The organism is Massilia pinisoli (assembly GCF_024753285.1).
In the GTDB taxonomy this organism is placed as follows: domain Bacteria; phylum Pseudomonadota; class Gammaproteobacteria; order Burkholderiales; family Burkholderiaceae_D; genus Telluria; species Telluria pinisoli.
In genome coordinates, this window is the sequence record NZ_JANUGW010000002.1 from 113931 (window position 1) to 171213 (window position 57283).

At 68.9% G+C, this 57283-nt stretch carries 51 protein-coding genes (2 of these 51 only partly in view); 34 read left to right on the forward strand and 17 right to left on the reverse strand.

Annotated features, from left to right (window positions below; all coding sequences use genetic code 11):
* Window positions 1–1305 carry the 3' portion of an efflux RND transporter permease subunit gene (locus NX784_RS02760; protein WP_258815170.1) on the forward strand. The gene continues 1812 nt to the left of window position 1, outside the view, so 1305 of the gene's 3117 nt are visible here — the last part of the coding sequence; its start codon lies off the left edge, out of view; it ends in the stop codon at window positions 1303–1305.
* On the opposite strand, the gene NX784_RS02765 is transcribed toward NX784_RS02760, so the two are convergent.
* Together NX784_RS02765 and NX784_RS02770 are read right to left on the reverse strand one after the other, a co-directional pair.
* Window positions 1271–2227 carry a family 43 glycosylhydrolase gene (locus tag NX784_RS02765; protein WP_258815171.1) on the reverse strand — a complete coding sequence of 319 codons (957 nt, stop codon included), beginning with the start codon at window positions 2225–2227 and terminating at the stop codon, window positions 1271–1273. The genes NX784_RS02760 and NX784_RS02765 overlap by 35 nt on opposite strands.
* Window positions 2228–2418: 191 nt before the next feature.
* Window positions 2419–3999, reverse strand: a complete 1581-nt coding sequence (locus NX784_RS02770; protein ID WP_258815172.1) for an isocitrate lyase — start codon at window positions 3997–3999, stop codon at window positions 2419–2421.
* Window positions 4000–4594: 595 nt separating this feature from the next.
* On the opposite strand from NX784_RS02770, the gene NX784_RS02775 reads away from it, so the two are divergent.
* Window positions 4595–5035: a DoxX family protein gene (locus tag NX784_RS02775; RefSeq protein WP_258815173.1), complete on the forward strand. Its 441-nt coding sequence runs from the start codon at window positions 4595–4597 to the stop codon at window positions 5033–5035.
* On the opposite strand, the gene NX784_RS02780 is transcribed toward NX784_RS02775, so the two are convergent.
* The 8 genes from NX784_RS02780 to NX784_RS02815 all read right to left on the reverse strand — a co-directional run bounded on the left by NX784_RS02780 (window position 5036) and on the right by NX784_RS02815 (window position 20140).
* On the reverse strand, window positions 5036–5953 hold the full coding sequence (locus tag NX784_RS02780) for a diguanylate cyclase (protein WP_258815174.1): 918 nt from the start codon (window positions 5951–5953) through the stop codon (window positions 5036–5038). It abuts the gene before it with no gap.
* Window positions 5950–9435 (reverse strand): hybrid sensor histidine kinase/response regulator, encoded by a 3486-nt coding sequence (locus tag NX784_RS02785; RefSeq protein WP_258815175.1) that lies wholly within the window; start codon window positions 9433–9435, stop codon window positions 5950–5952. The genes NX784_RS02780 and NX784_RS02785 overlap by 4 nt, the downstream gene beginning before the upstream one ends.
* 3 nt (window positions 9436–9438) lie before the next feature.
* Complete coding sequence (locus tag NX784_RS02790) at window positions 9439–10809, reverse strand: oxygenase MpaB family protein (protein WP_258815176.1); 1371 nt, start codon at window positions 10807–10809, stop codon at window positions 9439–9441.
* On the reverse strand, window positions 10806–11675 hold the full coding sequence (locus NX784_RS02795; RefSeq protein ID WP_258815177.1) for a carotenoid biosynthesis protein: 870 nt from the start codon (window positions 11673–11675) through the stop codon (window positions 10806–10808). Before NX784_RS02795 ends, NX784_RS02790 begins: the two co-directional genes overlap by 4 nt.
* Before the next feature lie 64 nt (window positions 11676–11739).
* Window positions 11740–13986, reverse strand: coding sequence for a TonB-dependent receptor (locus NX784_RS02800; protein ID WP_258815178.1), 2247 nt, complete (start codon window positions 13984–13986; stop codon window positions 11740–11742).
* Between the two features lie 196 nt (window positions 13987–14182).
* Window positions 14183–15499, reverse strand: coding sequence for a metal-dependent hydrolase (locus tag NX784_RS02805; RefSeq protein WP_258815179.1), 1317 nt, complete (start codon window positions 15497–15499; stop codon window positions 14183–14185).
* Between the two features lie 37 nt (window positions 15500–15536).
* Window positions 15537–16151 (reverse strand): 4'-phosphopantetheinyl transferase superfamily protein, encoded by a 615-nt coding sequence (locus tag NX784_RS02810; protein WP_258815180.1) that lies wholly within the window; start codon window positions 16149–16151, stop codon window positions 15537–15539.
* The gene (locus NX784_RS02815; protein WP_258815181.1) at window positions 16115–20140 is read right to left on the reverse strand and encodes a Pls/PosA family non-ribosomal peptide synthetase; all 4026 of its coding nucleotides are present in this window, start codon (window positions 20138–20140) and stop codon (window positions 16115–16117) included. The genes NX784_RS02810 and NX784_RS02815 overlap by 37 nt, the downstream gene beginning before the upstream one ends.
* 371 nt (window positions 20141–20511) lie before the next feature.
* Between NX784_RS02815 and NX784_RS02820 the strand changes: the two genes are divergently transcribed.
* From NX784_RS02820 to ccoS, 6 genes are all read left to right on the forward strand, one after another.
* Window positions 20512–20856, forward strand: a complete 345-nt coding sequence (locus NX784_RS02820; protein ID WP_258815182.1) for an energy transducer TonB — start codon at window positions 20512–20514, stop codon at window positions 20854–20856.
* Window positions 20857–20995: 139 nt separating this feature from the next.
* The gene (locus tag NX784_RS02825; RefSeq protein WP_258815183.1) at window positions 20996–22543 is read left to right on the forward strand and encodes a methyl-accepting chemotaxis protein; all 1548 of its coding nucleotides are present in this window, start codon (window positions 20996–20998) and stop codon (window positions 22541–22543) included.
* A gap of 131 nt (window positions 22544–22674) precedes the next feature.
* On the forward strand, window positions 22675–24099 hold the full coding sequence (hemN, locus tag NX784_RS02830) for an oxygen-independent coproporphyrinogen III oxidase (RefSeq protein ID WP_258815184.1): 1425 nt from the start codon (window positions 22675–22677) through the stop codon (window positions 24097–24099).
* A 4-nt stretch (window positions 24100–24103) separates the two neighbouring features.
* Entirely contained in the window at window positions 24104–24853 is a 750-nt protein-coding gene (locus tag NX784_RS02835) for a sulfite exporter TauE/SafE family protein (RefSeq protein WP_258815185.1), read from the forward strand.
* On the forward strand, window positions 24850–27246 hold the full coding sequence (locus tag NX784_RS02840) for a heavy metal translocating P-type ATPase (RefSeq protein WP_258815186.1): 2397 nt from the start codon (window positions 24850–24852) through the stop codon (window positions 27244–27246). The genes NX784_RS02835 and NX784_RS02840 overlap by 4 nt, the downstream gene beginning before the upstream one ends.
* Before the next feature lie 18 nt (window positions 27247–27264).
* Complete coding sequence (ccoS, locus tag NX784_RS02845; RefSeq protein ID WP_166860239.1) at window positions 27265–27402, forward strand: cbb3-type cytochrome oxidase assembly protein CcoS; 138 nt, start codon at window positions 27265–27267, stop codon at window positions 27400–27402.
* A 104-nt stretch (window positions 27403–27506) separates the two neighbouring features.
* Here ccoS and NX784_RS02850 read toward each other — a convergent pair whose 3' ends face one another.
* The gene (locus NX784_RS02850) at window positions 27507–27905 is read right to left on the reverse strand and encodes a TraR/DksA family transcriptional regulator (RefSeq protein WP_258815187.1); all 399 of its coding nucleotides are present in this window, start codon (window positions 27903–27905) and stop codon (window positions 27507–27509) included.
* Between the two features lie 236 nt (window positions 27906–28141).
* Between NX784_RS02850 and ccoN the strand changes: the two genes are divergently transcribed.
* From ccoN to NX784_RS02880, 6 genes are read left to right on the forward strand one after another with little or no spacing between them, the layout of a single operon-like run.
* Window positions 28142–29590, forward strand: a complete 1449-nt coding sequence (gene ccoN, locus NX784_RS02855) for a cytochrome-c oxidase, cbb3-type subunit I (protein WP_258815188.1) — start codon at window positions 28142–28144, stop codon at window positions 29588–29590.
* A 21-nt stretch (window positions 29591–29611) separates the two neighbouring features.
* On the forward strand, window positions 29612–30226 hold the full coding sequence (gene ccoO / locus NX784_RS02860) for a cytochrome-c oxidase, cbb3-type subunit II (protein ID WP_258815189.1): 615 nt from the start codon (window positions 29612–29614) through the stop codon (window positions 30224–30226).
* An 8-nt stretch (window positions 30227–30234) separates the two neighbouring features.
* The gene (locus tag NX784_RS02865; RefSeq protein ID WP_258815190.1) at window positions 30235–30405 is read left to right on the forward strand and encodes a CcoQ/FixQ family Cbb3-type cytochrome c oxidase assembly chaperone; all 171 of its coding nucleotides are present in this window, start codon (window positions 30235–30237) and stop codon (window positions 30403–30405) included.
* Window positions 30398–31351 carry a cytochrome-c oxidase, cbb3-type subunit III gene (gene ccoP / locus NX784_RS02870; RefSeq protein ID WP_258815191.1) on the forward strand — a complete coding sequence of 318 codons (954 nt, stop codon included), beginning with the start codon at window positions 30398–30400 and terminating at the stop codon, window positions 31349–31351. The genes NX784_RS02865 and ccoP overlap by 8 nt, the downstream gene beginning before the upstream one ends.
* The gene (ccoG, locus tag NX784_RS02875; protein WP_258815192.1) at window positions 31348–32730 is read left to right on the forward strand and encodes a cytochrome c oxidase accessory protein CcoG; all 1383 of its coding nucleotides are present in this window, start codon (window positions 31348–31350) and stop codon (window positions 32728–32730) included. Before ccoP ends, ccoG begins: the two co-directional genes overlap by 4 nt.
* Window positions 32731–32749: 19 nt before the next feature.
* Complete coding sequence (locus tag NX784_RS02880; RefSeq protein WP_258815193.1) at window positions 32750–33262, forward strand: FixH family protein; 513 nt, start codon at window positions 32750–32752, stop codon at window positions 33260–33262.
* Window positions 33263–33283: 21 nt separating this feature from the next.
* Here NX784_RS02880 and fnr read toward each other — a convergent pair whose 3' ends face one another.
* Entirely contained in the window at window positions 33284–34051 is a 768-nt protein-coding gene (gene fnr / locus NX784_RS02885) for a fumarate/nitrate reduction transcriptional regulator Fnr (protein ID WP_258815194.1), read from the reverse strand.
* A gap of 251 nt (window positions 34052–34302) precedes the next feature.
* Between fnr and NX784_RS02890 the strand changes: the two genes are divergently transcribed.
* The 15 genes from NX784_RS02890 to NX784_RS02960 all read left to right on the forward strand — a co-directional run bounded on the left by NX784_RS02890 (window position 34303) and on the right by NX784_RS02960 (window position 47705).
* Window positions 34303–34965, forward strand: a complete 663-nt coding sequence (locus NX784_RS02890) for a TorD/DmsD family molecular chaperone (protein ID WP_258815195.1) — start codon at window positions 34303–34305, stop codon at window positions 34963–34965.
* An 8-nt stretch (window positions 34966–34973) separates the two neighbouring features.
* Window positions 34974–35180: a formate dehydrogenase gene (locus NX784_RS02895; protein WP_258815196.1), complete on the forward strand. Its 207-nt coding sequence runs from the start codon at window positions 34974–34976 to the stop codon at window positions 35178–35180.
* 9 nt (window positions 35181–35189) lie between these two features.
* A complete protein-coding gene (locus tag NX784_RS02900) occupies window positions 35190–38009 on the forward strand; it encodes a formate dehydrogenase subunit alpha (RefSeq protein ID WP_258815197.1) in 2820 nt (939 codons plus the stop codon).
* A gap of 10 nt (window positions 38010–38019) precedes the next feature.
* Entirely contained in the window at window positions 38020–38700 is a 681-nt protein-coding gene (fdh3B, locus tag NX784_RS02905; protein ID WP_258815198.1) for a formate dehydrogenase FDH3 subunit beta, read from the forward strand.
* Window positions 38697–38909, forward strand: a complete 213-nt coding sequence (locus NX784_RS02910; RefSeq protein WP_258815199.1) for a hypothetical protein — start codon at window positions 38697–38699, stop codon at window positions 38907–38909. The genes fdh3B and NX784_RS02910 overlap by 4 nt, the downstream gene beginning before the upstream one ends.
* A 12-nt stretch (window positions 38910–38921) precedes the next feature.
* Window positions 38922–40028 carry a formate dehydrogenase subunit gamma gene (locus NX784_RS02915; RefSeq protein WP_258815200.1) on the forward strand — a complete coding sequence of 369 codons (1107 nt, stop codon included), beginning with the start codon at window positions 38922–38924 and terminating at the stop codon, window positions 40026–40028.
* Window positions 40029–40038: 10 nt separating this feature from the next.
* On the forward strand, window positions 40039–40473 hold the full coding sequence (locus tag NX784_RS02920; RefSeq protein WP_258815201.1) for a hypothetical protein: 435 nt from the start codon (window positions 40039–40041) through the stop codon (window positions 40471–40473).
* A 20-nt stretch (window positions 40474–40493) separates the two neighbouring features.
* Window positions 40494–40970, forward strand: a complete 477-nt coding sequence (locus tag NX784_RS02925) for a hypothetical protein (RefSeq protein ID WP_258815202.1) — start codon at window positions 40494–40496, stop codon at window positions 40968–40970.
* Window positions 40971–40972: 2 nt separating this feature from the next.
* A complete protein-coding gene (locus NX784_RS02930) occupies window positions 40973–41407 on the forward strand; it encodes a DUF3305 domain-containing protein (protein WP_258815203.1) in 435 nt (144 codons plus the stop codon).
* A gap of 11 nt (window positions 41408–41418) precedes the next feature.
* Window positions 41419–41865: a DUF3306 domain-containing protein gene (locus NX784_RS02935; RefSeq protein ID WP_258815204.1), complete on the forward strand. Its 447-nt coding sequence runs from the start codon at window positions 41419–41421 to the stop codon at window positions 41863–41865.
* Window positions 41866–41903: 38 nt separating this feature from the next.
* Window positions 41904–43592 (forward strand): 4Fe-4S binding protein, encoded by a 1689-nt coding sequence (locus NX784_RS02940; RefSeq protein ID WP_258815205.1) that lies wholly within the window; start codon window positions 41904–41906, stop codon window positions 43590–43592.
* Between the two features lie 83 nt (window positions 43593–43675).
* On the forward strand, window positions 43676–45349 hold the full coding sequence (locus tag NX784_RS02945) for an AMP-binding protein (protein ID WP_258815206.1): 1674 nt from the start codon (window positions 43676–43678) through the stop codon (window positions 45347–45349).
* A 257-nt stretch (window positions 45350–45606) separates the two neighbouring features.
* A complete protein-coding gene (locus tag NX784_RS02950) occupies window positions 45607–46065 on the forward strand; it encodes an SET domain-containing protein (RefSeq protein ID WP_258815207.1) in 459 nt (152 codons plus the stop codon).
* Between the two features lie 73 nt (window positions 46066–46138).
* On the forward strand, window positions 46139–47326 hold the full coding sequence (gene pncB / locus NX784_RS02955; protein ID WP_258815208.1) for a nicotinate phosphoribosyltransferase: 1188 nt from the start codon (window positions 46139–46141) through the stop codon (window positions 47324–47326).
* Window positions 47327–47342: 16 nt separating this feature from the next.
* Window positions 47343–47705, forward strand: coding sequence for a hypothetical protein (locus NX784_RS02960; RefSeq protein ID WP_258815209.1), 363 nt, complete (start codon window positions 47343–47345; stop codon window positions 47703–47705).
* Window positions 47706–47778: 73 nt separating this feature from the next.
* Here the strand turns inward: NX784_RS02960 and NX784_RS02965 are convergent, their stop codons facing one another.
* Entirely contained in the window at window positions 47779–49926 is a 2148-nt protein-coding gene (locus tag NX784_RS02965) for a hybrid sensor histidine kinase/response regulator (RefSeq protein ID WP_258815210.1), read from the reverse strand.
* Window positions 49927–50090: 164 nt separating this feature from the next.
* Between NX784_RS02965 and NX784_RS02970 the strand changes: the two genes are divergently transcribed.
* Window positions 50091–51479, forward strand: coding sequence for an FAD-binding oxidoreductase (locus NX784_RS02970; protein WP_258815211.1), 1389 nt, complete (start codon window positions 50091–50093; stop codon window positions 51477–51479).
* A 3-nt stretch (window positions 51480–51482) separates the two neighbouring features.
* Here NX784_RS02970 and NX784_RS02975 read toward each other — a convergent pair whose 3' ends face one another.
* Entirely contained in the window at window positions 51483–52181 is a 699-nt protein-coding gene (locus NX784_RS02975; RefSeq protein ID WP_258815212.1) for an aspartate/glutamate racemase family protein, read from the reverse strand.
* A 139-nt stretch (window positions 52182–52320) separates the two neighbouring features.
* Here NX784_RS02975 and NX784_RS02980 point away from each other — a divergent pair, with 139 nt between their 5' ends.
* Window positions 52321–52857: a pyridoxamine 5'-phosphate oxidase family protein gene (locus tag NX784_RS02980; RefSeq protein ID WP_258815213.1), complete on the forward strand. Its 537-nt coding sequence runs from the start codon at window positions 52321–52323 to the stop codon at window positions 52855–52857.
* A gap of 3 nt (window positions 52858–52860) precedes the next feature.
* On the opposite strand, the gene NX784_RS02985 is transcribed toward NX784_RS02980, so the two are convergent.
* The gene (locus tag NX784_RS02985) at window positions 52861–53754 is read right to left on the reverse strand and encodes a LysR family transcriptional regulator (RefSeq protein WP_258815214.1); all 894 of its coding nucleotides are present in this window, start codon (window positions 53752–53754) and stop codon (window positions 52861–52863) included.
* Window positions 53755–53853: 99 nt separating this feature from the next.
* Between NX784_RS02985 and NX784_RS02990 the strand changes: the two genes are divergently transcribed.
* Both NX784_RS02990 and NX784_RS02995 read left to right on the forward strand, forming a co-directional pair.
* Complete coding sequence (locus tag NX784_RS02990) at window positions 53854–54453, forward strand: glutathione S-transferase family protein (RefSeq protein WP_258815215.1); 600 nt, start codon at window positions 53854–53856, stop codon at window positions 54451–54453.
* 6 nt (window positions 54454–54459) lie between these two features.
* Entirely contained in the window at window positions 54460–55365 is a 906-nt protein-coding gene (locus tag NX784_RS02995) for a pyridoxamine 5'-phosphate oxidase family protein (protein ID WP_258815216.1), read from the forward strand.
* Here NX784_RS02995 and NX784_RS03000 read toward each other — a convergent pair whose 3' ends face one another.
* Entirely contained in the window at window positions 55366–56493 is a 1128-nt protein-coding gene (locus tag NX784_RS03000) for a DNA topoisomerase IB (protein WP_258815217.1), read from the reverse strand.
* Between the two features lie 98 nt (window positions 56494–56591).
* Between NX784_RS03000 and NX784_RS03005 the strand changes: the two genes are divergently transcribed.
* Window positions 56592–56906 (forward strand): hypothetical protein, encoded by a 315-nt coding sequence (locus NX784_RS03005; RefSeq protein ID WP_258815218.1) that lies wholly within the window; start codon window positions 56592–56594, stop codon window positions 56904–56906.
* Window positions 56907–56913: 7 nt separating this feature from the next.
* Here NX784_RS03005 and NX784_RS03010 read toward each other — a convergent pair whose 3' ends face one another.
* On the reverse strand, window positions 56914–57283 hold the 3' portion of the coding sequence (locus tag NX784_RS03010; RefSeq protein WP_258815219.1) for a Na+/H+ antiporter. It continues 1256 nt past the right edge of the window; the window shows 370 of its 1626 coding nt (coding positions 1257–1626); its start codon lies off the right edge, out of view; the stop codon is at window positions 56914–56916.

Here is a 57283-nt window from a genome sequence, read left to right on the forward strand (position 1 = left end):
TTCTACCTCGCGATGGCCCCCGAGCTGCCCGACCCATCGTTCGCGAAGATCGTGATCCGCACGGGGGACGAGCATGAACGTGAAGCGCTCAAGCAGCGCCTGCGCGCGGCCATCGCCGACGGGCTGGCGCCGCAAGCGCGCGTGCGCGTCACGCAGCTCGTGTTCGGTCCGTACTCGCCGTATCCGGTGGCGTTCCGCCTGTCCGGGCCAGACGCGGACACGTTGCGCACCATCGCCGCCAAGGTCGAAGCCGTGCTGCGCGCGAGTCCGCAGATGCGCACCGTGAACATGGACTGGGGCAACCGCGTGCCGACCCTGCGCCTGACGCTGGACCAGGACCGCCTGCAAGCCGTCGGCCTGACGTCGGCCGCCGTGGCGCAGCAGCTGCAATTCCTGCTGAGCGGCGTGCCCGTCACGGCCGTGCGCGAGGACATCCGTTCCGTGCAGGTCGTTGCGCGCGCGGCCGGCGACGTGCGGCTCGATCCGGCGCGCATCAATGCGTTCACGCTAGTCGGCGCGGCCGGCCAGCGCGTCCCGCTGGCGCAGGTGGGCACCGTCGACGTCCGGCCGGAGGAACCCGTGCTGCGCCGGCGCGACCGCATGCCGACGATCACGATCCGCGGCGACATCGCCGACGGCCTGCAGCCGCCGGACGTCTCCGTGGCCATGGAGCACACGCTGCAGCCCGTAGTTGCCGCGCTGCCGGCCGGCTACAAGCTGGAGACGGCCGGATCGATCGAGGAGGCCGGCAAGGCGAACCGCGCGTTGCTGCCGCTGTTCCCCATCATGCTCGCGTTCACGCTGCTGGTCATCATCTTCCAGGTGCGCTCGATCGCGTCGATGGTGATGGTGTTCGCGACCAGTCCGCTGGGCCTGATCGGCGTGGTGCCGACGCTGCTGCTGTTCCGCCAGCCGTTCGGCATCAATGCACTCGTGGGTCTCGTGGCGTTGTCCGGCATCCTGATGCGCAATACCTTGATCCTGATCGGGCAGATCGATCACAACCGGGCGGATGGACTGGCGCCGTTCGACGCCGTCGTCGAGGCGACCGTGCAGCGCGCGCGCCCCGTGATCCTGACAGCGCTGGCTGCGATGCTGGCCTTCATCCCGCTGACGCATTCCGTGTTCTGGGGCACGCTCGCCTACACGTTGATCGGCGGGACGTTCGCCGGCACGATCATGACGCTCGTGTTCCTGCCGGCGATGTACGCCATCTGGTTCAAGATCGCGCCGGCGCCGGCGCGCACGCCGGCGCCCGTCGTGGCGGAGATTACGGCTGCGCCGCCTGCGCCGGCACCACGTTGACCTGACGGATCGCGCCATCCGCGCCGTACTCGAGCGGCGCGATGGCGATCGCGCGGCGCCAGCCGCTGCCGCCGGGCAGCAGGTTGTCGTGGTAGAACAGCCAGCTCTTGCCGTCGTGCTCGACGATGGCCTGGTGGTTCGTCGAGATGTTCAGGTAGTCGAGCACGACGCCGCGGTAAGTAAAGGGGCCCATCGGCGACTTGCCCGTCGCATACAGGATCTGGCCCGGCCAGCCCGACGAGAACGTGTAGTAGTAGATGCCGTTGTGCTCATGCATGAACGGCGCCTCGCCGTATTTCTTCTTCGGGTCCGATGCCGGCATGCCTTCGATGTCGACGATGCGGATCGGGCCGTCGAGCGAGATCATGTCGGGCTTGAGCTTGACGACCTTGGGCACGCGCGTGCCGAAATACATGTACGCCTGGCCATCCTTGTCGATGAACACGGCCGGGTCGATTGGCTCGTCGCCCGCGTTGACGTCGCGCGCGCGATCGACCAGCGCGTCCTTGCGCGCGTCGACGAAGCCGCCGTCCGGGCGGTCCGACACGGCCACGCCGATGCGGTCGCCGCCGACGGGCGCGTAGAAATAATACTTGCCGTTGCGGTAGGCCGCTTCCGGTGCCCATGCCTTCGCGTCCGGGCGCGCCCACTTGAACACGGTGACCGCGAGCGGCACGCCGGCGTCGTGCCACGTCTTCATGTCGCGCGACGTGTACAGGCGCCACGTGGTCGAGTCCCAATACTTGCCGGAATTCGACGCGTCGTCCGTCGCGTACAGGTAGAACATGCCGCCGTCCTTGGTCTTGAAATAGTGCGGCGACGGATCGGCGGCGAAGCGCTGCGAGATCGGATGTGCGGCCTGCGGAGATTGCGCGAAGGCGGGCAGAGAGAGTGCGAACAGTACGGCGGCGAGTCGGGTCATGATTGGTTCCGGTAACGATGTCCAGCGATGCTAAACCCGCACGTGCCACCGTAGCAGCGCGTATCCGAATATTTCATAGCTGAATACGAATTTGATATCGATAACGCGCGCCGGCAACGAAAAGCCCGAACGGGCCATGTGGCGCGTTCGGGCTCCGGGCATCGGCCGGCGCGAGGCCGGCCTGGCACCGATCAGAACTGGTTCATCGTGTTGTGCTTGCCGCCGGCCTTCAGCGCCGCTTCACCGCTGAAGTATTCCTTGTGGTCGTCGCCCAGGTCCGAACCGGACATGTTCTGGTGCTTGACGCAGGCGATGCCCTGGCGGATTTCCTTGCGCTGCACGCCGGCCACGTAGCCCAGCATGCCCTGGCTGCCGAAGTATTCCTTCGCCAGGTTGTCCGTCGACAGGGCGGCCGTGTGGTACGTCGGCAGCGTGATCAGGTGGTGGAAGATGCCCGCTTCGCGTGCCGCATCGGCCTGGAACGTGCGGATGCGCTCGTCGGCGACCTTGGCCAGGATCGAGTCGTCGTACTCGGCGCTCATCAGGTGGGCGCGGTCGTAGGCCGACACGTCTTCGCCGCGGTCCTTCATGCCGTCGTACACCTGCTGGCGGAAGTTCAGGGTCCAGTTGAACGACGGGCTGTTGTTGTACACGAGCTTCGCGTTCGGGACGACCTTGCGGATTTCCTTGACCATGCCGCCGATCTGGCCGATGTGCGGTTTCTCGGTCTCGATCCACAGCAGGTCGGCGCCGTTCTGCAGCGACGTGATGCAGTCCAGGACGCAACGGGCTTCGCCGGTGCCTTCGCGGAACTGGAACAGGTTGCTCGGCAGACGCTTCGGCCGCAGCAGCTTGCCGCCGCGCTGGATGACGACGTCACCGTTCTTCAGTTCGGCCGCACCGATTTCTTCCACGTCGAGGAAGCTGTTGTACTGGTCGCCCAGGTCGCCCGGTTCCTGGGTGACGGCGATCTGCTTGGTGAGGCCCGCGCCCAGCGAGTCGGTACGCGCGACGATCACGCCGTCGTCGACGCCCAGTTCCAGGAATGCGTAGCGCACGGCGCGGATCTTCGCGAGGAAGTCCTCGTGCGGCACGGTGACCTTGCCGTCCTGGTGGCCGCACTGTTTCTCGTCGGACACCTGGTTCTCGAGCTGGATGCAGCAGGCGCCCGCTTCGATCATCTGCTTGGCCAGCAGGTAGGTCGCTTCCGCGTTGCCGAAGCCTGCGTCGATGTCGGCGATGATGGGCACGACGTGGGTGACGAAGTTGTCGATCTTGTCCTGGATCGCGGCCTTCGCGGCGCCTTCGGCGGCGTCCAGCTGGCGGAACAGGCCGCCCAGTTCACGGGCGTCGGCCTGGCGCAGGAACGTGTACAGCTCCTTGATCAGCGCGGGGACGGCGGTCTTTTCGTGCATCGACTGGTCCGGCAGCGGGCCGAATTCCGAGCGCAGCGCGGCGATCATCCAGCCCGACAGGTACAGGTAGCGGCGGTCGGTGTTATTGAAATGCTTCTTGATCGAGATCAGCTTCTGCTGACCGATGAAGCCGTGCCAGCAGCCCAGCGACTGGGTGTACTTGGAGGAGTCGGCGTCGTAGTTCGCCATGTCGCGGCGCATGATGGCGGCCGTGTAGCGGGCGATGTCGAGGCCGGTCTTGAAGCGGTTCTGGGCGCGCATGCGGGCCGCGGATTCAGGATTGATGGCATCCCAGCCGCTGCCGTAGCGCTGCTTGAGGGAAGCGATGGCCTGGATATCGTTTTGGTAATCGGACATGTCGAACTCCATGAAAAGTGAATCGAAAGTGGTGAAGCGCATGGGTTCATCATAAGAGATCCGGGCTGGTTAAATCTTCTGTCTTATATAAGAGTTGAGAATAAAATTAATCGAACATTTTCAATGAGTTAGCTATTGCATTCCGCAATGTGGCAAATAATTTTGCGGAATGGAATATTTGTCCCGTCTGCTGAAAGAACAAAATTCCACATCGTGGAACGCTATTCAGCCGAGTGAAAAATGCAGCGCGGAGGCGGGCGGGCAGGCGCGGAAAAGGGCGGGGAAGACGGGGTGCGAAGCGGCGGGATAAAAAAAAGCCCGCTGTTCGCGGGCTTGAATCTATTTTCTTGGAGGAAGATAGAGGAGACAGGAACCATGATGCTGCATCGCACCACAATCGTCCAATGATTGTTCGTGATAGCGGTTATCTACCGGACGCATGACTGCCGGGTTGCGCCAGCGGGACGGTGCGGGGCGCGTCCATGCGGCGCGGCTAGCACCGCCGGCGCGGCGGCGCATCCATCCAAAGACGGAGCCGGCATTGCGGCGGCCGGTGTAGATTCGGGCGATCCGAACTCGCCCCAAAGGCAATCCCATGACGACTTCCGATATCGACCTCGCCGACGCCCGCGCCGCAGCGGCGTCCGCGCAAGCAGACGGCCGCGACGACACCGTGCGCATGGCGGGCCGCGTGCTCGTCGGCGTGCTGTTCCTGTGGGCCGGCATCGACAAGGTGCAGGGTTGGCCGGGGGCGCTGCAGGAAGTGGTGGCCGGCGGGCTGCCGGCGCCCGTGCCGACGCTGGCGCTGACGATCCTGCTGCAGGTTGCGGGTGGCGCCGCGATCGTCGCGGGCCGGCTGTTGAAACCTGCGTGCTGGGCGCTGGCCGCGTTCACGGCGCTCGCGACCGTGCTGTATCACGGCTTCTGGCACGCGACCGGCGCGGCGCGCCACGCGGCACTGATTCCGTTCATGGAGCACGTGTGCATCGTCGGGGGCCTGCTGGTCGTGTCGACCTTGGCGCCGCGACGCCGCTGATCAGCCTTCGATCAGGCCGCGCCACACGACGCGGTTGCGCCCGTCCTGCTTGGCGCGGTACAGGTGCTCGTCGGCCGCCTCGAACAATTCGGCCGCGCTTTCCGGCCCGTAGCCGCCCAGCGTCGCACCGCCCACGCTGACCGTGAGCACGGACGCCACCTGCGACGCCGCGTGCGGCATTTCCAGCGCGGCGATGGCCGCGCACACGTCGTCGACCAGGTGGCGCGCCTGGACGCTGTCCGTATCCGGCATCAGCAGGACGAGTTCCTCGCCGCCGTAGCGCGCCGCCAGGTCGGCCGGGCGGCGCAGGCCTGCTGCCGCCGCGCGAGAGACAGCGCGCAGCGCGCGGTCGCCGGCCGGGTGGCCGTAGAAGTCGTTGTATTGCTTGAACGCGTCGATGTCGAGGAGGGCCAGCGACAGCGGCCAGCCGTTGCGCTGGGCGCGCTGCCATTCCTGCGCGTACATCTCGTCGAAGCGGCGCCGGTTCGCCAGTTCCGTCAGGCCGTCCACGTGCGCCAGCCGCTCCAGCATGCGGCGCTGGCGAACCAGCTGCAAATGCAGCGCCACGCGCGCCATCACGACGGTGGCGTTGAACGGCTTGGTGATGTAGTCCGACGCGCCCAGCTTGAGGCCGATCGCCTCGTCCTCCGGCCGGTCCAGGCCCGAAATGAAGATCACGGCGATCTGTTCCAGCTGCGGGTCGGCGCGCAGGCGGCGCAGGACTTCGTAGCCGTCCAGGTCGGGCATCATCACGTCGAGCAGGATCAGGTCGGGCGCGTGGCGCGCGGCCCGTTCCAGCGCCTGCTCGCCGTTTTTCGCGAGCAGCACCGTGTATTCCGGCTTGAGCAGCTCGGCCAATACCTGGCGGTTGATCGGATCGTCGTCGGCGATCAGGACTTTTTGCGGTTCCACGTTCATGATGCAGTCTCCGCCTGGGTGTCGACGGCCCGTTCGAGGACGTCGAGGTGGACCAGCGCGCGTTCGTACTCGATCTCGTCGACGGCGGTTCGGATGGCCGCCAGCGGCGCCGCGTGGCGCGCATCCGGCAGTGCCGCCTGCAGCTCGGCCAGCGCGTCCTCGGCGCGCGCGTCGTCCGTTTCCAGGAAGCCCCGCAGGCGCGCCAGCAGGGCGCCCGCATCGAGGCCGCTCACCGGCGGCGCCTGGGCGGCGTCGATGCGCGCGAGGCCGGACAGCACGCTGTCCAGCGCGACGATCAGGTCCGGCGCCAGCACCGACACGCGCTCCGCGCGGCCGCTGCGCAGGTCGTGCTCGAGCGTGTCCGCCAGCGCGGCCAGTTGGACGGCGCCGATGTAGGCGGCGCCCGATTTCAGGTTGTGCGCCAGCGACTGCAGCGGCGCATAGTCGCCGTGCGCGAGCGCGTCGCGCATCAGCTGCGGTGCCGTCACGTATTCCTGCAGGAAGCCGGCGATGCGGCGGCGCAGGCGCTGTTGCTGGCCGCCGGCGTTGGCCAGCGCGCGGTGCCAGTCCACGCCGCGTACGACGGGCAGCGCCGGCGCGGCGGTCACGGGCGCGGGTGCGGACGCCGGCATCGGCGCGGGCGCGGGCACGGCGCGGCCTTCGAGACGGCGTGGATCGATCCACTTGACGAGGGTGCGCAGCAGCACGTCGGGGTCGATCGGCTTGACGACGTGGTCGTTCATGCCGGCCGCGAGACTCCGTTCGCGGTCGCCGGCCATCGCGTGCGCCGTCATGGCGACGACGGGCAACGTGGCGCAGCCGGGCAGGGCGCGGATGGCGCGCGTGGCCGTGAAGCCGTCCATCCCGTGCATCTGGATGTCCATCAGCACGAGGTCGTAGTCGCCGCTCTGCGCCATGCGCACGGCTTCCTGGCCGCTGGCGGCGGCGTCCACGTGCATGCGCGCCAGCGCGAGGAAGTCCAGCGCCACTTCGCGGTTGTTGGCGTTGTCGTCGACGAGCAGGATGCGTGCGCCGGCCAGGCGATCGGCGTCGGACTGGCGGCCGGCCGGCGCCTGGCTGCCGGCGTCGGTGGCGGGCGCCGCCAGGTCGGGGCGGAGCACCTGCAGCAGGCTGTCGTACAGCAGCGCCGGGCCGACGGGCTTCGTGAGGAAGCCGGACAGCGGCAGGTCGCCTTCCTGTTGCAGCACGCCTTCGCGGGTGCACGCGCTGACCATCAGGATCGCGGGCGGCGCCGTGAAGCGCGCATCGGCGCGGATGCGGCGGATCGTTTCGACACCGTCCCAGCCCGGCATCATGTAGTCCATCAGCACGACCTGGTACGGCGCGTCGTCCGAGACGGCCTGCGCCAGCCGGGCCAGCGATTCCTCGCCCGACGCGACGGCATCGGCCTGGATGCCGAAGCCGTCCAGCATCTCGACGAGGGCGTCGCGCGCGCCGGGACTGTCGTCCACGACCATCACGCGCATGCGCTGCAGCTGGCTGCCCGGCGCCGGCGCGGCGGAGGCGGAAGCATCGGCGATGCCCAGCGGGACGGTGAAGCTGAAGCGGCTGCCCACGCCCGGCGTGCTCGTGACGGTGATCGTGCCGCCCATCAGCTCGACGAGCTGCTTCGAGATCGACAGGCCCAGGCCCGTGCCGCCGTATTTGCGGGTGATCGAGTTGTCGGCCTGGGTGAACGACTGGAACAGGCGCGCCAGCTGGTCGGCGTCCATGCCGATGCCCGTGTCGCTGACGGAGAAGCGCAGCACGACGCGGCCCGCCGCGCGCTCGACGACGTCGACGGCGACGACGATCTCGCCGTCCTCCGTGAACTTGACGGCGTTGTTGGTCAGGTTGATCAGGACCTGCCCCAGGCGCAGCGGATCGCCCACGAGGCGGCCGGGCACGCCGCGCGGCACGCAGAACACGAGTTCGACGCGGCGCGCATCGGTCTTGATGGCGGCGAGGCTGGACAGGTGCTCGAGCATGTCGTCGAGGTCGAACGGCACGACTTCGAGCGTCATGCGGCCGGCCTCGATCTTGGAGAAGTCGAGGATGTCGTTGATGATGCCCAGCAGGTGCTCGCCCGCGCCGAGGATCTTGCCGAGGTAGTTGCGCTGCTTCGGATTCGGGTCGGCCATGAGCGCGAGGCGGCTCATGCCGATGATGGCGTTCATCGGCGTGCGGATCTCGTGGCTCATATTGGCCAGGAATTCCGATTTCATGCGGGTCGCGGCCTCGGCGCGCAGCATCGCGTCCTGGATGCTCTTCGTGCGCAGGCCCAGGATGCGCATGAACACGAGCATGTCGAACGTGCCGCCGAACTGCGTGGAATTCAGGGTCCAGTAGGTGGCGTCCAGGCCGCCCTTGATGACCTGCGCCTGGATCGCCGAGCTGACGAAGCTCGCGGCCCAGCCGATGAGGAAGTAGATGCCGACCGTGTCGCCGCGGCGCGCGCGGTTGAAGGCGCCGGGAAGGCCCAGCAGCATCGGCATGATGCCCAGCGAGCCGATGATGGCGACGAGGGCGGCGTCGTGGATCAGGTCGAAGCCGAACGCGGTGGCGGCCAGCACGCACAGCACGGCGCCCGTGCGCATCAGGCGCGGGAAAACGCGGTCGACGCCGGGCCGCGTCAGCGCTTCGCCGACGAACAGGTAGCCGCCGCACGCGGTCATCAGCGAGATGATGCCGGTGGCGTGCACGGTGGCCCAGCCGCTCGCGCCCCACAGGTATTCGGCGCCCAGGCCCCACCACGCGACGTTGTACATGGCCAGCCCGCCGATCAGCAGCGCGTACTTGGCGAACAGGATTTCGCGCAGGTTGACCCATTGCGCGAGGCTGTACAGCAGGAGGCACAGGAACAGGCCAGTGAGGATGCCTTGCACGAGGCGGTCGTGCAGCGCGGCCTGGTAGAACGCGCCCGGCTTCTCGAAGCTGATCGGCAGGATCTTCGGCCCGTTCGTTTCCACCCGCAGCAGCACGTCGTAGGCCGCGTCCGGCGCCAGGAGCAGCGCGAACGACGGCACCGGTCCGCCGAGGGCGTCGGGGGCACGCGCGAGCGTCCGTTCCGATCCGGCCAGCGCGTGGCGCTCGATGCGGCCGTCACGCACGAGGTACAGGTCGACGCGGTTCAGCAGGCCGAAATCGACCTTGAGCGCCCACGCGCCGTTCGCGCCCGGCGTCGTGCGCACGGGGATGCGCACCCAGACGACGCCTTTTTCCATGCCCAGCGTGGCATAGGCCCCGTGCGGTGCGGCGAAGCGGCCGGGCGCGGCGGCGAGGGCGGCGGCGTCGAGGCGGCCGTCCGGGTCGCGCAGCAGGCTCGCGGCCGGCCAGGCTTCGATGTGCGCCGTGGCGTCGTCCAGCATCAGGGGGCCAGGCGCGGCATGCGCCATGCCGGCCAGCGACGACACCGCCAGCAGCAGCGCCAGCGCGAGCAGGCGCAGGCTGCGCGGGAACAGGGAAAAAGGTAGTGCAACCATCGTTTATCCTTGACGGGCGGCGCGCTGGGCGCGTCCGGTGAAGCGGCGCTCGAGGGCATTCGCCCAGCGCGGCGCGTTGGCGTCGTTCTGCCAGCCGTGCACGGCGACGCTGACCTGGTTCAAGAGGCTATCCGGCAGTTTCAGCGGGCGGGTTTCGTCCATCAGCAACTTGGCGGTGAGGTTGTAGCCGACGATGCGCGCGACGAGGCGCGAGATCGAGAAGCCGCGGAACACGAGGCGCCCGATCGCATCGATCGCGCGCACGAGACCGAAGCCCAGCGCGAACAGGATACGCGCCGGCAGCGACACGTGGCCATCGAGGCCCAGGTCGCGCGACGCGTCCTTGCCGATCAGGTGGCGCGTCAGCAGCACGGGGAACGATTTCAACGGGCGCAGCGGCATGTAGCGCTGCATCGTCGCGACGAGCGCGGCGGCCAGCGGCGGGCGCGGGTCCGGGTTGCGCGCCTGGCCGCGCGCGCGCGCCTGGATGTCGATGAACATGCGTTCGGCGTCGTCCATCGTGTCCGTCATTTGGGCGCGCTCGATGCCGAGCACGTAGCCAAGCACGTTCCAGGTGTGCAGGTACGCGCCTTCGTCGTCCTTCTCCAGGCCGAGCCCAAGGCGGCGCAGCCCTTGCAGGAACACGTAGTTGAAGGTCAGCAGCGTATAGCCCAGTTCTTCCTGGTTGCACGGCAGGCCGACGCGGTCGACATCCCAGCCGTGCGCGTACAGCACTTGCGGCATCGTGCGGCCGTGCGCCAGCAGACGGGGGACGCGGCGCGGCGCGACGAGGGCGTCGGCCACGTCACCGCGCAGCACGAGGTGGCGGATCATCGCGTGGATCAGGCGCACCTTGATGGCCTGCGCCACGCCGCCGCCTGCCGGATCCGTGAGGCCGCCGTGCATCATGACGGGGAAGATCATGGCGGCGGTGGCGCGCACGCGGTAGTCCGTGTGCTGTTCCAGTTCGCCGGCCACGTGCAGCACGGCCGCGAGGTCGGGGATCACGTAGCACTGCGGCAGGCTGGCGCAGAACAGCAAGGTGCACGACGCCATGCTCATCTCCATGAACAGCACTTCGGCCCGCGCGATGAGGGCGCGGTCGGCCCACTCGGGCAGCACGCGCGCCTTGGCGACGTACTCTTCCAGCGCGGCGGCCATGTCGGTCGGCAGACCGGGGCTGGCGGTCCAGGCGTCCAGGTCGCCGTTCAGCTGCCAGCGTGCGATCTCCTTGTTCAGCAGCGCGATCGTGTCCGTGTCCGGACCGCCGGCGCGGCCGGGACCGAGGATGCGCGCGATCGTGGCATCGGCCAGCGGGTCGGCGCGCAGCGCGGGATTGTCGAACAGCCCGGGTTCGAGGTTGTCGCGTTTCATGCGGCCTCCTTGAATGCTTGCGGTGCAGGGCCTGCGGCGGTGTCGCGTGCGTCGTTGGCCGGGCGGACCAGGATCCCGCGCCAGCGCAGCAGCCCGAGCGTGGCCGCCAGCAGCGGGAAGCCCATCGCGAACAGCGCGATCGTGCGCGCCTCGACGGGGTAGCCGAGCAGCACCTGGAACACCATCAGGCCCGCGTACACGGACAGCGGCACGAGCACGTGGCGCAGCGTCGCGCCGGCGGCCGCGGGGGCGCGCACGCGCGCGCAGCGGCGGAATGCGAACAGGATCGCGAACGCCACCGTCATCCAGCCGGCGAACCCCTGCACCGTCTCGCCGAACCACCAGCCGTCCTTCTCCGTCATGATCCAGGCCTTCAGCACGTACACCATGTACGGATCGACGCCCAGGTCGTAGCACGTGACGACCATCGCGCCCAGCAGCGCCATCAGGGCGTCGTGACCCAGGGTCTCGGGCCCGTCGACGGGGTCCTGCCAGACGATCAGGTTAGCCACGACGTAGCCGACGTAGGTCAGTGCAAACCACATCATCGGGATCACGACGGGCACGTCGAGCAGGCGCGGTCCGAGCACGGGCGTGTACGTGTAGCTGCCGAAGAACCAGCCGTACGACGACCCCAGCTGCTCGGCGAGCCAGCCGAAGGCCAGGGCGATGGCGACGAGGCGCGTGGACGCGGCGCCGCCCAGCAGGTGGGCCGCGCTGGCCCAGCTGCAGCCGAACATCGCCAGCGAGCTGGCGACGAGCAGGACGGTGCTCTCGCCGCCGATGCGCTTGGCGAGGACGAGCAGGAAGAGGACGAGCAGGGTGGCGGCGGCGATGGGCAGGCGACGGTGCGGCGACGGGGTCATGACAGGCTCCAGGGGCACGGCTGACGATCAATGCGGCCGCCCGGAGGGACGGCCGCGCTCTAAATCAGAAGCGGTAATCGAAGCGGACGTCGGCCGTGCGCGGTTCCGTCGGCACGGTGAGGCCGGAGGAACTGATCGTCATCGGCCGCACCTCGTTCTCGAGGTTGCGCACGCGCGCGAGCACGCTCCAGCGCGCGCCGTCCGGCGTCCAGCCCGCATGCAGGTCGGATTCCGTGTGGCCGGGCACGCGGAATTTCAGGCCCGCCTGCGGCACGCCCAGCAGATAGCTCGCGCTGGCATGGGTGCCGACACCGGCCGCCAGCTGGCCGCCGGCGAGGTGGAAGCGGTGTTCCCAGCCGAGCGCCAGCGTGCGTGCCGGCGTGCGGTCGAGCTTCACGCCGGACCACGAATGCACGCCGTCCGGCACATAGCCGACGTAGTGGGCGTCGAGCAGGGTGAGGGCGTACGTGGCCGTGTCGGCCCGCGTCGCGCGCACCTGGCCGTCCGCTTCCAGGCCGCGTACGGCGGCTTCGGCGGCGTTCGTCGTCTCGTAGCGCGGCCGGCCGTTCACGACGACTTCGTTGGACAGCTGCAGGTCGCGGTAGTCGTAGTGGAAGGCCGCGACGTTCAGGCTTGCGCGGCCGTCCCAGAAGCGCGTCTTGACGCCGGCCTCGTACGCGCGCACGGTCTCCGGGCGGTACGTGAGGCTGGCGGCCGGCAGCGCGGACGTCGGCAGGCAGCCGACGCCGTTGCGGGAGTCTCCCGCCACGCAGCCGTCGTTGAAGCCGCCGGCCTTGTAACCCGTGGCGACGGCACCGTAGACGAGGGTCGCGGGCGACAGGTCGTAGTCGAGGCCCAGGCGCCACGTCGTCCTGTTCGTCGCGATGCGGCCCGCGTTCAGGTCGCGCAGGTCGGTGGCCGCGTTGAACGTGGCCGCGCGCTGGTAGCCGATGTAGCCGGTGCGCGACTTGTCGTCTTCCGTATAGCGGGCGCCCGCGGTGGCGCGCAGGCCGTCGACGAGGCGATAGGTCGCCTGCCCGAACACGGCCTTGCTTTGCGAGCGCACGGGATCATTGGCGAACACATAGTACGGCGGCAGGCCGACGAGCTGCAGGTCGCGGAAATAATAGACGTCGCGCGCGCGCTCGCGGAACCAGTACACGCCGCCCTGGGCGGACAGCGGGCCGGTGCCGTTCGTCGCGAGGCGCAGTTCGTGCGAGTCCTGGTTGTAGCTGCCGTTGAACGGCTGGCGCACGCCCAGCGCGACGGCCGGCGCGACGCGGTAGTAGAAGTTGTAATCGTAGTCGTGGTCGAAGCTGCGGTGCGCGCCGAGCCACGACAGCGTGGCCGGACCCAGGTCCCAGTTCAATTCCGCCGTCAGGGCGGACGTCTTCTTGTGCGAATAGCCTTGTTCGAAGCGGGTGTTCGGCGGATTGAAGCGGTAGGTGAGGCGCTTGTCCGTGCTGTCGCCGTTCCACACGGGGTTGCCCGTCGCGATGCCGCTGTAGAAGTTCGAATCGGGCACCGTGCTGTCGTTGTTGCTGTTGTCGCGGCTCGCTTCGTAGCGCACGAGCAGCGATGCATTGTCGCCCAGCGCCAGCTTCGCGGACAGGCGGGCGGCGCGGTCGTCGCGGTCCAGGCCCAGCGTGCGCGGCGTGTTCGAGCCGTTGCTCAGGTACGGGTCGTGCTTGTTCCACGTGGCGGCGGCGCGCAGCGCCAGCACCGCGTTCACGGGCACGTTGACCATCGCGCCGACCTTGCGTTCGCCCCAGTTGCCGAACGTCGCGTTGACGTCGCCTTCGAAGCGGTTCACGGGCGCCTTCGTGATCACGTTGACGACGCCGGCCGTCGTGTTGCGGCCGTACAGCGTGCCTTGCGGACCGCGCAGCACTTCCACGCGGTCGACGTCGTACAGCGCCGTGTTCTGGCTCTGCGGCCGCGCGACGTAGACGCCATCGACCATGAAGGCGGCGGACGGGTCGCCTTTTTCCGTGACGTCCGCGTTCGACACGCCGCGGATCGTGATGCGCAGGCCGTCGTAGGAATTTTCGAGATAGGTGTTGGGCAGGCGCGCGGCGAGGGCGCCGGGCGTGTCGGCGCCGATCGCGTCGAGGTCCGCAGCGGTGAGCACGGACAGGGCTACCGGCGTCTTCGATTCCGGCGCCGCCGTGCGCTGCGCCGTGACGATCACTTCCTGGACGGCCGTGCCGTCCGCCTGCGCGCACGCGGGCGCGTGCAGTGCGCCGCACGCGATCGTCGATACCGATACGGCGAGCAGCTTAGGGTTCAACCGACCCCGTGTTGTTTTCATGGACTTCCCCAGTTTCTTGTAGTCGTTGCTTCGCCCGGTAGTTGCCAGGCGCCGCCTGCGTGGATTCTCGTGAGGCTTTATTGCAGGCGGGTGAAACGGAGGAGTCTAACAGGTAGTGCGAACGGGCAATAGTGTTGACATACCACAAATTGATACAGAAATGATTACGGGCCGTAGCATTTAAACCACGATTTGGTTAATTTTTTTGAAATGTTGATGGAAGTGCAGCGCTTCCGGCATGCGCGCCGGACAGGCGATGAGCCGCTGCCGCGGCGGCCGAAGCGCGGGGCGCCGTCAACAAATCCGCGCGCGGATAGGCCCAGCTCGGCACCGGTTGCGGGCATGGCGCCGCGGCGAGGGCCGCGTGGTCGATCGTGGAAAAGTTGCGGCCGCCCGGTGGACTCCAGCGCGCATCCGTCGCCGTCGTCGCGCCGACCGATGGCGCGCGGGCGAAGCGCATCCAGGCGTTGAAGTGGCAATTGGTCGCCTGCAGGCCGCGCAAGCGGGCAAGGTCGTCGCGCTCCTCGGCCTGCCACGCCAGTCGGGCGTCGGTGCCGACGGCCCGGCCGGCGATCGGCGCGGGGCAGTGGGCGACAGGCGTGATCGCGGGTGCGACGCTGAGCTGGCCGCGCCGCAGGTGGTAGTCGCCATGCGCCGCGTCGACGGCCACCGTCACGAACGACCAGCACAGCGGATTCGCGGGATACGCGGACAGCGCCGTGTCGAGCACGCGATCGTGCGGATCGAGGCGGACGACAGCCGCCGCGGTGATGGCGCGTGCCTCGTGCAGCGCGACCGCCTGGATGCCGACGAACGCGAGCGACGCGGCCAGTCCTGCGCCCGGCGCGGCGCGGCCGCGCGGTCCGTCCACGCGGCGCGCGATCCACGCCAGCGGCAGGCCGAGCGCCAGCAGCCCGGCCAGCGAGCCCCATTGCAGGAAGCCGGCCGCAGTCACGCTGATCGACACGGCCGCCAGCAGCGCGAGCAGCAACCCACGCGTCGTGCGTCCCCGCACGAGCGCGGCGAGCGGCACGCCGAACGCGATCCAGAACACGGGTTCGACGATGAACACGAGGTCGCCGTAATACCAGGACGGATCGAACGGCCAGAACGGATGGACGCCGTAGACGTTGAGGCCGTCCATCGCGATGTGCAGCACCGTGCCGACACCGGCCGTGACGACGGCCGCGCCGCGCGCGCGGCCGCTCGTGCGCAGCAACCGGCGCGCCGCGGGCCACAGCAGCCACACGAGCCCCAGCAGCACGACGATTTCGCCGCAGGCGCCCAGCAGCGTGTGCGTGTGGCCGCGGTGATGCAGCAGATAGCCCAGCGGCGGCGCCAGCAGGTGCGTGAGCACGAGGTCTAGATCGGGGAAATTGCTCGCCAGGCAGCCGAGCACCAGCAGCAGGCGCGTACGCACGCGCTGGTCGTCGGGAGACGTTTCGGGGGCGACGCTGCGGTCGATCAGGGCGCCGATGCCGAGGCCGACGACCGAGTGGGTAATATTATCCATCCTGCAATCTTACCCAAACCGCAAGACGATGTGCGGGCTAGGCCAGCGCCAACGTCGCGACATAACCGTCCGGCATGGCGAGCGGCCGGCAGCGGCACGCTGCGAGCCGGGCATCGAGATCGGCGCGCCACTCCGCCAGCGCCAGGCCCCGGCACTTGAGACGCGCTTCACGCTCGCTCCACGCACGCGCGAACGCGGCGGCGCGCGCGGGCGCGGGAACGCGCGCCAGCGCGGCCGCGGCGGCGGGGCCGAGGTAGTCGTGGGCGACGGCGTGCCAGTCCGGCACGTCCGCCACGCGCATCACGTCGATGCCGGCGTCGCCGTCGAGGCGTAAGGCGGCCACGGACACGTCGCCATCATGGCTGATCGCGAGATCGACGTGGCGACCGTCGTCGATGCGGGCATACGGTGCCTCGCCCGGTTCGCCGCACAGCCGGATCCGGGAAACCGGCAGCGCAAGCGCGTCCGCCAGGGCGGCCAGCAGGGCGGTGCGGATCGTCTGCCTGGCGATCGCGCGGTCCTTCATGCCACGCACGCCGACGACGTGCACGTCCGCGCCGGCGGCCGGCAGCGCGAGCCGGCCATCCGACCACCAGCGGACGGACACGGCCTCCATCACGCGCGCTGCGGCGCCGCAGGCAAGCCGTTCCACGCGGTGGCGGCGGGGATGTGCTCGCCCTTCATGACGAGGGTCAGCGGGCCGATACGGGCGTTGTCGCCGACCTTCGCGCTGTACAGCACGGCGCTGCGCGGGCCGAGGTAGACCTTGCTGCCGATGTCGACGTGGTCGATCTTCATTACGCGGTCTTCGAACAAGTGCGTCTGCGGGCACGACAGCGCATTCAGTTCGCTGTGGTCCCCGATCGTCACGCAGTCGAATTCCGTGATGTCCGTCGTGTCCATGTACACGCCGCGGCCGATGCGGCAGCCGAGCAGCTTGAACGCGAGCGGCAGCCACGGCGTGCCGCGCAGGTAGCGCATGAAGTTCGGCACGGCGATGCCTTCGTACATATTCGTCACGCCCTCGGACAGCCACACGAACGGCGTCCACATGGGCTCCGCGCGTTTTTTATAACGGCCCAGCAGCAGCCATTTGAACGCGAGCACGAACAGGTAGTTGCCGATGCCGTAGGCGAGGCTGATGAGGGCGAGGTCCCAGACGACTTCGCCCCAGCGGCCGGCGCCGGCGATGGGCATCAGGTCCAGCACGACCGTGTAGCCGACGGCGATGACGACGGCGTGCGGCGCGACGATGCGAAAAGCCTCCACGAGCGCGCGGCCCAGGCGGCGTGCGGGCGACGGCCGGTACGTCAGGTGCTCCGGATAGCCGCTCACCTGTTCGCGTGCCGGCAGGTGGATCGGCGGCGAGCCGAGCCACGTGTCGCCGCCCGTCATGCGCTCGTTCGCCGGGGCATGCGTGTGCACGCCCACGAGGACGCCTTCCGGCAGCACCGTGCCGTCCGGGATGTAGCTGCCGTTGCCCACGAAGCTGCGGTTCGAGACGACGGTCGCTTCCATCGTCATCCAGCCGCCGTCGATCTGCTCGTCGCCCAGCATGACGGCATCGGCGATGAACGTCTCGTCGCCCAAGGTGAGCATGTCGGGGACGACGCCCAGCGCCGTCGAGATCTCCGCGTCGCGCCCGACTTTCGCACCCAGCAGGCGATACCAGAACGGCGCGAACACGGTCGCGTAGATGCCATGCAGGACGTTCAGGCTCGATTCCTGGATGTGACTCACGAGCCACTTCTTGCAGTACGCATTGCTGTGCACCGCCGAGCGTCCCGGCATCATGCGGGGCAGGAAGCCCCAGCGGATGGCGGCCGAGACGAGCATCGTCAGCGCGATCAGCACGGCGGACGCGGGCAGCGCCAGCACGAAATAGCGCAGCAGCTGGCCCTGGATCGAGTTCTGCGCCAGGATCGGCATCGTCCCGCGTTCGTCGAACCAGTCGATCAGCACGAAGCTGGGGAAGACGGGCATGAAGAACAACGTCGCGACGAGCAGCATGCCGAACATGAAGAACAGCGCCTCGCCCACCAGGCGCGCGCGGCTGACGACGGGGCGGGGCGGCAAGGTGGACGGATCGAATGCGCCCGCGTCGCGCGCGGGCGAGCCGCCCCACACGCGGCCGTCCGGTACGCTGGCGCCGTCCGGCAGCGCGGACTGGCCTTCCAGGTGGCCGCGCCGGCCCACGCGGGTATTCCCCTCGAGGATCGCGTACGACGACACGCACGCATCGTCGTCCAGCGCGATCGTGCCGAGGATCAGGCGGCCCCGTTCCACGCGCGCGTTCTCGAAGTTGGCGGCGTTGCCGATGCTGACGTTATCGCCGATGTCGAGCAGGTCCGGGGCGCGGATCGTCAGTGAACCGATCACGACGTCGTGCCCGACCTTCGCGCCCAGCAGCCGCAGATACCACGTGTACAGCGACGAGCCGGCCAGCAGATACGTGGGCGCGGCCTCGACGAGCCGGTCGGACAGCCACCAGCGGAAATACGTCGCGCCCCACAGCGGATACACGCCCGGCTTCAGGCGGCCCGCGACGAGCCACTTGCCGCCGATGGCGAACACGAATTCCAGCAACGTGGCGAGCAGGAACACGACGATCGACGCGGCGATGGCGCGCGGCACCGAATCGCCCGGATCGCCCGTGAAGAAGTGGTACGTGAAGAACGGCGCCAGCCACTGTGCCATGCGCAAGGTGATGAGCACCGGGACGGTCGCCAGCTGGGCCACGCCGCACAGCCAGCGGCGCGTGTTGTCCGGCGGCGTCCAGTCCGGCTCGATGGCCGCGGTGCCCGCGGCCTGGTCGAGGCCGGAGGCGATCGCGCCGATCTGGCGGTGCTGGTAGATGTCGCGCACCGTCACGTGGGCGAAGCGCGGATCGGTGCGCAGCGCCGTCGCGAGGCGGGCGGCGAAGAACGAGTGGCCGCCGAGGTCGCTGAAGAAATCCAGCTCGCGCCGGATCGGCTGGCCCGGGAACAGCTTGCCCAGCGCCGCGAACAGCGCTTCTTCTCCCGGCGTTTCCGCCGCGTCCGACTCGGCCGGATCGCTGGGGAGCGGGGCCGACAGGGCCATCGCCTTCAGCGCCTTGCGGTCGATCTTGCCGGACGTCAGGCGCGGCATGATAGTCAGGCGCTCGAATCGGCTCGGCACCATGTACGGCGGCAGCTTGCCGGACAGCGCGCGGCGCAAGGTGGCCGGTGACAGCTGCTCGTCCGTTGCGCCGGCGGCGGGCACGAGGTAGGCGACGAGGCGGTCGATGCCGTCGTCCTTGCGCAATAGTACGGCCGTCGTGCCGACGCCGTCCTGCTGCGCGAGCTGGGCTTCGATCTCGCCCAGTTCCACGCGAAAGCCGCGGATCTTGACCTGGTCGTCCGTGCGGCCCAGGCACACGACCTGGCCGTCCGGCTCGATGCGGGCGAGGTCGCCCGTGCGGTACAGCCGCGGATCGTCGGGGCCGGAGCGCCACGGGTTCGGCAGGAATTTCTCGGCCGTCAGGTCGGGGCGGCCCAGGTAGCCGGACGACAGGCCCGGCCCGATGATGCACAGCTCGCCCGTGTCGCCACGGGGCAGGATCTGCAAGCCCTTGTCCGTCTCCGTGTGGATGACGAGCAAGCCGTAGTTCGGCAGCGGCGTGCCGATCGTGATCAGGCGGCCGGGCTCCAGCCGCGCGAGGCTGGCGGACACGGTCGCTTCCGTGGGGCCGTACGTGTTGAACATCTGGCGGCCCGGCTTCGAAAAGCGCTCCACGACCGTCTCCGGGCACATCTCGCCGCCCAGGTTGATGATGCGCAGGCTCGGCACGTCGTCGGCGAACAGCGCCAGCAGGGTCGGCACGGCATGCAGCACGGTGACATGGTTCTCCGCCAGCAGCCGCGGCAGCGCTTCCGGATCGCCGGCCGTTTCCTTCGGCCCGATCCACAAGGTGGCGCCGACGAGGTAGGAAATCCAGATTTCCTCGAACGACATGTCGAACGCGACGGAAAAGCCCTGGTACACCTTGTCCGACGCTTTGACGCCCAGCACTTCGTTCTCGCTGCGCAGGAAGTGGCAGATGCTGCGCTGGTCGATGAGGATGCCTTTCGGCTTGCCCGTCGAGCCCGACGTGTAGATGACGTAGGCGGGCGCGTCCCCGGCGACGTGGCCGCGCCGGCGCACCGTGTCGCCGTCGGGCGCGGGCGCGAGCAGGGTTTCCGCCGTGTGGATCGGTTGCGTCACCGGGCCCAGGCGGTCGCGCATGCGCTCGCTGCTGACGAGGGCAGGGGAGCCGGCATCTTCCATGCAGACGAGGAGGCGCTCGACGGGGGTGTCCTCGTCGACTGGCAGCCAGGCGGCACCTGCCTTGGCGATGGCGGCCTGCATGACGAGCAGGTCGATGCCGCGCGGCATCCACAGGCCGACGATGTGGCCGGGCCGGATGCCGGCGTCGATCAGGCGCGACGCGGCCAGTCCGGCCTGCGCGTCGAGCTCGGCGTACGTGAGGTGGCGGTCGCCGGCGATCAGGGCAATCTGGTCGGGCGCGCGGCGTGCGCTGGCCTCCAGCAGGTCGGCCAGGATTTCGTCGCGCAGCAGCTCGGGCTGGTGCGGACCGTAGAGGACATCGGGATGCCGTGTGAGAGAAGAAATATCGTTCATCAACGGCTACAGTTGGGGTTGGTCGTGAGGTTTATCAAGCGAGAACACGATGCTCATCAATGCGAATCTAACAATCCTGGCGGCCACATGCGCGCAGGGTACCTCATTGTAACGGCCGGGCGTCGCAACGTTTTTCTTCACTCGTGTGCCGGACCGGGCGACCGGCCGCACCACGGCGTTCACGGAGATGAAAATGCTGCACTCGCACAATGCACCCTTGCTCAGTCGTGGTGCATGAAAGCCCCGGGAAAAATCATATTCCTGGCGCGGATGTCTGCTATTCAAACAATAAATTATCGTTCGATTGTGCGATGCAATATATTTAAGTCGTAGCAGCAAACCTTTCGAACCTCTGCCTATTGGAGCTCATGATGAACGCCAAACTTCGCATCGCCGCTGTCGCAACCGCCCTGTCGCTGACCACGTTTGCCGCCCACGCCGCCGAGCCGGTCACCTCCTCGCGCTCCGCCCGCTGCGCCGCGCCTTACTACCCGGCCTCGTGGCAGGACGACGGCATCCAGGGCCGGGTCCGGGTCGCCGTGCTCGTCGGCGCGGACGGTTCCGTGCAGGACGCGAAAGTGGTGGAGTCGAGCGGCTACCGGACCCTGGACAGGGCGTCGCTGCGCGCCGGCTACCATTGCACGTTCGCCGCGCCGAAAGCGGGCGACAGCGCGGCCGTGTGGACCACGGTGCAGTACAAGTGGGTCTCGAACTGACGCAGGCAGCGTGCGACGCCGGTCTGTCGCATCAGCGCAGCCGGTTGGGCATTTTTGATCCACATCAAGGATAGCGCCACGCGTGATTTCATAAAATTTCCGTAGATCAATTATTCCTCCGGAAATCAGGGAGTCACGCGTGCGCACCAACCTGCCCGTCACGGGCATCGAATACCCATTGCGGGATGGCCAATCCATCGTGTCGAAAACGGACACGAAAGGCCGCATCACCTACGTCAACCCCGCGTTCATCGAGGTCAGCGGCTTCACGGAAGCGGAGCTGACCGGCAAGGCCCACAACATCGTGCGCCACCCCGACATGCCGCCCGCGGCGTTCGCCGACATGTGGCAGACGCTGCAGGCGGGCGAGCCGTGGACGGGTCTCGTCAAGAATCGCCGCAAGAACGGCGACTTCTACTGGGTCACGGCGAACGTCGTACCGATCAAGGAAAACGGCACGACGGTCGGCTACATGTCGGTGCGCACGCGCCCGGCGCGCGCCGACGTCGAACGCGCAGAAGCCCTCTACAAACGCATGCGCGAGGGCCGCGCCGACGGTATCGCCATCCGCCGCGGCGCCGTCGTGCGCACCGCGTGGTGGGCGCGCCTGCAGGGCCTGCGCCAGCTGCCGCTGGGCCGCCGCCTGGGCATCATGATGGGGACGCAGGCCGCGCTGATGCTGCTGCTGGCGGGTGCCGTGCAGGGCTGGGGGTGGCGCGCGGCGGCGCTGGCCGGTGCCGTCCTCACGCTCGTAGCCTGGGCCGAGCTGCAGCGCGCCATCGTGACACCCATGCGCCGGGCGCTGGACGCCGTCCACGCGCTGGCCGGCGGCGACCTGTCGCATCTTCCCGCGCCGGGCCGCGACGACGAGATGGGCCGCCTGCTGCGCGCGCTGCGCCAGCTGAACGTCAACCTGACGGCGATCGTGGGCGACGTGCGCGCCGGCGTCGTCTCGATCGAGGCGGCCACGCGCGACATCGCCGAGGGCAATATGGATCTCGCGCGCCGTACGGAATCGCAGGCCGCGAGCCTGGAGCAGACGGCCGCGAGCCTCGCGCACATCGCGGCGGCCGCGGGCCGGAACACGGACAGTGCGGAGCGCGCCGACGGCCTGGTGGGCGAAGCGTCGCGCGTGGCGGGGCGGGGCGGCGACGCCGTGCAGCAGGTGGGCAGCACGATGGGCCAGATCAGCGGGTCGGCCACACGCATCGTGGACATCATCGGCCTGATCGACGGCATCGCTTTCCAGACCAATATCCTCGCGCTGAACGCCGCGGTCGAGGCGGCGCGCGCGGGCGAGCAGGGCCGCGGCTTCGCCGTCGTGGCGGGCGAAGTGCGCAGCCTCGCGCAGCGCTCGGCCGGGGCGGCGAAGGAGATCAAGGCGCTGATCGAGGATTCCGTGCACAAGGTCGGGCAGGGCAACGAGCTCGTCGACGCGGCGGGGCAGACGATGCGCGCAGTCGTCGCGTCCGTGCGGGACGCGGCGGCGATCATGGGCGACATCACGACGGCGTCGCGCACGCAGAGCCACGGCATCGCGGAAGTGAACGCGGCGCTGGCGCAGCTGGACGGCATCACGCGCGAGAACGCGGGCCTCGTCGAGGAATCGGCCACCGCGTCGGCCAGCGTGGCGGAGCAGGTGGGGCATCTGGGACAGGTGCTGTCCGTATTCAAGCTGGCGCGCTGATGGCCGGGCGGGCCAATCCTGTTGCGTAGCAGGCCCGGCTCGGCGGTTTTTGATGCAAGTCAAGGATTTTGCGAAGCCGCCTCAATAGACTCACCGCATATGTTACGCGCCGCCGGCCAGGAGTTTCCAAGATGTTCGATGCAGTCCCCGCAACCGCTTCCGCCACCGGCGAGCCCACGGTCGAGTTCGACGCGGACCTGATCGCCCGGCTGAGCCGCAACGGTCCGCGCTACACGTCGTACCCGACGGCGGACCGGTTCACGGAATCGTTCGGCTACCGCGATTTCCTGCGCGCCGTGGCCGACCTGCGCACGCGCGGCGCCGGCAAACCGCTGTCGCTGTACGTGCACGTCCCGTTCTGCGCCACCGTCTGCTACTACTGCGCCTGCAACAAGATCGTCACGAAGGACCGCGCAAAGGCGGCCACGTACCTCGCCTACCTGAAGCGCGAAATCGAGATGCAGGGCCGCCTGTTCACGGGCATCAATGACGTGGAGCAGCTGCACTTTGGCGGCGGCACCCCGACGTACCTGTCCGACGGGCAGATGGACGACCTGATGGCGCACCTGCATCGGTGCTTCCATTTTGCGCCCGACGCCGAAGGCGAATACTCGATCGAGGTCGACCCGCGCACCGTGTCGGCCGAGCGCGTGCACAGCTTGCGGCGCCAGGGTTTCAACCGCATCAGCCTGGGCGTGCAGGACTTCGACGAGGACGTGCAGCGGGCCGTCAACCGCATCCAGCCGGAGGCGGAGACATTGGCCGTCATCGCGGCCGCGCGCGCCGCGGGTTTTCGTTCCGTCAGCATCGACCTGATCTACGGCCTGCCGAAGCAGACGCTGGACACGATGCGTGTCACGCTGGACAAGGTCGTCGCCGCCGCGCCCGACCGCATCGCCGTCTACCACTACGCGCACCTTCCGCACCTGTTCAAGCCGCAGCGCCGCATCATCGATGCCGACATGCCCGCCAGCGCCACGAAGCTCGCCATGCTCCAGCTGTGCATCGAGCGGCTGACGGGGGCCGGCTACGTCTACATCGGCATGGACCATTTCGCGCGGCCCGACGACGACATCGCCGCCGCGCTGCGCCAGGGCCGCCTGCACCGCAATTTCCAGGGCTATTCGACGCACGCGGACACGGACCTCGTCGCCTGCGGCGTGTCCGCCATCAGTGCCGTGGGCGCCACGTACAGCCAGAACGTCAAGACGCTCGATGCCTACTACGATGCGCTCGACCGCAACGAGTTGCCGGTGGCGCGCGGCGTACGGCTGTCGATGGACGACGCGCTGCGCCGCAGCGTGATCCAGAAGCTGGTGTGCCAGTTCGAGGTGTCGATGGACGCGATCGAACTCGCGTTCCCCATCGTGTTCCGCACGTATTTCGCGGCCGAGCTGGCGCAGCTGGCCGGGCTGGAACGCGACGGACTCGTGGAGGTCGGCGACGACTGGATCACGGTCACGTTGAAGGGGCGTCTGTTGATCCGCAACGTGTGCATGGTGTTCGACCGCTACCTGGCCACGCGCCCGGCCGGCGTGCACTCGAAGACGGTGTGACGGCATGAACCTCGTCGCCCTCGTTCCCGTGTTCGTCGTCGGCCTGCTGGGCAGCGTCCACTGCGCCGGCATGTGCGGCGGGATCGTCGGCGCGCTGTCCGTGGCGCCCAGTGTCGGCCGCGTCGTGCCGGTGAAAGTCGTGACGGCGCGCGCGCCGCTCGCCAACGTCCTCGCGTACAACACGGGTCGGATCGGTAGCTACATGCTGGCCGGCGCGCTGGCCGGCGGCCTCGCGCAGGGGGCGAACGCGCTCACGCGGCTGCCCGCGCTGCAGGCTGGTGCGTACTGGCTCGCGAACCTGATGCTCGCGGCGCTCGGCCTGTACCTGATGGATGCGTGGCGCGGCCTCGCGCGGCTGGAGCGGGGAGGGCAGGTCGTGTGGCGCGGCGTGAAGCCGCTGCTGCGCACGATCGGGCCGCTGGACGGCCCTGGCCGCATGCTCGCCGCGGGCGCCGTGTGGGGCTGGCTGCCATGTGGGATGGTGTACAGCGTCCTCGTCACCGCGATGCTGAGCGGCGGCGTCGCCAGCGGCGCGCTCGTGATGCTGGCGTTCGGGCTCGGCACCTTGCCCATGCTGCTGGGCCTGGGCCTCGCGGGCACGCGCCTGCGCGCCGCGCTCGCGCGCCCGCGCGTGCGGCACGCGTGCGGCGCCCTCGTGCTGGGCTTCGGCCTGCTGGGCCTCGCGCGCGCGGCCGACGGCCTGCCGCACGGCTGGATGCAGGACGTGTGCCTCGCGCCGGGGACGCACGCATGACCGCCGCCTGCGTCGACGACGTCGCCGCCTGCTACCACTGCGGCCAGCCGGCGCCGGCGGGGAGTCTCTGGTCGGCCGTCGTGGACGGCGCGGCGCGTACCATGTGCTGTCCCGGTTGCGCGGCCGCGGCGGAAGCGATCGCGGACGCGGGCCTCGCGGATTACTACGGGCAGCGTACCGCGTTCGTCGTGCCGGCCGCCGACGATGCCGACCTCGCGCGGCTGCGCGCCTACGATGACGTGGTCGACGCTGGTGACGCCGTGTTCACGGTCGAAGGCATCCGCTGTGCCGCGTGCGTGTGGCTGATCGAACGCCGCGTGGCCGCGCTGGCCGGCGTGACGGAAGCGCTGCTGAACGTGGCGACGGAACGCTTGCGCGTGCGCTGGGACCCGGCCGCGTGCCGCGCGAGCGACATCCTGGCCGCGCTGCGCACGATCGGCTACACGGCGTATCCGCTCGACGCGCAGCGCCAGGCCGCTCACCTCGAGCGCGAGCGCAAGACCTTGTTCCGCCGCCTGTTCGTGGCGGGCCTGTCGATGATGCAGGTGATGATGTACGCGTTTCCCGTCTACCTGGCGACGGACGGCACGATGGACGCGGACATGCGCGCACTGATGAACTGGGCGGCGCTGCTGCTCACGGTGCCGGCCGTCGGCTACGCGGCGTGGCCGTTCCTGCAGGGCGCGTGGCGCGACGTGCGGCGCTGCGTCGCGGGCATGGACGTGCCGGTCGCGCTGGGCATCCTCGCCGCGTTCGGCGCGAGCGCGGCCGCCGTCGTGCGCGGCCGGGGCGACGTGTACTTCGATTCGATCACGATGTTCGTGTTCCTGCTGCTGGGCAGCCGCTACCTGGAACTGGACGCGAGACGGCGCGCCGCCCGCGCGCTCGAGGGTCTGCAGCGGGCGGCCCCTGCGACGGCGCTGCGCATGGCCGGCTGGCCGTCCGCACGCGCGACGGACCTCGTCGCCGCCGAGGACCTCGTGCCGGGCGACGTCGTGCTCGTCGCGCCGGGCGAAGCGGTGCCCGCGGACGGCAACATCCTCGAAGGCGACACGGAGATCGACCTGGCGCTGCTGACGGGCGAAAGCCGCACGCGCGGCATGGGCCCGGGCGACGCGCTGCCCGGCGGCGCCGTCAACGTCGCGCAAGCGATCGTCGTGCGCGTGACGAGCGGTGCGCGCGACAGCACCCTGGCGCTGCTCGTGCGGCTCGTCGAGCGGGCCGGCCAGAACAAGCCCGCGCTGGCGCTGTGGGCCGACCGCGTGGGCGCATGGTTCGTGCTCGCGCTGCTGGCGCTGACGGCGCTCGTGTTCGCGTTCTGGCAATTCGTCGATCCGGCGCGCGCGTGGCCGGCGGCGATCGCGGTGCTGGTCGTGTCGTGCCCGTGCGCGCTGTCGCTGGCGACGCCGACGGCGCTGGCTGCCGCCACCGACCGCCTGCTGCGGCGCGGCGCGCTCGCCGTCAAGCCGCACGTGCTGGAGACGCTGGGGCGCGCGACGCACGTCGTGTTCGATAAGACGGGCACGCTGACGCATGGCCATCCGATCTTGAGTCAAACGACGACGTTCGGCGGCGCGAGCCCGCGCATGGCGCTGCAGCTCGCGGCAGCGCTGGAGCAGGGCAGCGCGCATCCGCTGGCGCAGGCCATCCGCGATGCAGCCGGCCCGCCGTTGCTGGCGACCGGCATGTGGCACCACGCGGTGGGACAGGGTGTCGAAGGCGAGATCGGCGGCCGCCGCTACCGTCTCGGCAACGCGGCGTTCGTCGCGGGCCTGGCCGGCGGCGCTGCGCCGTCCGCGCCGGCCGGTGGCGCCACCGCCGTATGGCTCGGCAGTGCCATGGGCTGGACGGCGCGCTTCGATCTCGTCGACGCATTGCGGCCGGAGGCACCCGCCATCGTGGCCGGGCTGCGCGCGGCCGGCAAGACGGTGCTGCTGCTGTCCGGCGACGACGACGGGCCCGTGCGCGAGGCGGCCGCGCAACTCGGCATCGACCACGCGCTCGGCAATCAGCGGCCGGAGGACAAGCTGGGCGTCGTGCGCGGTCTGCAGGCGGAAGGCGCCGTCGTGGCGATGGTCGGCGACGGCATCAACGACGCGGCCGTGCTGTCGGGCGCGGACGTGTCGTTCGCGATGGGGCAGGGCGCGCAGCTGGCGCAGTTGCACGCGGACTGCGTGCTGCTGGGCGACGGCCTGGCGCCGCTGGCCGCCGCGCTGGACACGGCGGCGGCCACGTTGCGCGTGATCCGCCAGAACCTGGGCTGGGCCATGCTGTACAACGCGACCGCGATCCCCGCGGCCGCGAGCGGATTGCTGAATCCGTGGCTGTCCGGGGCGGGCATGGCGGCCAGTTCGGCGCTGGTCGTGCTCAACGCGCTGCGGCTGCGGCGCTGAGGCGCTGAGGAGAAAGTGATGGAAGCCTTGTATTTGCTGGTGCCGTTGTCCGTGATCGTCGTCGCGTTCGCCGTGTGGATCTTCTTCGGCGCGGCGGACAGCGGGCAGTTCGACGACCTCGAAGGGCCCGCCTTGCGTATATTGAACGACGAGTAGGGTGGACGGGTTCCCCGTCCACGCGGTGATACGCGACGGCTCCGATGTCGTGCGCGAGAACGGAGCCTCTAACGATCACCGCGTGGACGGCCGAGCCGTCCACCCTACATGCTGGGCCCGCGCCCCGTGCGCTGATCGTGCTCGATCCGCTCCTGGCACGCGATGCACGTCCGCACCGTGGGCGTGGCAAGCAGCCGCGCTTCCGGAATCTCGCGTCCGCACGACTCGCAGATGCCGATCGCCCCTGAATCCAGCCGGCCGATCGCGGCATCGATCTCGTGCAGCAGATTCGTCTCGTGCTCGGCCAGGTGTTCCTCGTTATGGCTGAGCATTTCGCCGGCCGGCGCGTCGTCGTTCTGACCCATGTGGGCGTTCGGCGCGATCGCGGGGCGGTCGTCCGTATCGCCGGCCGTGCGCGCGCGCACCGTGGCGAGCACGTCGTCGCGGCTCTTGTGCAGGCGCTTGCCGAGTTCTTCGTGGAGTTGCGGTGAGATTGGCGGCATGGTCGTCGTCCTTTGTGTCGGTCAGTTTGCGGTCGGTGTGGCGGGACCATCGAGCCTCATGTTTGACTCAGGTCATCTCGTCCCTTCGTAACGCCAGTCTGCTTTCAGCAACACGGAAGCAGCGCGCTTCTTCCTTCGACCCAATCTGGACTTTTTGATTCACATCAAGGATTTCGAACCCCCAGGAAACCTACCCTGACGGTGTCATCTTTTCTTCTTATCGCAGGGAGTGCATCTTGGACAGCAGTCTAAACTATAACGACAAGATCGTGCGCCAGTTTGCCATCGCCACCGTCTTCTGGGGCGTGGTGGGCATGCTGGCGGGCGTGTGGATTGCCGCGCAGCTCGCCTGGCCGGCATTGAACTTCGACATCCCATGGCTCACGTACGGACGGCTGCGGCCGCTGCACACGAACGCGGTGATCTTCGCGTTCGGCATCTGCGGCCTGTTCGCCACGTCCTATTACGTCGTGCAGCGCACGTGCCAGGTCCGGCTGTTCTCGGACAAGCTCGCGGCATTCACCTTCTGGGGCTGGCAGGCCGTGCTCGTCTCGGCCGCGATCAGCCTGCCGCTGGGCTTCACGCGCGGCAAGGAATACGCCGAGCTGGAATGGCCGATCGCCATCCTCATCGCCGTCGTGTGGGTCGTGTACGCGATCGTGTTCTTCGGCACGATCGTCAAGCGGGCCGTAGCGCACATCTACGTCGCGAACTGGTTCTTCGGCGGCTACATCCTCGCGGTGGCGATCCTCCATATCGTCAACGGCATGTCGATGCCGGTCAGCTTCATGAAGTCGTACTCGATGTATGCCGGCGTGCAGGACGCGATGATCCAGTGGTGGTACGGCCACAACGCCGTCGGCTTCATCCTCACGGCGGGCTACCTCGGCATGGTGTACTACTTCATCCCGAAACAGGCCGAGCGTCCCGTGTATTCGTACCGCCTGTCCATCGTGCACTTCTGGGCGCTGATCTTCACGTACATGTGGGCCGGCCCGCACCACCTGCACTACACGGCGCTCCCGGACTGGACGCAGTCGATCGGCATGGTGTTCTCGCTGATCCTGCTGGCACCGTCGTGGGGCGGCATGATCAACGGGATCATGACCCTGTCCGGCGCCTGGCACAAGCTGCGCTCCGACCCGCTGCTGAAGTTCATGATCGTTTCGCTGTCGTTCTACGGCATGGCCACGTTCGAGGGCCCGATGATGTCGATTAAAACGATCAACTCGCTGTCGCACTACACGGACTGGGGCATCGCCCACGTGCACGGCGGCGCGCTGGGCTGGGTCGGCTTCATCACGATGGGCTCCCTGTACTACCTGATCCCGCGCCTCGCGGGCAAGAAGCAGATGGCCAGCATGGCCCTCGTCGAGACGCACTTCTGGCTGGGCACCATCGGCATCGTGCTGTACATCGCCGCGATGTGGATCGCCGGCGTCATGCAAGGCCTGATGTGGCGCGCCGTGAACCCGGACGGCACCCTGACATACACCTTCGTCGAAGGCGTCAAGGCGACCTATCCCTACTACGTGATCCGCTTCGGCGGCGGCCTGATGTACCTGAGCGGCATGTGCCTGATGGCGTACAACACGTGGCTCACGCTGCGCGGCACGCGGACGTCGGTGGTGCGCATCCCGGCGCCGCACCACGCCGCCGCGCACGCCGCCCCGGAACACGCCTAACCGGAACCCGCAGGAGAAACCATGAAATTCACCCATGAGTGGATCGAGAAGAACCCCTGGCTGCTGATCGGCCTGATCCTCGTCGTCGTGTCGTTCGGCGGCCTCGTCGAGATCGTGCCGCTGTTCTTCCAGCATTCGACCACGGAGCCCGTCGCCGGCCTGAAGCCGTATTCGCCGCTGCGCCTGGCCGGCCGCGACGTCTACATCCGCGAAGGCTGCTACAACTGTCACTCGCAGATGATCCGCCCCTTCCGCGCGGAGACGGAGCGCTACGGCCACTACTCGGTCGCCGGCGAATTCGTCTACGACCACCCGTTCCAGTGGGGCTCGAAGCGCACGGGCCCGGACCTCGCGCGCGTGGGCGGCCGCTATTCGGACGAATGGCACCGCACGCACCTCGACAACCCGCGCGACGTCGTGCCGGAATCGAACATGCCGGGCTATCCGTGGCTCGCGCAGACGAAGCTGGACCCGCAATCCATCGTGCCGAAGATGCGCGCGATGCAGCGCCTGAACGTCCCCTACACGGAGCAGGACATCAAGGATGCCCCGGCCCAGCTGGCCGACAAGACGGAGCAGGATGCGCTGGTCGCCTACCTGCAGGGTCTCGGTACGCAAATCAAGAATCGGAATTAGGAACTGACATGGCCATCGAACACATTTTCGACGACGCGAGCCGCGTGATGACGATCGTGAGCTTCACCACCTTCCTAGGCATCCTCGCGTGGACATATCTGCTGCGCGACGAGCGGGACTTCGCCGCCACCGCCGCGCTGCCGTTCGCGGATGACGACGTGGAGGACGATTATGTCTGACTTCACGAGCGGTTTCTGGAACTGGTACGTCACCCTGATCACGGTGCTGGGCATCGCCGGCTGCGCGATCCTGCTGTGGTCGCAGTCGCGCCACAAGGTGCGCCTGGACGACAAGGGCCAGCCGGAAAAGACGACGGGTCACGTGTGGGACGAGGACCTGACGGAGCTGAACACGCCGATGCCGCGCTGGTGGATGGTCATGTTCTATCTGACCATCGTGTTCGCCGCGGGCTATCTGATCCTGTATCCGGGCCTCGGCAGCTATGCCGGCCGGCTCGGCTGGCAATCGACGGGCGCCTACAAGCAGGAGCTGGCGAAGGCCGATGCGGACTACGGTCCCCTGTTCGCACAATACCTGAAGCGTGACCTGAAGGACGTCGCGGCCGATCCGCAGGCCCATGCCATGGGCGAGCGCCTGTTCCTGACGTATTGCGCGCAATGCCACGGCTCCGATGCGCGGGGCAACAAGGGCTACCCGAACCTGACGGACACCGATTGGCTGTACGGCGGCGAGCCGTCCGTGATCAAGGAAACGATCATGAAGGGCCGCAATGGCGTGATGCCGCCGATGGGCGCGGCGCTCGGCTCGGACACGGACGTCGAGAACGTCGCTCACTATGTCCTCAGCTTGTCCGGCGCGCCGGCCGACCCGATCAAGGTCGCCTACGGCAAGTCGAAGTTCGCCGCGTGCGCCGCCTGCCACGGCGCCGACGCGCACGGCAACCAGATGATCGGCTCGCCGAACCTGACGGACAAGGTGTGGCTGTACGGCGGCAGCCCGGAGACCGTGATGGAAACCATCCGCAAGGGCCGCAACAACACGATGCCGGCGTGGGGCGAATTCCTCGGCGAGGGCAAGGTCCACGTGCTGGCGGCCTATGTGTGGAGCCTGTCGAACATGCAGGGTGTGCAACCTGGGGTGCAGCATGGAGTAGCGGCAAAATGAATGCGTTGGCGCCGAAGGAAGCCGTCATCAAGATGTACGCCAAGCGCGAAGCGATCCACCCGCGCGAGGTGAAGGGACGGTTCGCCACGTTGCGGTGGACCTGCGTCTGGCTCACGCAGGCCCTGTTCTACGGGCTGCCGTGGCTCTCGATGCACGGCCGCCAGGCCGTGCTGTTCGACCTCGGCGCACGCAAGTTCCACCTGTTCGGACTGGTGCTGTGGCCGCAGGATTTCATCTATCTCGCGGGCCTGTTGATCATCTGCGCCTACGCGCTGTTCCTCGTGACGGCGGTGGCGGGGCGCGTGTGGTGCGGCTATGCGTGCCCGCAGACGGTGTACACGGAAATCTTCCTGTGGATCGAGCGCCGCATCGAAGGCGACCGCAGCGCGCGCATCCGCCTCGACCGCCAGCCGTGGACGGTGCAGAAGGTCGCGCGGCGCACCGCGAAGCACCTCGCGTGGGGGCTTGTGGCGCTGTGGACGGGCTTCACGTTCGTCGGCTATTTCACGCCGGTCCGCGCGCTGGGCGACGCGGTGGCGCACCTCGGGCTCGGCCCGTGGGAGACGTTCTGGGTGCTGTTCTACAGCTTCGCCACGTACGGCAACGCGGGCTGGATGCGCGAGCAGGTGTGCAAGTACATGTGCCCGTACGCCCGCTTCCAGAGCGCGATGTTCGACCACGACACGCTGATCGTCAGCTACGACGGGGCGCGTGGCGAACCGCGCGGCGCGGCCCGCGATGCTTCGCGCGGCGACTGCATCGACTGCTCGCTGTGCGTGCAGGTGTGCCCGACCGGCATCGACATCCGCAACGGCCTGCAATATGAATGCATCGGCTGCGCCGCCTGCGTCGACGCGTGCGACAGCGTGATGGACAAGGTGGACAAGCCGCAGGGCCTGATCCGCTACGCGACAGAGAATGCGCTGGCCGGACACTGGAGCGCGAGCCAGATCCGCGCGCGCGTGCTGCGTCCGCGCACGATCGGCTACGGCCTCGTGCTGCTGCTGATGGCGACGGGCATGAGCACGGCGCTGGCGCTGCGTACACCGCTGAAGCTGGACGTGATCCGCGACCGCGGTTCCATGGGCCGCGAAGTGGACGGCGGCCGCATCGAGAACGTGTACCGGCTGCAGCTGATGAACACGGGCGAACGCGACCACCTGTTCCGCGTTCGGGTTGCCGGCATCCCGACGGCGGCCGTCGTCGACGAAGACGTCGTCGAGCTGGCCGGCGCGTCCGCGCGCGCCGTGCCCGTGCGCGTACGCGTGGACCATCACGCCGCCCACACCGGATCGAACGCGCTGACGTTCAGCGTGACGGCCGAGGACGACCCCGCGCTGCACGTGACGGAAAAGGCCGTCTTCATCGTGCCGCGCTGAACCACCATAAGGACAAGACATGCACGCGACGACAACAACCGACGGGGCCAGGCCCTGGTACACCCACCGCTGGCCGTGGTTCCTGATGCTGGGCCCCGCCACCGTGCTCGTCGGCGGCGCCTACGTCACGTGGCTCGCCGTCGGGCATCCGGACGCCCTCGTCGTCGACGACTACTACAAGCAGGGCAAGGCCATCAACCAGGACCTGCGGCGCGACCGCGCGGCTACGGCACTGGGGCTGTCGCTGCACGCCGACTACGACCCGCGCTCCGGTCGCCTTTCCGGCCGGCTGGCGGGGAAAGCTGCGGGGCCGGTGGCACCGTTCACGATCTATCTCGCGCATCCCACGCTGCCGCAGCGCGACCTGCGCGTGTTCGTGCGCCCGGCGGCCGACGGCACCTTCGCCGTGGCGCTGCCCGCGCTGGAGCGGACGCACTGGCAGGTGGTCGTGGAAGGATCGCTGCGCGACTGGCGCCTGGCGAAAGGGTGGGATGGCGCGGCGCCGCTCACGATCGTGGCGGACGCGCCCTGAAAAGACAGGCGCGGTGGCGCGTCACGCCATCGGGCTGCACTGCTCCGTGCCCGCCGCCATCGCCTTCAGGCGCGCCGGTTCCAGCAGCTCGACTTCGCGCTTGTCGACGTGCACGAGGCCCAGCTTCTTGAAGCGCGACAGCAGGCGGCTGATGCTTTCGATCGTGAGGCCCAGGTAGTTGCCGATGTCCTCGCGCGACATGCGCAGCTGGAAGCGCGTGGGCGAATAGCCGCGCGCCGCGTAGCGGGCGGAGAGGTTCACGAGGAACACGGCGAAACGCTGCTCCGCGCGCATATTCCCCAAGAGGAGCATGACGTTCTGCTCGCGCGTGATCTCGCGGCTCATGATGCGGTGGAAGTGGCGCAGCAGCGCGGGCACGTGGCCGAACAGATCTTCCAGGTGCGCGAACGGGATCTCGCATACCTCGCTGTCTTCCAGCGCGACGGCGTCGCAGTGGTGGCGGTCGCCGCTGATGGCGTCCATGCCGAGCAACTCGCCGGCCATCTGGAAACCGGTGATCTGCGCCTCGCCGGCCGCGTTGATCTGGTACGTCTTGAAATGGCCGAAACGGACGGCATACAGATTGCGGAACGGCTCGCCCATCTTGTACAGCGGCTCGTCGCGCTCCAGGCGGCGGCGCTTGCCGATGATCTTGTCCAGGCGATCGATGTCCGCATCTTCGAGGCCCATCGGCAGGCACAGCTGGTGCATGCTGCAGGCCGAGCAACTCGCCTTCAACGCGTGGATGCTGATCGTTTTATCGGCGGTTGTGGTATCAGTATTAATCATGACAAGGACCTCGCGGTAGTGCTTGGATTATAGTCCCGTTACCCTGCTGCCAGTAGGGAAATCGCAGCATCGGCGCGGATTCCGCACACAAAGTGTCGCGTCCCTGTACCGATTACGCCGCATCGGTCCGGGTCGCTCTGCCATGCCGGCGTCAAGCGTGCGCGCCTCCACGTTGTCAAGGATTACACTTCCCGTGCAGATTTGCCAACGGGAGATATATGTCGGGCGAGCAGCGTACTGGTCCATCCATAGTGCATGACGACGCAGGCGCGGGCACCGGCATCGCCACGTCTGCGCCGCTGGCCGACGAAGACCAGGCCCGCGCCGATTTCTACGGTCTGTTCGCGCACCTGCTGCTGGCCCCGCCGGACGCCGCGCTGCTCGGCGCGTTGGCCGCCGCCGACCCCGTCGCGGCGGCCGGCGAATTCGCCCTCGAGGATGCGTGGCTGAAGCTGACGCAGGCCGCGTCCGTCGTCGACGCGGCGCTCGTCGCCGACGAATTTTCCGCGCTGTTCATCAGCACGGGCACGCCGCTGTTGAATCCCTACGGCTCGTTCTACCTGACAGGCCATTTGAACGATGCGCCGCTGGCCGCGCTGCGCCAGGATCTGGCCCATCTGGGCCTCGCGCGCGCGCCTGGTGTCGGTGAGTTCGAAGACCACCTGGGTGCGCTGTGCGAGACGATGCGCGTGCTGATCCAGGGCGGCCCGGGCATGCGCCCGCGCGGTCTCGCCGCGCAGAAGGCCTTGTTCGAGGCGCATATCCGGCCGTGGTACGCGGCCTGCCTTGCAGACGTCGCGCATGCTGCCGACGCCAATTTCTACCGGGTCGTCGCTGGCGTCGTCGATGCGTTCCTGTCGATCGAAGCGCAGGCCTTCGCCGTGCTGGACACGACCGACCCTATCGCCGCATGAGGACCACCATGAACGACGACAAGCAACCCGATCCCGCCCGCCGCAGCCTGCTGAAGGCTGCGCCGCTGGGCGCGTTGGCCATCGCCGCGGCCGCACGTGCGCGAGCGCCCGAGGCGCCGCCGGCACCGGCGACGCCCGCCGGAGGGCAGAAGACGCAGGGCTACCACGAGACGGAGCACATCCGGCGCTACTACCGCACTGCCGCTTACTGGTAGGAGAACACGATGACCCTGGTGAAGACATCACGCGACAGTGGACTCAAACGGCGCCGGTTCCTCGTCGGCGCGGGCGTGACGGCGGGTGCCGGCGCCCTCGCGCGCCACCTGCCGCTGAACGTGATCCAGCCCGTGACGGCGGCCGACCCCGTGCCGGCGCAGCCGCACGTGGAGGTCAAGCATACCGTGTGCAGCCACTGCTCCGTCGGTTGTTCGGTGGAAGCCATCGTCAGCAACGGCGTGTGGATCCGCCAGGAAGCGGCGTTCGATTCGCCGATCAATATGGGTGCCCACTGCGCGAAGGGCGCGTCCGTGCGCGAGCACGGCTTCGGCGAGCACCGGCTGCGCTATCCGATGAAGCTCGTGAACGGCAAGTACGAGCGCGTCACGTGGGACCAGGCCATCAACGAGATCGGCGACCGCCTGTTGAAGCTGCGGGCGCAGTCCGGACCGGACGCGCTGATGGTCATCGGCAGCTCGAAGCACAACAACGAACAGTCGTATCTGCTGCGCAAATGGGTGTCGCTGTGGGGCTCGAACAATTGCGACCACCAGGCCCGCATCTGCCACTCGACGACGGTGGCCGGCGTCGCCCAGACCTACGGGTATGGCGCGATGACGAACTCGTTCAACGATCTCCATTACAGCAAGGCCGTGCTGTTCATCGGCTCGAACCCGGCGGAGGCGCACCCGATCTCGATGCTGCACTTCCTGCACGCGAAGGAGCTGGGCGCGAAGATGATCGTCGTCGACCCGAGGTTCACCCGCACGGCGCGCTTCGCCCACCACTATGTGCGCATCCGCCCCGGCACCGACATCGCGTTCGTGTGGGGCATGCTGTGGCACATCTTCAACAACGGCTGGGAAGACAAGGACTACATCGCGGCGCGCACGTTCGGCATGGACGACGTGCGCAAGGAAGTGGCGAAGTGGACGCCCGATAAGGTCACCGACGTGACGGGCGTGCCGGAAGCCTCGGTGCGCATGGCGGCCGAGATGCTGGCGACGAACAAGCCGTCGTCCGTCGTCTGGTGCATGGGCATCACGCAGCACCACGTCGGTACGGCGAACGTGCGCGCGCTGTCGATCCTGCAGCTGGCGCTGGGCAATATCGGCGTGCAGGGCGGCGGCGCCAACATCTATCGCGGCCATGACAACGTGCAGGGCGCGACGGACGTGGGCCCCAACGGCGATTCGCTGCCCGGCTACTACGGCATCGCGGAAGGCGCGTGGAAGCATTTCGCCACCGTGTGGGGCGTCGACTATGATTGGATCAAGTCGCGTTTCGGCTCGAAAGAGTTGATGGAAAAGCCGGGCATCACCGTGTCGCGCTGGTTCGACGCGGTCCTCGAGGACAACCAGTACGTCGACCAGCCGACCAACCTGCGCGCCGTGTTTTATTGGGGCCATGCGCCGAACAGCCAGACGCGTTTGCCGGACATGAAGGCCGCCATGCAGAAGCTGGACTTCATGGTCGTCATCGACCCTTACCCCAGCATGACGGCCGCCATGCACGGCAGGAGCGATGGCGTCTACCTGCTGCCCGCCGCGTCGCAGTTCGAGACGCAGGGCTCCGTGACGGCGTCGAACCGGTCGATCCAATGGCGCGAGCGCGTGATCCAGCCGCTGTTCGAGTGCAAGACGGACCACGAGATCATGTACCTGTTCGCGAGGAAGCTCGGCTTCGGCGAGCAGCTCGTCAAGAACATCAAGGTCGTCAACAACGAACCCGTCATCGAGGACATCCTCCGCGAGATCAACCGCTCGTGCTGGACCATCGGCTACACCGGATGTTCGCCCGAGCGGTTAAAACTGCACATGGAGCACAAGCGCGACTTCAACCCGACGACGATGCGCGCGGAATCCGGCCCGTGCAAGGGCGATTACTACGGCTTGCCGTGGCCGTGCTGGGGCACGCCGGAGATGAAGCATCCGGGCACGCCGATCCTGTACGACCTGCACAAGAGCGTCGCGGAAGGCGGCCTGCCGTTCCGCGCCAACTGGGGCGTGGAACACAACGGCGAGCCGCTGCTCGCCGCGGACGGGTCGTTCACGAAGGATTCCGAGATCGACACGGGCTACCCGGAATTCGACCACGTGTTCCTGAAAAAGCTGGGCTGGTGGGCCGAGCTGACGCCGGAAGAGCAGGTACAGGCCGAGGGCAAGAACTGGAAGACGGACCTGTCGGGCGGGATCATCCGCGTCGTCATCGCCCACGGGTGCGCGCCGTACGGCAATGCGCGCGCCCGCTGCAATGTGTGGAACTTCCCCGACCCCGTGCCGACGCACCGCGAACCGCTCGTCACGCCGCGGCGCGACCTCGTCGCGAAATACCCGACGTACGATGACAAGGCCGCGTTCTGGCGCCTGCCCACGTTGTACAAGTCCGTGCAGGACGTCGACTTCTCGAAGGACTACCCGCTGATCATGACGTCGGGCCGCCTCGTCGAATTCGAAGGCGGCGGCGACGAGACGCGGTCGAACCCGTGGCTGGCCGAGCTCCAGCAGAACATGTTCTGCGAAGTGAACCCGGAAGACGCCGCACAGATCGGCGTGAAGCTGGGCGAATTCATGTGGGTCGAGACGCCGACGGGGGCGCGCCTGAAGCTGATGGCGATGGTGACGCCGCGCGTGCCGGTGGGCCTCGTGTGGATGCCGTTCCACTTCGGCGGCTGGTGGATGGGCGAGGACCTGGAAAAGCATTATCCGGAAGGCGGCGCGCCCACGGTGCGCGGCGAGGCCGTCAATACGGGATGGACGTACGGTTACGACGCCGTGACGATGATGCAGGAAACGAAGGTGTCTCTATGCCGGCTGGTGCGCGCGTGAGGAGAATGAGATGACAAGGATGAAGTTCATCTGCGACACGGAGCGCTGCATCGACTGCAACGGCTGCGTGACCGCCTGCAAGAACGAGAACGAGACCCCGTGGGGCGTGAACCGCCGCCGCGTCGTCACGATCAACGACGGCGTGCCGGGCGAGCGCTCGATCTCCGTCGCGTGCATGCACTGCAGCGACGCGCCTTGCCTCGCCGTCTGCCCCGTCAACTGCATCTACCACACGGAAGACGGTATCGTCCTGCACGACAAGGACCAGTGCATCGGCTGCGGCTACTGCTATTACGCGTGCCCGTTCGGCGCGCCGCAATTCCCGGCCACGGGCCTGTTCAATCACCGCGGCAAGATGGACAAATGCACGTTCTGTTCGGGCGGCCCCGAACCCGACACGTCCGAGGCGGAATTCAAGAAGTACGGCCGCAACCGCATCGCCGAAGGCAAGCTGCCCGCGTGCGCGGAGATGTGCGGCACGAAGGCGCTGATCGCCGGCGACGCCACCGTCGTCGCCGACATCTACCGCCAGCGCGTGGAGACGCGCGGCTATGGTCCGGAACTGTGGGGCTGGAAGATCGCGTACGGCCGGCCGAAGCGCGGTGGCGACATCAAGGCCAAGGGCGACGGCCCGCGCGAGAACCAGAACCTGAAGGACTCGCAGAACGACGAGGGGAGGCTGCCGACATGAAGCGCATCCTCATCCTCTGCCTGCCACTGACCCTGCTGGCGGGCTGCCTCGAAGTGGACCAGCATCCGAACTGGGTGCATGGCATGTACGCCGGGAAGAAGGACGACCGGCCGTTCTTTCGCCACTTCCACAACGACAAGCTGTCGTGGTGGGGCGCGATCAGCAACCGCAACATGAAACAGAACGAATACAACCGGGCCAACCCGTAGCAGGAGCCGACCATGTCATTCACTCTCCGATCGTTGCGGATGTTTCTCGGACTGCTTCTGTCGCTGTGGCTGGCCGGTATCGCGTACGCCGCCGTCCCGAACAACCGCGCCGAACCCGCGTACGCGGAGGAACAGACGATCCTGCAGGCGGAACACGACTCGCACACGCCGGAGCCGGGACTCGATGCGAAGGCGTCCGGCCGCGTGCACATCGACCGCCACTACCTCGGCCAGTACGGCAAATCGGAGGGGACGGTCATCGTCCAGCGCGGCGGCAACCAGTGGCGCGTGTGGCGCAACGGGCCGATCGCCACCACGATGGGCGCGATCCTCGTCGTCGTGCTGGTGGCGATCTTCTTCTTTTACCGCGCCGTCGGCCCCGCGCGGGTGGAAGAGCCGGACACGGGGCGGCGCATCCGCCGCTTCACCGACTGGGAACGCGGCGTGCACTGGGCGACGGCGATCACGTTCATCGTTCTCGCCGTGACGGGCCTCGTCATCATGTTCGGCAAGAAGCTCCTGCTGCCGCTCGTCGGCCACGACGTATTCGCGGCCATCGCCTACGTCTTCAAATACCTGCACAACTTCGCGGGCCCGCTGTTCATCGTGTGCTCGGTGCTGATGTTCTTTACGTTCCTGCACCGGAACGTGTTCCGCCGCATCGACTGGCAGTGGATCAAGCAGGGCGGGGGACTCGTCTCGCACCGGCACGTGCCGGCCGGGTTTTTCAATGCAGGTGAAAAATCCTGGTTCTGGCTCGGCGTCACGTTGCTCGGTCTCGTGATGTCGGTCACCGGCCTGATCCTGGATTTCGTCACGTTCGGCCAGACCCGCTACGTGCTGCAGATCGCGAACTACCTGCACATCGCGGGCGCGACGTTCTACATCGCGGCCGCGATGGGCCACATCTACATCGGCACGTGGGGCACGCCCGGCGCGTACGAGGCGATGCGCCACGGGACCGTCGACGAATCGTGGGCCAAGGCGCACCACGCCCTGTGGTACGACGAGGTGAAGGCCGGTGTCGCGCCCGGCACGTTCGACGACCGCCTGCCGCCCGACCAGCCGCCGCCCGCGCCGCCGCCCGGCCCGCGCGCGCGACCCGGACCTGCGCACTGAGGGGGTGACGATGCACGCGACGAAGACGATCCTGGCGATGACGCTGGTGGCGCTGGCCGCCGCAGGCTGCAAGCAGCACGGCGACAACGTCCAGCGCAAGACGAAATTCCCCGGCATGGTGACGGCCGACGGCGGCACGAGCGGCCAGGTGATGGCCGCGCACGCCGGGCCGAAGACGAATGCCGGCTATGCGGGCGGCACGCCGGGCATCGCGGGCGGCAGCGGCGGCAACACGGGCGGTGCCGCGACCGGTGGCGCCGTGCGCGAGACGGGTCAGGGCCCCAGCCAGGGCGTGACGCCGCCCGGCGGCGCCGGCACGCAAGGCACGACGCAGGTGCAGCCGGGCGACCACGGCAAGCCGGCGGCGCCCACGCCCGCGGAGATCGGGCCGCAGCCGGGCGCCTTCAACCACGATCCGTCGCATCCGGCGGCGCCGGGACGGTGACGACGATGGAGACACGGACGATGAACGCGACAAACGACGAGCGCAGCAAGGTGGCCCGCGTGGCGTTGGCGGTGCTGACGCTGGCCTGCGCGGCCGCGACGGCCCACGCCGCGCTGCCGGCGCCGACACCCGCACAGCAGCAGGCAGCCGCCGCGAAGAAGGCGGCGGCCGACGCCCAGGCCGCGAAGGACAAGCAGGAACTGGGGGCGTCGATGGACGCCATCGTCGCGCGCTGGCGTGCCCGCGCAGGCGCGCAGGGCTGGAAGACGCATGCGCCCGTCGCCATCGCGGCAGCAAGCTCGCCGACGCATGCCGCCGCGCCGGCCGGGCAGCCGGACGGCAAGCTGACGGCCGCGGGGGCCGCGGCGCCCATCAAGAGCGAGAAGCTGGGCACGGCGCCGCCCAGCACGGACGTGAAGGCCGGCCCCACGAAGGCCGAGCCGGCGGGCACGCCGCCCACGGTCCAGAAAGGCACGCCGAAGGTGCACAACCAATGAAGATGGCCAGCATACCCATCGCCGTGCTGATGCAGCGGCGCACAGTCCAGCACCGCTGGGCCGACGAAGCGTGGGAAGCAGTCGGCGTCATGGCGAACTGCGGTGACCTGCCGCCGCTGCAGATGCTGAGCCAGTCGCCGGAACGCGATTACTACCTCGTCTCAGGCCTCGAACTGGAGCTCTATCCGGACGAGAACGAAGGCTATTACGAGAATTGCGTGGCGCCGGAGTCGAAGGTCTTCGTGCTGTGGCGGATGGAGAACGGCCGCGCGATGCCCGTGCGCGCGTCCGTCAGCTACGTCGAGGGCACGCGCATGTTCGACTCCGGCGAGAACGCCGATGGCGTGACGATGTCGGCCGAGATCTATGCGTGGCTCGCCGGTTATCTGCGCGCGCACTACCAGCCGAAGCCGCGCCGCGGCCGCCAGCACGGATGACGGAGGCCAGCGTGGCAGACGAAGGCTTCCTGCGCCGCTGGGCGCGCCGCAAGACGGAGGTCCAGACGGGCACCGCACCTGTGCCGGAAGAGCCGGCGCCGGCCGCCGTGCCCGCGCTTGCCGATGCCGCGGTTCCGCAGGCCGCTGCGGCCCCCGTCCGGCTGCCGACGATGGACGACGTGGCCCGCCTGACGCGCGACTCCGATTTCTCCGCCTTCGTCGCGCGCGGCGTCGACGCGGCCGTGCGCCGCACGGCGCTCAAGACGCTGTTCGCCGACCCGCATTTCAACACGATGGACGGACTGGACGTCTACATCGGCGACTACGCGACCCCGAGTCCCATGTCCGAAGCGATGCTCGCGTCGCTCGCGCATGCGAAGCAGGTGCTGCGGCGCGCCGTCGACGCGGTCGCGAACCAGCCCGATCCACCGCCGGACGATCCGCCGGAAGCAGCCTGACCACGATACCTGCAACGACAACCTGAACCCGAGACACGATGAATATCCGCTTGATCGAAGGGCTGGGCATCCCGCCCGACCCCATGCAGGACGAACGCGACCGCACCGCCCGCGACGCGGCGCTGGGCGCACTGGGGGCGCTGCCGGCGCCGGACCCGCGCGACGCCGTCGGCTACCGTTCGGCCGGACGCACGCTCGTCATCGGCCCCCGCGCCGACGCGCTGCCGTGGGCCGAACGCCTGGCGGCCATGGTGCCCGTCACCGTCCTGCTGCTGGACGGCGACGCCGACGAGGACACGCCACGCCTGTTCCCCGTGTTCGCCGCGCGCGCGCTCGTGCTGACAGGCTGGCTCGGCGCGTTCGACGCCACGTGGCAGGCACCCGGCACGGCGCCGCACCAGGCACGCTTCGACCTCGTGCTCGATCTGGGCGCGAGTCCGCAGATCGCCACGCACCAGCGCCCGCACGGCTATCACGCGCCGGGGCCGGACCACGTCGCACGACAGGCGGCCGTCGACGCGCTGGCGAACATGGTCGGCGACTTCGAGAAGCCGACATACTTCGCGTACAAGGAACGCCTGTGCGCGCACGGCCGCAACAGGAAGACGGGCTGCAATGCCTGCGTCGAGGTCTGCTCGGCGGGCGCGATCGCGGGCGCGGGCGACCTCGTCGCCGTGAACCCGTACCTGTGCGCCGGCTGCGGCGCGTGCACGACCGTGTGCCCGACGGGGGCGCTCGCGTACGCGTATCCGGACGCACCGCACACCGGAACGCGCATTAAGGCGCTGCTGGGCGCGTACGCGCAGGCGGGCGGGCAAGACCCCGTGCTGCTCGTGCACGGCGCGGACGGCGCCGCGCTGCTCGACGCGCTGGATGCCCAAGGCGCCGTGCCGGGTCGCGTGCTGCCGCTGGGCGTGCACCACACGGCATCGACGGGCATCGACCTGTGGCTCGCGGCGCTCGCATGGGGCGCGGCCGGCGTCGCCGTGCTGATGACGGATGCTGAGGCGCCGCAGTATGCCGCCGCGCTGGACGAGCAGATGGCCATCGCGCAGGCGATCATGACGGGGCTCGGCTATGCGGGCCCGCACGTGCAACTGCTGCGCGTGACGGATGCGGACGCGCTGGCGCTGGGCCTGCGGCACGCACCGCGCGGCGCCGTGCCTGCGCGCCCCGCCGGCTTCAACGCGGCGGCCGACAAGCGCAATACGCTCGACTACGCGCTGGACCACCTGCTGCGCGAGGCGCCGCAACAGGTCGACGAGATCGCGCTGCCGGCCGGCAGCCCGTTCGGCGCGCTGGCCGTCGACGCGGGTAAATGCAGCCTGTGCATGGCGTGCGTCGGTGCCTGTCCGGCGTCCGCGCTGCAGGACGGCCAGAACGCGCCGCAGCTGCGCTTCATCGAAAAGAATTGCGTGCAGTGCGGGTTGTGCGCCGCCACCTGTCCGGAAGATGCGATCGGCCTGGTGCCGCGCCTGTCGTTCCGGGAGACGCGCAAGCAGCCCGTCGTGCTGAACGAGACGCAGCCATTCCACTGCATCCGTTGCGACAAGCCGTTCGGCACCTTGCGCATGGTCGAGAGCATGCTGGCGCGCCTGGCCGGCCACCCCGCGTTCGCGGGCCATCTCGACCGCATGCGCATGTGCGGCGACTGCCGCGTCATCGACATGATGACGCCGGCGGACGAAGAGACCATCCATCAGGCGCACGAGTTGCGCCGGCGCTGACGGCATCCTGCGTGCGGCCCGGCCGTGGCAGAATGGGGACGGGCGCTCACGAGGCGCCCGTCCGCACATAAAGGAGACGAACGATGGCATCCCCGTACGAGCGCTTCATCCGCGCGCGCGACTTCCTCCAGCAGCACCGCACCGACTATGCGACGGCGTACCGCGACTACGTCTGGCCCCAGCTCGACGAATTCAACTGGGCGCTCGATTACTTCGACACGCAGGCGAGAGGCAATGCGACGCCCGCGCTGTGGGTCGTCGACGAAGACGGCACGGAACAGAAGATCAGCTATGCCGACATGGCGGCGCGCTCGGCCCGCGTCGCGAACTGGCTGCGTGACGCCGGTGTTCGGCGCGGCGACCGCGTGCTGCTGATGCTGCCGAACCGCGTCGAGCTGTGGGAAGCCATGCTGGCGGGGATCAAGCTGGGCGCCGTCCTCGTGCCGACTACGATGCTCGTCTCCGGCAACGACTTGCAGGACCGCCTGCAGCGGGGCCGCGTGCGCCACGTCATCGCGCAGGCGTCTGAAGCGCACAAGTTCGCGGACATGGCCGGCGACTTCACGCGCATCGCCGTCGGCGGGGCCGCGCCCGGCTGGCGCGACTATGCGGACAGCGCGCTGGCCGACGACCGCTTCGAGCCGGACGGCGTCACGCGCGCCACCGATCCGCTGCTGCTGTACTTCACGTCGGGTACGACGGCGAAACCGAAGCTCGTGCTGCACAGCCACCAGAGCTATCCGGTGGGGCATCTGTCGACGATGTACTGGATCGGCCTGCGCGCGGGCGACGTGCACTGGAATATCAGCTCGCCCGGCTGGGCGAAGCACGCGTGGAGCTGCTTCTTCGCGCCGTGGAACGCGGGGGCCACCGTCTTCGTCTACAACTACGACCGCTTTTCCGCGCGCGCGTGCCTGGACACGATCGTGCGCTGCGGCGTGACGTCGCTGTGCGCGCCGCCGACCGTGTGGCGGCTGATGATCAAGGAAGACCTCGCGCAATGGCGGCCGCCGCTGCGCGAGCTCGTGGGCGCGGGCGAGCCGCTGAATCCGGAAGTCATCGAGCAGGTCGAGCGCGCGTGGGGCATCCGTATCCGCGACGGGTTCGGCCAGTCGGAGACCACGTGCCAGGTCGGCAATTCGCCCGGACAGGCGATCAAGCCGGGCTCGATGGGCCGGCCGCTGCCGGGCTACCGCGTCGCGCTGCTCGACGTCGACGATGCGCCCGCGCAGGAAGGGGAGATCGCGCTGGCGCTCGATCCGGCGCCGCTGGGCCTGATGCTGTGCTACGAAAACGATGAGGCGAAGACGACCGAGGTGATGCGCGCCGGCTACTATCACACGGGCGACACGGCGCGCGTCGATGACGACGGCTATTATTTTTACGTGGGCCGCAACGACGACGTGTTCAAGTCGTCCGACTACCGCATCAGCCCGTTCGAACTGGAGAGCGTGCTGATCGAGCATCCGGACGTCCTGGAAGCCGCGATTGTCCCGACCCCCGATCCCGTGCGTCTCGCCGTGCCGAAGGCGTTCATCGCGCTGCGTCCGGGCGTGGAACCGACGCGCGAGCTGGCCGCCGCGATCTTCGCGTTCGCGCGCGACCGGCTGGCACCGTACCAGCGCATCCGCCGCATCGCGTTCATGGAACTGCCGAAGACGATCTCCGGCAAGATCCGCCGCGTCGAGCTGCGCAAGGCCGAGCTGGCGGGCGACCGTGCCGGCCTCGAGTTCCGCGAGGACGAACTCGGCGGTTGACGGCGGCACAACGGGCGATCGGTGGCGTGTGGCTGCCACGCCCCGATCCGATCAATAATAGCCGTTCGCCATCCAACCGACACCGACCCATGACCACGCCAGCCCGACCGTCCATATCGAAGCAGACCGCAAGCCAAGCAGCGGGCAAAGCAGCCGGCAAAGCCGGCGGCAAAACCGGCGGCAAAACCGGCGGCGAGTCCGCGGCAAAGCCAGCCGCCAAGTCAGCCTCCACGCCGGCACGCACCGTTGCTTACGAGGTGCGCCAATCGCCCGTGCACGGCAAGGGCGTGTTCGCGCTGCGCCCGATCGCGGCCGGCGAACGCATCATCGAATACCGCGGCGAGCGCATCACGTGGGACGACGCCACGCGCCGCGCCGCCGAACGGGGCGGCCCCATCAACCATACGTTCTACTTCAGCCTCGCCGACGGCAACGTGATCGACGGCGGCCGGCGCGGCAACGATGCCCGCTGGATCAACCACGCGTGCGAACCCAACTGCGAAGCCTACGAAGACGACGGCCGCGTGTACATCCACGCCCTGCGCGACATTGACGCAGGCGAAGAACTGAACTACAACTATGCGCTGATCTACGACGAACGCCACACGCCCGCGCTGAAGCGCCTGTTCGCATGCCGCTGCGGTACGCCGGCCTGCTCGGGCACCATGCTGGCCCCGAAGAAGCGCAGCCGCAAGGCCGCCGGCGCCTCGGCCTGAGGCAGCCGCCGCGGCCCGGCACGTAGGCCGACCGATCGCACCGACAACACCGACAATACGAACCACCCTGCCCATGAAACCCGTCGTCCGCAGCCTGCTCGAAACCGATCTCTACAAATTCACGATGTGGCAGGCGCTGATGCACATGCACCCGAACGCCACCGGCGATTACGAGTTCAAGTGCCGCAACACGCCCGCGTATCCGCTGGCCGAGCTGAAAGACGACGTCGAACGGGAGTTGGACCATCTGTGCACGCTGATGTTCAGCGAAGAGGACGTCGATTACATGCGGTCGCTGCGCTTCATCAAAAGCGACTTCGCCGACTTTCTCACCTTGTTCCGTTTCCAGCGCAAGTTCATCCACGTCGACACGGACGGCCCGCACCTGCGCATCCGCGCCAGCGGCCCCATCGTGCACGTGATGGGCTTCGAGATCTTCGTGCTGTACATCGTCAACGAACTGTATTTCCGCCGCTTCGACCAGCAGGCCGCGCTGACCGTGGCGCGCGAACGGCTGGCGCAGAAGATCGATGAGTTCCGTGCATTCGAGCAGGAGCCGAAGCGGCTGAATCCGTTCGAGTTCTTCGATTTCGGCGTGCGCCGCCGTTTCTCCGGCGACTGGCACGAGGAAGTGGTGGCCACGCTCGCTCGCGAGCTGCCGCAGTTTTTCAAGGGCACGTCGAACGTGTACCTGGCGAAAAAATTCGACCTCGTGCCGATCGGGACAATGGCGCACGAATACATGCAGGCGTTCCAGTCATTCGACGTGCGCCTGCGCGATTTCCAGAAAAAGGCGCTGGAAGACTGGGTGCAGGAATACCGTGGCGACCTGGGTACGGCACTGACGGACGTCGTCGGCATGGATGCCTTCCTGCGCGACTTCGACCTGTACTTCGCCAAGCTGTTCGACGGCCTGCGCCACGATTCCGGCGACCCGGTGGCGTGGGGCGAAAAGGCCCTCGCGCACTACGCGAAGCTGCGCATCGACCCGCGCACGAAGCGCCTCGTGTTCTCCGACGCGCTCACCGTGCCGAAGGCGCTCTCCTTGTACCGCCACTTCGCCGACCGTGTGATGACGGGCTTCGGCATCGGCACCAAGCTGACGAACGACACGCAATTCGAGCCGCTGAACATCGTCATGAAGCTCACGCGCTGCAACGGCCAGCCCGTCGCCAAGCTGTCCGACAGCCCCGGCAAGGGCTTTTCCACGGACGAGACGTTCATCGCGTACCTCCGGCAGGTGTTCGACCAGCGCATTTAAACAAAGGATCGTGACGATGAAGAGAACGAACCGCGCCTTCGTTGGCGCCTTGCTGGCCGCGGCGGCAGGCTTGGCGCTGGCCGACGACGTCATGTCGCCCGAGCAGGCGACACGCTACCTCGCGCAGATGAAGGCCGTCGGCGAGGCTTGCGAAACGAGGCACCCGAACCTGAAGGACGCGGTGGCCCGTTCCTGGGTCAGCGGCTGGGACGAGCCGACCCGCGCGTGGGCGGCCGGCCTGATGAAGACCGAGGCGTTCCAGCGCGCGCTGGAAGCGGCGCGCAAAGCGCAGGCGGCCGCCGGGCAGCCGACGGAGAAGGACTGCAACGCGATGTACGGCAACTTCCCGCCGCAGGCACCCGCAGACGAGAAGCACTGAACGAGGCCGGCGCCCGCTCAGGCGTCGCCCGCCTCCAGCGCCCGCCGCAAATCGTCCACGCTGGCCGGCTTGGTCAGGTGCAGGTCGAACACGGCGATGTCGACTTGCGCATGTGCGGCCACACCCGCCTGGCGGCCGTAGCCGGTGAGGGCGGCGAGCCGCAGCGGCCCCTCTGCGGCGCGGCGCATGGCGGCGGCCAGCGCGTAGCCGTCCATGTCGGGCAGGCCGATGTCGAGGATCGCCGCGTCGGGCGGCCATGCCGCTGCACGTCCAGCCCGGCCGCCGCCGTGTGTGCCGTGCGCACGTCGTGCCCCAGCTCGCGCAGGACGGCGGCCGTGAGGGCGGCAGCGTCTTCGTTGTCGTCCACGACGAGCACCCGCAGCGCCTGCGCGGCCGCGTGCACGGCGGCGGGCGGTGTCGCGCACGCGGGCGCGCCCAGCGGCAACCGGATCTCGAAGCGGCTGCCGAGGCCGGGGCCGTCGCTGTGCGCGCTCACACGGCCGCCGTGCAGCTCGACGATGCGGTGCACGATGGCGAGACCCAGGCCCAGGCCGGCGTGGCGCACGAGCGGTTGCGGCGCCTGGTAGAACGGCTCGAATACGCGTGCTGCGAGGCCTGCCTCCATGCCGACGCCGTTGTCGACCACGACCAGGCGCGCCGCGCCGTCCGCGCGGTCGAGGGTGACGCGTGTATCCGTGCTGCCGAAGCGGGCGGCATTCGACAGCAGGTTGCCGAGCACCTGGGCAAGGCGGTGCTCGTCGCCGTCGACCCACAACACGTCCGGCGCCTGCACGCGGATCGGCTGGTCGGGCAGGGCGACGACGGCGTGGCGCACGACGGCCGCCAGGTCGACGGGGCGCACGTCGATGCGCAGCTTGCCGGACGCGATGCGCGACACGTCGAGCAGGTCGTCGACGAGGTGTTTCAGGTGCTCCACCTGGCGCCGCATGATGCCGCGCTCGCGCAGGCCGGCGCCGTCGCCGCGCAGGTCCATCAGGTCGAGCGCGCCCGCGATCGGCGCCAGCGGATTGCGCAACTCGTGCCCCAGCACGGCGAGGAATTCGTCCTTGGCGCGGCCGGCCTGGCGCGCCTGTTCCAGCGCGTCCTCGCGCCGCGCCAGCGCGTCGGCGAGCGAGTCCAGCAGGCGGCCCCGTTCCTGTTCATGGGCGGCGCGGCGCGCGCCGGCCGCCGCCAGCGCAGTGCCCATCGCGTCGATCTCACGGATGCGCGAATGGGGCAGGGCCAGCTCCGTGCCCGCGCCCAGCGCCGCGGCGCCCGCCTCGACGGCGGCGATGCGGCGCACGATGCGCCGGGCCAGCAGCGACGCGAGGCCGATGCTCAGCGCCAGCGACAGCACGATGCCCGCGCCGTACCACTTGAAGCCTTCCGTGGGACCGCCCGCCCAGCCGACGGGCGGCGCGCCGACCGCGACCGTCCAGCCGTAGCGCGACAGCCGCGTGTAGGCCGACGCCAGCGTCGCGCCTTCGATGGACTGCGTCTGGCCCGCGCCTTCCGGACCGTTCAGCCGGATCAGGCGCGCAAGCGAAGGACTGGGCACGGTGCCAATGAGGTCTTGTCCGCCTTTCGAGCGGGCGACGATGGCGCCGTCGCCGTCCAGCACCGTGATCACGGACCCGGGCGGCACCTGCTGGCGCGTGACGACGCGCATGATGCGGTCGGGCTGGACGATCGCCGTCAGCACGTACGGCCGGCCATGCACGTCCGTCATGGGATAGCGCACGGGGACGGCGGCGCGTCCGCCCTGGCCGCGCGCCACGTGGCCGATCACGGGACGGCGCAGCACGAGCGCCAGGCGCAGACTGGACGGGTCGGCGATGGGCTGCGGCGCCGCGCCGTACGGTGCCGTCGTGCGGAACACCATGCGGCCGTCGCTGCCGGCCAGGGTCACGCCCAGCCATTCGGTCTGCGCGCGCGCCTGGTCGCGGGCGATCGGATAGAAGGCGGCCAGGTCGCCCGCCTCGAGCGCCGGCGTGCGCGCCATGCTCGCGAGGGTGGCGACGGTGCCGTCCAGTTCCGCGTCGACGGCGCTCGACAGCGCCCGCGCCAGGTCGAGCAGGGTGCGTTCCTGTTCGCTCTGGTGGTACTCGGCGGCAAGGTGCACGCTCCAGGCGCCCAGCGCGGCCAGCGGCAGCAGGCCGATCGCCGTCAATGCGATCAGCAGGTGGCGAAGCGACAGCGTGGGCCCGCGTTGAGCGCGCATGGGGAATCCCGGAATCCAAAGTCGACAATTATACGTGCGTGTCTGCGTGCGGCGCGCCGGGACGGTCGTCATTGCTTGCACATCCCGCGCGAGCGCCTATGCTGCAAGGAGGGCGCGGGCGGATGGCGGCCGCCACCTGCCGGGTTCGCCGGGTGGAGGACGCGATGACGCAAATGAAACCGGATGTGCTGGACGGCCTGAAGGCCGCCCTGCGGGGCTCCGTGCTGCTGCCGGGCGACCCCGACTACGATGGCGCGCGGCAGGTCTGGAACGCGATGATCGACCGGCGCCCGGCGCTGATCCATCGCTGTGCCGGCACGGCCGACGTCTGCACGGCCGTCGCGTTCGCGCGCGACCACGGCCTGCCGCTGGCCGTGCGCGGCGGCGGCCACAATATCGCCGGCAATGCCGTATGCGACGACGGGTTCGTGATCGACCTGTCGGCGATGCGCCGCGTCCACGTCGATCCGGACGCGCGCCTCGCCTGGGTCGACGGCGGCGCGCTGCTGGGCGACGTCGACCACGAGACGCAGGCGTACGGCCTCGCCGTTCCCCTCGGCATCAATTCCACGACCGGCGTGGCCGGGCTCACCTTGGGCGGCGGCTTCGGCTGGCTGTCGCGCATGCTGGGCCTGACGGTCGACAATCTGGTCGGCGCCGACATCGTCACGGCCGACGCGCGCCGCCGCCACATCGGGCCGCGCGCGGAACCCGACCTGTTCTGGGCCATCCGCGGCGGCGGCGGCAACTTCGGCGTCGTCACCCGCTTCGAGTTCGCGCTGCACGCCGTCGGGCCGGCCGTCACGGCCGGGCTGGTCGTGTTTGCCGCGGCGGAAGGGCGGGACGTGCTGCGCCGCTACCGCGACTACGTGGACACCTTGCCGAACGACGTCTCGATCTGGGCCGTGCTGCGCAAGGCGCCGCCGCTGCCGTTCCTGCCGGCGGACGTGCACGGCCAGGACATCGTCGCGCTGGCCGTGTTCTCGCCGCGGCCGCCGGACGCCGCGTTGCCGGCGTTTGAACCCGTGCGCGCGTTCGGCACCGTGCTGGGCGAACACGTCGGCGCCGTGCCGTATGCCGCGTGGCAGCAGACCTTCGACCCGCTGCTTGCGCCGGGCGCGCGCAATTACTGGAAATCGCATAATTTCACGACGTTGTCGGACGACGCGATCGACGTCGTGCTGCGCTACGCCGGCAGCGTGCCGTCGCCGCAGTGCGAAATCTTCCTGGGTCTCATCGGCGGGCGCGCCAACGAACCGGCCGTCGACGCGACGGCGTACCCGCACCGCAACGTGACGTATGCGATGAACGTGCACGGGCGTTGGGCCGACGCGGCCGACGATGCGCGCTGCGTGGGCTGGGCGCGCGAGTTCTTCGCGGCCGTCGCGCCGTACGCGGCGGGCAGCGTCTACATCAACTTCCTCACGCAGGACGAGGAGACGCGCATCCACGAAGCCTACGGGCCGAACTGGGACCGGCTCGTGCAGGTCAAGCAGCGCTACGACCCGGACAACCTGTTCCGCTTCAACCACAACATCCCGCCGGCCGGGTAGGCGTCACCCCAGCGCCAGCTCGACGGCCGCCGCCGCGTGCAGCCCCGTCGTGTCGTACAGCGGCACGGGGCTGTCCTCGGGGCCGACGAGCAGCATGATCTCCGTGCAGCCGAGGATGATCGCCTCCGCGCCCGCGGCGACGAGGCGCCCGATCACGGCGCGGTAGGCGTCGCGCGACGCCGCGTCGACCTTGCCCTGCACGAGTTCGTCGTAGATGATGCGGTGCACGGTCGCGCGGTCGGCGGCGTCGGGCACGATCACGTCGAGTCCGTGCAGGTCGGCGAGGCGGCCCTTGTAGAAATCCTGTTCCATCGTGAACGCGGTGCCCAGCAGGCCGACGCGCTGGTGGCCGGCCGCCTTGATGCGCGCGGCCGTCGGGTCGGCGATGTGCAGCAGCGGCAGGTCGACGGCGGCGCGCATGCGGTCGTACGCCTTGTGCATCGTGTTCGTGCAGATGATGAGGAAGTCGGCACCGCCCCGTTCCAGCCGCGGCGCCGCCTCGACCATCAGGTCGGCTGCTTCGTCCCAGCGGTCCTCGCGCTGCAGCACGGCGATGTCGTCGAAGTCGAACGACCACATCAGGCAGCGCGCCGAGTGCAGGCCGCCCAGGCGGTCGCGCACGCCCTCGTTGACGAGGCGATAGTATTCGGCCGAGCTTTTCCAGCTCATCCCGCCCAGCATACCGATGATCTTCTGCGCCATGCACGTCTCCTGTCGAGGTCGAGCCGTCCAGTATATCCAGAAGATAAACGTGGTGCTGCCGTGCGCCCGCGCACAGACGCGCGCGCGTGCGGGACCGACCATGCGCGACGACGGCCATCCCGGCCTTTTGGAGGCAACCATGGATTCGATCAACCGCAACCAGCCCGAAGCGAACCGCCGCGATCTCGCGGGCCGCGATGCGATCCAGCGCGTGAAGGACATGACGGACGACGCGGACACCTGTTTCTTTTGCACGGCCGGCTCGACCGGCTCGACGAACGGCGTGCGCCCGATGAGCGTGCGCGAGACGGACGACGCGGGCAATCTGTGGTTCCTCAGCGCGAACGACAGCCACAAGAACCACGAGCTGGCCGCGAACCCGGCCGTCAAGCTGTACTTCCAGCGCGATGCCCACGCCGGCTTCCTCGAACTGGAAGGCCGCGCCGACATCCTGCAGGACCGCGCCCGCATCCACGCGTTGTGGAATCCGATGCTCAAGACGTGGTTCACGGAAGGCGAGGACGACCCGCGCATCAGCGTCATCCGCTTCACCCCGCAAACGGGGTATTACTGGGACAACAAGCACGGCAGCCTCGTGGTCGGTGCCAAGATCGCCGTCGGTGCGCTCGTCGGCAAGACGCTCGACGATTCGATCGAAGGCCGCCTGGCGTTCTGACGGTCAGCGGATCACGGCCACCGCCGCGAATTCCCCCACCGCGAAGTCGACGAACGCGCGCAGCCGCGGCGCCATGTGGCGGCTGCTGCGCAGCACGAGGTGGACGGGCAGGGCTTCCGGCTCGTAGTCGGCGAGCAGCCGGCGCAGCAGGCCGGCCCGCAGGTCCGGCTCCACCTGGTACGACAGCGCGCGGGCGATGCCGAAGCCGTCGCGGGTGGCCGCGAGCATGGCCTCCACGTCGTTCATGCGCAGGCGCGGGGCGTAGCGCACCACGTGCTCGCGGCCTTCGCCGCGGAAGCGCCATTCGGCCACGCTGCGCACCGAGGTCGACATGATCAACTCGTGGCCCGCGAGGTCGGCCGGCACGTGCGGCGTGCCGTGCCGGTCGAGGTAGGCGGGGCTCGCCACCGTCATCCGCCTGACTTCGCCCAGTCGCCGCGCGACGAGGCTCACGTGCGCGAGCGGGCCGATGCGCACGGCTGCGTCGATGTCGTCCTCGATCAGGTCGACGTTGCGGTCGGACAGCGTCAGGTCGACCTGGATGTCCGGGTGCAGTGCGAGGAAGCGCGTGACGACGGGCGCCACGTGGCGCCGGCCGAACACGGTGGGCGCCGTCAGCCGCAGCAGGCCGCGCGGTGCGGCGGCACCCGGCGGTTGCAGGGCCGTGTCGTAGTCGGCCAGCAGGCGGCGCGCCTGGTCCGCGAGACGCAAACCCGTTTCCGTCGGCGTCAGGCGGCGCGTGCTGCGCTCGAACAGCCGGGCGCCCGCGCGGCTCTCGAGCAGGCCCAGGATGCGCGTGATGGCGGCCGGCGAGCGGCCCAGCTTGCGCGCTGCGGACGCCATGCTGCCCGCGTCGAGGATGGCGATGAACACGAGCAGCTCGTCGAGTCGGTCCATTATTTCATTAATCGGAATGCTGAATTGTCATTATGCCGGATTCCGGTAAGAATGCGTCCGCGCTACGATGGCGGCATCCACCACCACTGCGAGACGACCATGACCCGCATCCTCCACGGCACCCGCCTGTCCGGCCACACGCACCGCGTGCAGATGTTCCTGCACTTCCTCGATTTGCCCTACGAATTCGCCGACAGCCCGGCCGCCGTGCGCGCTTCGCCGGCGTTCCGCGCGTTGAATCCGCTGGGCCAGATTCCCGTGCTGCAGGACGGCGACCTCGTGCTGGCGGACAGCAATGCCATCCTCGTCTACCTCGCGAAGCGCTACGGTGCGGGCACCGCATGGCTGCCGGAAGACCCGGTGGGCGCCGCGCGCGTGCAGCGCTGGCTGTCGCTGGCGGCGGGCGAGATCGCGTTCGGCCCGGCCAGCGCGCGCATCTGCAAACGCTTCTTCGACACGGGCGTGCCCGCAGCCGTGTCGCAGACCTTGGCCGCGCGCGTGCTGGGGCTGATGGACGGCGAGCTGGCGGCGCGCGACTGGCTCGCGGCCACCGTGCCGACGATCGCCGATCTCGCCTGCTACAGCTACGTCGCCCACGCGCCGGAGGGCGGCATCGCGCTGGATCCGTATCCGCACGTGCAAGCCTGGATCGCCCGCATGCAGGCGCTGCCGGGCTTCGTCCCGATGCCCGCGGAGTAATCGATCATGGATGGCGACCGCATTCCCATGCCGTTCCATGAAGGCGAGTTGCGCGCGCAGGCACTGGCCGGCGTCGAGCCGCTCAGTTCACCATTCAGCGCGCCGATCCGCAACCGCATGCCGGACCAGCACCGCACGTTCTTCCCGTTGCTGTCCTTCGTCTGCGTGGCCGTCGCGGACGCCGACGGCTGGCCGCTCGCGACGCTCGTGCAAGGGCCGCCGGGGTTCGCCAGCTCGCCGGACCCAGCGCGGCTCGACGTGGCCGCGCTGCCGACGGTGTGCGATCCCGTGCGGACACGCCTGCTGGCCGGCTCGCCCATCGGCATGCTGGGCATCGACCTCGGGACGCGCCGCCGCAACCGCCTGAACGGCATCGTCGCGCACGTGGACGATGCGGGATTCGCCGTCGACGTCGCGCAATCGTTCGGCAACTGCCCGCGCTACATCCACGTGCGTTCGCTGGTGCCGGTCGAGCGCACGGTGGGCCCGGTGACGATGTTCCGCACCAACTTCCCGGACCGGGCGCGCGCCATGCTGGCGGAAGCGACCACGTTGTTTGTCGCGAGCGCCAGCGGCGCCGGGGCGGAGGACGCCAGCGCGGGCCTGGACATCTCGCACCGTGGCGGCCCGGCCGGCTTCGCGCGGCTGGACGGCGACGTGTTGACGGTACCGGACTTCGCGGGCAACCGCTACTTCAACACGCTCGGGAACTTCGTCGCGGAGCCGCGCGCGGCGATCGTGCTGGCCGACGTCGCGACGGGAGACATGCTGCAGCTGCAGGGCCGCGTCGACGTCGACTGGACCGCGGCGGAGCCGGACCGCGTGCCGCCCGTGGAGCGCGTGTGGCGCTTCCGCATCGAGCGGGGCTGGCTGCGGCCGGGCGCGTTCGGGCTGGCCGAACGCAGCGAATGATCAGGCGGCGCGGCGCTTGACCGCGAGGTTGGCGTCCGCCGTTTCCTGCGCGAGGCGGCGTTCCAGCATCGCCAGCACGGCCGCTTCTTCCGGCTGCAGGTCCTGCAAGTCCTGGACGAGGCTTTCCTCCGCGCGGGCGCGCAAGCCTTCCAGCATCGTGCCGTCGAGATAGGCGTCCAGCACGGCCGGGTGGACGTAGCACTTGCGGCACACGGACGGCGTGTTGCCGAGCCGCTCCGCGACGGATTCGATGGCGCGCACGACGTTCTTCTTGGCCTGCGCATCGGAATCGACGGCCTCGAATTCCTGCAGCGCCATCGCGGCGAGGACGGTGCCGGACCACGTGCGGAAATCCTTCGCCGTGTAGTCCTCGCCCGTGATCGTGCGCAGGTAGTCGTTCACGTCGGAAGAGCCTACCGTGTGGCGCTCGCCGTCCTCGTCGAGGTACTGGAACAGGTCCTGGCCGGGCAGGTCGCGCGTGCGCTGGATGATGCGCGCCAGCCGCCGGTCGTGCACCTTGACGTCGTGGTAGACGCCGCTCTTGCCGCGGAAGCGGAATTCGACTTCGCTGCCGTCGATCTTGACGTGGCGGTTGCGTAACGTGGTCAGGCCGTACGACTTGTTCTCGCGGGCGTATTCGTCGTTACCGATGCGCATCATCGTCGCTTCCAGCAGGTAGACGATCGTCGCCAGCACTTTTTCGCGCGGCAGGCCGGGGAGGGCAAGCGCGCGGTCGACTTCCTTGCGGATCTTCGGCAGCGCCTTGCCGAAGTTGATCATGCGTTCGTATTTCACCTCATCGCGCACTTCGCGCCATTTCGGGTGGTAGCGGTACTGCTTCCGCCCGCGCGCATCGCGTCCCGTTGCCTGCAGGTGGCCGTTGGCCTGGGGGCAGATCCACACGTCCGTCCACGCGGGCGGGATCGCGAGCGACTTGATGCGCTTCAGCGTCGCCTCGTCGTCGACGGGTTCGCCCTTGGCGTCGATGTAGCGAAAAGCCTCGCCGTCCGGCTCGCGCAAGATGCCGGGCCGGTCGTCGTGGACGTAGCGCAGGCCCGCGGCCTTCGCGGCGGCGGGCGGATCGGTGTTCGGCACGGCACTGGCCGGGGAGGCGGCTTCGCTGTTCATTGGGGGCTCGTCGTTGGGCGGTGCGCCCAGTCTACGCCGGCGCCCGGCGCGCTCCGTTCGGGAACTAACGTAGGGTGCGGCGCCCGTTAGAATGCGGCATGGCCAAACAAAACCCCATCTTCCCCGGCCCGCGCACGGCGCGCGGCCTCGTGCTCGCCGTGTTGCTGTCGAACGCCGACCAGGCGGGCGCCGAACCGTTGCGCGGCCGCGTGACGCTGGCCGCCATCGTCCGCGCCCTGAAGCGCAAATACCACTGGCCCATCGAGACGACGAGTTTTCCGTCGAACGCCCCGGACGGCCGCGCGACGTGGGCGACCGTGTACAGCCTGCCGCCCGACGTCATCGCGGCCGCGCTCGATGCGCGCGGGCGCGACTGGCTGAGGAGCAGCCTCGGCGACCGCGGCGCACGATGAGCCGCCGTCAATCCTGCTGGTAGCGCGCTTCCAGCAGGTCGATCTGGCGCAGCAGCTTGCGCGCCGTCTCGTCCGAGATGTCCATGCGGCGGGCCAGGCGCAGCACCGTGTCGCGCTCGGCGTTCAGCGCGAGCAGACGGTAGGCGCGTTCCGTGCGCTGCAGCGCCTGCGCGTCGCTGTGGCCGACCGCGGCGTCGGCCGTCGCCAGGCGGTGCCGGTACAGGCGCAGCACGTGCGCGAGGGCCTGGCCGTGCTGGTCCGCGGTGCCGGCATCGGCTTTCTGCGCCTGTTCCAGCGCGGTGACCGCCGCCTGCGTTGCCGCGTGGCGCGCGTCGTCCTCGCTGCACGTCGCTTCCGGCTCGTCCGGCATCGTCAGG

What these genes read in the sequence shown, in the direction of transcription:
- NX784_RS02765 (WP_258815171.1), bottom strand. Translation starts at nt 2,227, where the DNA reads ATGACCCGACTCGCCGCCGTACTGTTCGCACTCTCTCTGCCCGCCTTC.
- NX784_RS02770 (WP_258815172.1), bottom strand. Translation starts at nt 3,999, where the DNA reads ATGTCCGATTACCAAAACGATATCCAGGCCATCGCTTCCCTCAAGCAG.
- NX784_RS02775 (WP_258815173.1), top strand. Translation starts at nt 4,595, where the DNA reads ATGACGACTTCCGATATCGACCTCGCCGACGCCCGCGCCGCAGCGGCG.
- NX784_RS02780 (WP_258815174.1), bottom strand. Translation starts at nt 5,953, where the DNA reads ATGAACGTGGAACCGCAAAAAGTCCTGATCGCCGACGACGATCCGATC.
- NX784_RS02785 (WP_258815175.1), bottom strand. Translation starts at nt 9,435, where the DNA reads ATGGTTGCACTACCTTTTTCCCTGTTCCCGCGCAGCCTGCGCCTGCTC.
- NX784_RS02790 (WP_258815176.1), bottom strand. Translation starts at nt 10,809, where the DNA reads ATGAAACGCGACAACCTCGAACCCGGGCTGTTCGACAATCCCGCGCTG.
- NX784_RS02795 (WP_258815177.1), bottom strand. Translation starts at nt 11,675, where the DNA reads ATGACCCCGTCGCCGCACCGTCGCCTGCCCATCGCCGCCGCCACCCTG.
- NX784_RS02800 (WP_258815178.1), bottom strand. Translation starts at nt 13,986, where the DNA reads ATGAAAACAACACGGGGTCGGTTGAACCCTAAGCTGCTCGCCGTATCG.
- NX784_RS02805 (WP_258815179.1), bottom strand. Translation starts at nt 15,499, where the DNA reads ATGGATAATATTACCCACTCGGTCGTCGGCCTCGGCATCGGCGCCCTG.
- NX784_RS02815 (WP_258815181.1), bottom strand. Translation starts at nt 20,140, where the DNA reads ATGAACGATATTTCTTCTCTCACACGGCATCCCGATGTCCTCTACGGT.
- NX784_RS02820 (WP_258815182.1), top strand. Translation starts at nt 20,512, where the DNA reads ATGAACGCCAAACTTCGCATCGCCGCTGTCGCAACCGCCCTGTCGCTG.
- hemN (WP_258815184.1), top strand. Translation starts at nt 22,675, where the DNA reads ATGTTCGATGCAGTCCCCGCAACCGCTTCCGCCACCGGCGAGCCCACG.
- NX784_RS02835 (WP_258815185.1), top strand. Translation starts at nt 24,104, where the DNA reads ATGAACCTCGTCGCCCTCGTTCCCGTGTTCGTCGTCGGCCTGCTGGGC.
- NX784_RS02840 (WP_258815186.1), top strand. Translation starts at nt 24,850, where the DNA reads ATGACCGCCGCCTGCGTCGACGACGTCGCCGCCTGCTACCACTGCGGC.
- ccoS (WP_166860239.1), top strand. Translation starts at nt 27,265, where the DNA reads ATGGAAGCCTTGTATTTGCTGGTGCCGTTGTCCGTGATCGTCGTCGCG.
- NX784_RS02850 (WP_258815187.1), bottom strand. Translation starts at nt 27,905, where the DNA reads ATGCCGCCAATCTCACCGCAACTCCACGAAGAACTCGGCAAGCGCCTG.
- ccoO (WP_258815189.1), top strand. Translation starts at nt 29,612, where the DNA reads ATGAAATTCACCCATGAGTGGATCGAGAAGAACCCCTGGCTGCTGATC.
- NX784_RS02865 (WP_258815190.1), top strand. Translation starts at nt 30,235, where the DNA reads ATGGCCATCGAACACATTTTCGACGACGCGAGCCGCGTGATGACGATC.
- ccoP (WP_258815191.1), top strand. Translation starts at nt 30,398, where the DNA reads ATGTCTGACTTCACGAGCGGTTTCTGGAACTGGTACGTCACCCTGATC.
- ccoG (WP_258815192.1), top strand. Translation starts at nt 31,348, where the DNA reads ATGAATGCGTTGGCGCCGAAGGAAGCCGTCATCAAGATGTACGCCAAG.
- NX784_RS02880 (WP_258815193.1), top strand. Translation starts at nt 32,750, where the DNA reads ATGCACGCGACGACAACAACCGACGGGGCCAGGCCCTGGTACACCCAC.
- fnr (WP_258815194.1), bottom strand. Translation starts at nt 34,051, where the DNA reads ATGATTAATACTGATACCACAACCGCCGATAAAACGATCAGCATCCAC.
- NX784_RS02895 (WP_258815196.1), top strand. Translation starts at nt 34,974, where the DNA reads ATGAACGACGACAAGCAACCCGATCCCGCCCGCCGCAGCCTGCTGAAG.
- NX784_RS02900 (WP_258815197.1), top strand. Translation starts at nt 35,190, where the DNA reads ATGACCCTGGTGAAGACATCACGCGACAGTGGACTCAAACGGCGCCGG.
- fdh3B (WP_258815198.1), top strand. Translation starts at nt 38,020, where the DNA reads ATGACAAGGATGAAGTTCATCTGCGACACGGAGCGCTGCATCGACTGC.
- NX784_RS02910 (WP_258815199.1), top strand. Translation starts at nt 38,697, where the DNA reads ATGAAGCGCATCCTCATCCTCTGCCTGCCACTGACCCTGCTGGCGGGC.
- NX784_RS02915 (WP_258815200.1), top strand. Translation starts at nt 38,922, where the DNA reads ATGTCATTCACTCTCCGATCGTTGCGGATGTTTCTCGGACTGCTTCTG.
- NX784_RS02920 (WP_258815201.1), top strand. Translation starts at nt 40,039, where the DNA reads ATGCACGCGACGAAGACGATCCTGGCGATGACGCTGGTGGCGCTGGCC.
- NX784_RS02925 (WP_258815202.1), top strand. Translation starts at nt 40,494, where the DNA reads ATGAACGCGACAAACGACGAGCGCAGCAAGGTGGCCCGCGTGGCGTTG.
- NX784_RS02930 (WP_258815203.1), top strand. Translation starts at nt 40,973, where the DNA reads ATGGCCAGCATACCCATCGCCGTGCTGATGCAGCGGCGCACAGTCCAG.
- NX784_RS02940 (WP_258815205.1), top strand. Translation starts at nt 41,904, where the DNA reads ATGAATATCCGCTTGATCGAAGGGCTGGGCATCCCGCCCGACCCCATG.
- NX784_RS02945 (WP_258815206.1), top strand. Translation starts at nt 43,676, where the DNA reads ATGGCATCCCCGTACGAGCGCTTCATCCGCGCGCGCGACTTCCTCCAG.
- pncB (WP_258815208.1), top strand. Translation starts at nt 46,139, where the DNA reads ATGAAACCCGTCGTCCGCAGCCTGCTCGAAACCGATCTCTACAAATTC.
- NX784_RS02960 (WP_258815209.1), top strand. Translation starts at nt 47,343, where the DNA reads ATGAAGAGAACGAACCGCGCCTTCGTTGGCGCCTTGCTGGCCGCGGCG.
- NX784_RS02965 (WP_258815210.1), bottom strand. Translation starts at nt 49,926, where the DNA reads ATGCGCGCTCAACGCGGGCCCACGCTGTCGCTTCGCCACCTGCTGATC.
- NX784_RS02970 (WP_258815211.1), top strand. Translation starts at nt 50,091, where the DNA reads ATGACGCAAATGAAACCGGATGTGCTGGACGGCCTGAAGGCCGCCCTG.
- NX784_RS02975 (WP_258815212.1), bottom strand. Translation starts at nt 52,181, where the DNA reads ATGGCGCAGAAGATCATCGGTATGCTGGGCGGGATGAGCTGGAAAAGC.
- NX784_RS02980 (WP_258815213.1), top strand. Translation starts at nt 52,321, where the DNA reads ATGGATTCGATCAACCGCAACCAGCCCGAAGCGAACCGCCGCGATCTC.
- NX784_RS02985 (WP_258815214.1), bottom strand. Translation starts at nt 53,754, where the DNA reads ATGGACCGACTCGACGAGCTGCTCGTGTTCATCGCCATCCTCGACGCG.
- NX784_RS02990 (WP_258815215.1), top strand. Translation starts at nt 53,854, where the DNA reads ATGACCCGCATCCTCCACGGCACCCGCCTGTCCGGCCACACGCACCGC.
- NX784_RS02995 (WP_258815216.1), top strand. Translation starts at nt 54,460, where the DNA reads ATGGATGGCGACCGCATTCCCATGCCGTTCCATGAAGGCGAGTTGCGC.
- NX784_RS03000 (WP_258815217.1), bottom strand. Translation starts at nt 56,493, where the DNA reads ATGAACAGCGAAGCCGCCTCCCCGGCCAGTGCCGTGCCGAACACCGAT.
- NX784_RS03005 (WP_258815218.1), top strand. Translation starts at nt 56,592, where the DNA reads ATGGCCAAACAAAACCCCATCTTCCCCGGCCCGCGCACGGCGCGCGGC.